The organism is Cyclobacterium lianum (assembly GCF_900143075.1).
Classification (GTDB): Bacteria; Bacteroidota; Bacteroidia; order Cytophagales; family Cyclobacteriaceae; genus Cyclobacterium; species Cyclobacterium lianum.
The window spans coordinates 1,629-59,299 of record NZ_FRCY01000022.1 but is presented as its reverse complement, the minus strand read 5'-3'; the positions used below and the strand labels follow the sequence as shown (position 1 = coordinate 59,299).

The following is a 57,671-nucleotide window of genomic DNA, read 5'->3' as shown; positions in this document are numbered from 1 at the left end:
ATGCTGTGGGAAATTCGCCCGATATTTGTTGCCTTCGCAAATAGTCCTGAACCAGAGGGAAGTTTGCAGGCAGACTTTGACCTGAAAGTACTCCGGATCCCAGAAAAAACAACACAATACCCACCAGGAGTTTTCCCCGTACCGGAAAATCTATATTTTTAATCTTGCAGGTTTGCCGGTACATGAGGCATTTACCGGTGGGGGTCGGTTTTCTTCGCCATACTTACATCTTCTCCAGGTCTGATCTGCATGCGGTAATAGACCAGTATTTCATCTGCTCCCGCGTCCAGGACAGCCTGCTGGGCCTGTCTGGCGATGGCCATGAGCCGGTCTTCCGGGCCTTCCATTACGGTCTCAAAGGGCGTAACCTCATATTTGACACCTGAGGCGGCGATCACAGCGATGGCTTTGTCTACCAGAGGATAGCTTTCCCTGGTTTTACTCTTTGGTACGATCTGTATTCCGAGATTGATGTCAGGCATTGGTTATTGATTAAATTGGTTCATGGTTTTTTCCAGCCCAATGGTACAAAAGGAAGTGATCATGTTCGTCGCCCGATCCATGGCTTCCGGTAGGGAATCGATCTCTTGCTGCGACCACCTGCCGAGCACATAATCAATTTGCCGTCCCGAAGGAAAATCATTTCCGATACCAAATCGAAGCCGGGCAAAATTTTGTCCCCCTGTGAGTTCAGCGATGTTTTTTAAGCCATTGTGCCCAGCGTCAGAACCCCTGGCTTTCATTCGTAATTTACCAAAAGGAAGGGCAATATCATCGACTACCACCAAAAGATTTTCTTTCGGGATTTTTAATTCTTTCATCCAGTAGTTGACAGCCTTGCCACTGAGATTCATATAGGTGCTTGGTTTTATCAGGTGAATCTGTCTTCCTTTGTGCTTCAAAAGGGAGGTAAAGGCCAGCCGGTTGCTTTCCCATTTGAGATTCTCACCGTCGGCAAGTCTGTCCAGGATCAGGAAGCCTGCATTGTGCCGGGTCAGCTCATATTCCGGTCCGATATTACCCAAACCTGCGATTAGATATTTCATGTGTCTATAATTTGTTCTTTAATGGCCACATGCCTGCCTGTCGGCAGACAGGGAATCTCGCATGGTTGTTAGTCATCCCAGTATGTGACGGCTACGTCATGCTCGATTTCATGTGTTTATAATTTGTTTTTTAGCTGTCATCACTTGCCCCGATTTTTCGGGGTGGAATCACGCAATGATAACCATCCCTCTCTGTGCCGCCTCCGACACGCCCGCATTTTTATCCTGACAATTGCGAAAAGCTACCCTCAGGCTTTTCCCTGCAGGTAATTAAGCCAAAGCTCGCCGGTTTTACAGCGGGATATTGCCAGGATGATTCAGTCCCTTCAAACCTGTACCGCTTTCAGGAGTCGACAAAAAAAATCCTGCGCTGTTGGTAAACAGGGCAGGATCAATAATTTTTTCTTACACTATTAAGGGATCAAACCTCAGCATCTTCCTCTTCACCTTTTTTGCCTCTCAGAGCCCTTGGAATACCGATGGTAGCAATGGTGACGTTAGGACTATTCAGCAATTCAAATTTTTCTACATTCAAATCTGCTACTTTGACTGATTTACCCAATTCCAGGCTGGAAATGTCCACTGGTATTTCATCCGGAAGGTCTTGAGCCAATCCTTTCACCAGTAGTGTCCTGGTCTTTACCTCCAGTTTACCACCTTTGATGATTCCGGGAGAGTTACCAAAAGGTTTTACCGGGATTTCCATCTTAATGGCTTTATCATCGCTAAATGCAAGAAAATCAGCATGAAGCAATACATCGCTCACCGGATGAAATTGCGCTTCCCTAAGGATGGCTTTTACTTTAGTGCCTTCGATATTCAGGTCTACCATATGCACTTCAGGCGTGTATATAAGGTCTCTGAATAAAATGGCCGGAGAATGAAAATGGATCTGCTCTTTAATGCCTGGTCCATAGACTACACAAGGGACGTTTCCTTCCTCCCGAAGGACATCCAGGGATTTTCTGTCGAGATTTGCTCTTTTAAACCCTATAATCTCAATTGATTTCATAAATATATATTGGTTAAAACTATAATTGCTAAATAAATAAGGAACTTATAGACGTATTGCCGGTAACCGCATGAATGGCTTTGGCAAATAAATCTGCAACCGACAGCACCTTTATCTTTGAAGATTCATTTTTGGCGGGAATGGTATCCGTAATGACCAATTCAGACAATTGAGACTTCTCGATATTCTGGTATGCCTTTCCAGACAGTACGCCGTGTGTGGAAATGGCCCTTACCGAGTTGGCTCCTTTGTCCAGAAGAATGTTTGCTGCTTTGCACATGGTGCCGGCTGTATCAACCAGATCATCTACCAAGACGACATCCTTGCCTTCTACATCTCCTATTACCTGCATCGATGCCACTTCGTTGGCCCTTTTTCTGTGCTTGTCACAGACGACCATATCTACTTCAAAATGTTTGGCATAGGCCCTGGTTCTACCTACTCCACCCACATCAGGAGAAGCGAATATGAGGTTGCCCAAATCCAGGCTTTTTAAATAGGGCACAAAGATAGCTGAACCGTTCAAATGATCCAAAGGAATGTCAAAAAATCCTTGTATCTGGCCTGCATGAAGGTCACAAGTCATGATCCGGTCGGCACCTGCCGAGGTGAGCATATTTGCAATGAGCTTGGCCGCGATGCTTACCCTGGGCCGGTCTTTGCGGTCTTGCCGGGCATATCCGAAATAGGGGATGACCGCACATACCTTGTAAGCACTTGCGCGTTTTGCCGCATCAATCATCAGGCACAATTCGAGAAGATTATCGGCAGATGGATTGGTGGACTGTATCAGAAACACGTTGCATCCCCTAATGGATTCATTATAGCTGGGGGACATTTCACCATCGCTAAATTTTGCCAGGGTCAGGTTACCGAGGGTTTGGCCATAGGCTTTGGCGATCTTTTCGGCCAAATAGGGAGTATTTGAACCTGAGAAAATTTTGGTCTCGGGCATAGTAGGATATGTTTTTTGGTGGTTTGCTTTTAGGAGCATCAAAGGTAATAAAAAATGGCGGTTCTCCTTTTACCAACGCCTATAGGTTTTACTCCAGACCTGCACCTGATCGGAACAGAAACCTAAAGTTTGAATGTGTCATAATTCGCCAGCAGGTAGTTCAATTCTGTCTTGATTTGTGCGCCTATGTTAAAGAGCGTTTGATATTTACCTGCTTCTGCCACTTTTTCGAGTTGATCTGTAAGTGGCAGGAGTCGAAAAAATCCTGCTGTAGCTGCTGATCCTTTTAATTTATGGCCTACCTCCAGGAGACTTTTTTGATCTTTGTCATCCAGGGCTTTGCTGAGCTTATCCTGGCTTTCTTCCAAAGTAGTTCTGGCGATTTTCAGCAATTCCCTACCTATCGCCTTGTCTCCATCAAAGAGACTGAGCAAGTGGATCTTATCAAAATGTTTGCTCTCACTGTCCTGCATTTTCTCCAGCTGCTGCCCGGGGTTTTCCGGTTGTTGCTCCGGAAGGAGCCATTTGGTGATCATGGAGGTGAGGCTGTTTTGAACCAGCGGTTTGCTCATATAATCATCCATACCTGCTTCCAGGCAGCGTTCTTTTTCGCCTTTTACGGTACCCGCCGTAAGCGCAATGATCGGAAGGTCTTTGCCGTTTTTGACCGAACGGATGGCTCTGGCTGTTTCATAACCATTCATTATCGGCATCTGCACGTCCATCAATACCAGGTCTGGCTTTTGCCGTATTACATATTCGTATGCCTTCAGGCCGTTGTCGGCCTCTACTATCTGAATGGTGGGACTTACTTTTGAAAGGATAATTTTGGAAAGTTTCATGTTGATAGGGTTATCCTCAGCGATCAATACAATGTATTTTTTGCTGGCCAGTATATTCTCATTTTCCTGGCGTTCCTCCTCTATCAACATTTCTCCGCCATCCGGAGACTGGGAAACTTTGTTGAGAACCTGGCCAATTTGCTGCATTTTAATTGGTTTTATCAGCCGGTGATGGATGCTTAATTTCTGCATCTTGTCGCGATCCAGCGCATCGTCATTGGAGCTACTGAGTAAAACCACCGGCACGGCTGACAATTTCGGGTGTTTTAGCCGCCTTATTTTTTCTGTTACTTCGATTCCATCCAAAAATGGCATTCGCAGGTCCATAAAGATCAAATCAATGTCTCTTTTCTTTTCCAGAAGCTGTAATGCCGCCATACCGTTTGCTGCCTGAAGGCAGGAGATGTTTCTGGATTCCATTATCTCCTGCAAGAGATTTCGGTTCGTGTCGTTGTCATCTACTACCAATACCCGCTCAATATCGTGATTTTCCGGCCATTGGTCTTCCTCTCCTTTTTCAGCACGTAGCTGAATATCGAAAAAGAAAAGGCTCCCTTTACCCGGTTCACTTTTGAGCTGTAGCTGACTACCCATCAATTCAAGCAACTTGTTTGAAATCGACAGTCCTAAACCTGTGCCTCCAAATTTTCGTGTGGTACTGGCGTCCTCCTGGGCAAAGGCCTCAAAAATTTTGCGCTGCTTTTCATAAGGAATACCGATACCGGTATCCCTTACTGAAAATCTGAACAAGGTCAGTGATTTATCATTTTCGGCCGGGTTTTTCACCTCTACTTTGAGTTCTACTTCTCCTTCGTCTGTAAATTTGATGGCATTTGTGAGAAGGTTGACCAGTATCTGCCTGAGCCGCACATCATCGGCATAAATAAATCCCGGAAGACCTGTAGATAGATTAACCAGCAGTTCCAATCCTTTGGAATGGGCCTGGTACTTGGTGATGTCCGCTACCTGGGTGCCCAATTCATAGAGATCTGCCCGCTCTATGGACAGGTCCATCTTTCCGGCTTCTATTTTAGAAAAATCAAGAATATCATTGATCAGATCCAAAAGTGAATGTGCCGACTGGTAAACCGTATTCATGTACTGGAGTTGGGTATCCGAAAGTGGTGTTTTCATCAACAGGTCCGTAAAACCTATTACACCGTTGAGCGGAGTACGTATTTCATGACTCATATTGGCCAGGAATTCAGATTTGGCTTTGTTGGCATTTTCCGCACTTTCTTTGGCCTCCTTGAGTTGATTTTCTATTTCTTTGGTTGCACTGATATCCTGATGGGTGCCGTACATCAGGGTAGGCTTTCCAGACTTTGAATCCCAGGTAAACACCTTCCCCCGGTCCTGAATCCAGACCCAGTGGCCGTCCTTGTGCTTCAGGCGTATTTCAGCCTGATAATAATCAGATTTTTTATCAAAATGCTTTTGCAGGAGGTGTTCACGATGAAGAAAGTCATCCGGATGGCACAGCTCATTCCATTTTTGAGAGGAGAATTGCAGAAGTTCGTCCGCTGTATACCCCAGCATTTCTGCATATCGGTTATTGATGATGATTTCATCGGTATTGATATTCCACTCCCAGGTACCTGCATGCGTACCCCTGATGATGGCATCCAGCCTCCTGCTTTTTTCCATCAGGGCTATTTCAGCCTTTTTCCTTTCACTGATATCATGCGTTAGCCCCACCATGCCAATGATTTTTCCTGAATCGTCTTTCAGAGGTATTTTGGATATCAGGCAGTACTTTTTTCTTCCGTTTTTTTGCTCCTGGACTACTTCTTTATTGATGATCATATGGCCGTCCGAGACAACGGACTCATCTTCTTTCTGAGCTTCCCGGGCACTGCCATGAGTGTACCACTTTTCATCCGTTGAGCCAAGTACCTGCTGTTCCTCAGTGAAACCGAGATATTCCAACTCTGCCCTATTTACCAGGGTCTTTTCGTACCGGGTGTTTTTTACATAAATATTGGTGGGGATGTTATCGATAATGGTGCGCAGCAGCGCCCTTTCCTCAGAAATTGCAGTGGCCGCCTCATTAAGGTCTTCATGCACCTTATAGTAAGCCGACATATCCAGACCATTTCCTAAAATGTAAGAATCTCCCAGATGTGATTCAAACAGCACATTGTTGAAATGAAAAATCACAGGAGATCCATCCCTGGATACCAACTTGCCTTTGCCGTTAAAACATTTTTTATCCTGCAATTCTGCCATGTATTGCTCAAAAAAATCCCTTTTCTCCACCAGGTCTTTTAGGTTTTTTGCCAGTATATCCTGCGCAGAATAACCAAGAATTGCCGCCCCTGCCTTGTTGATTTGCAGGATGTTTCCCTGCATGTCATGTTTAAACATGAGCCCCTGCGCCTGCTCAAAAAACTTCCGGGCTTCATTTTCCCGGTCTTTAATTCTTAATTCCCGTTTCTTGATATGGCTGACCTGATTGATGATACACAAGGCTTCGTTGTTTTCGGCCGTTGACGGTTCACAGCTGATCTCATACCAGTCTTCTTCCCGTTCATTCGTAACCGAGTACTCCCGAAACTGCTTATTGCCAGTGGTGAATACCTCATCCAATAAGTTTTTTATAACAGTCCCGTGTTCTCCCGGTATTCCCGATACATCGATCTCCTTTTTTGTATTTATTTCCGACGGCCATGACAGCTGGTTTTTTCCGGATACAAAATATTCCACAATCACGAAGTTCTTGTCTGCAAGCAGCACCAAATCGCCAAGGTGTGTCAATACCTTTTCGAGCTTTTGATTCAAATTTTGCAGCCTTAATTTCTCCAACTGCAGTTGAATCAGTGTTTCCACCTCTCTGGAAAGAGTGTGCAGGGCCTGGATTTGGTCTTCTCGCAGTTTTCTGGGCTTATTGTCCAATACACATAAGGTCCCGAGGTTCAATCCATTTTCGGTCTTTATTGGATAACCGGCGTAGAACCGGATATGCTCCTCTCCGGATACGTATTTGTTTTGTGCAAATCTTGAATCCTGTTCAGCATCGGGTACTTCAAACAATTCGTCCTGTAAAATGGTGAATTGGCAAAAGGAATCAGATCTCCTGGTTTCGTAAAGGTCCAGGCCTACTTTTGATTTGAACCATTGCCTGTCCTGATCCACAAACGTTACCAATGCTATGGGAGTGTCGCAGATAGCGGCGGCCAACTCCGTTATTTTGTCAAAAGAAGTTTCCGGTAAAGTGTCCAGAAGCTGGGTGGCATACAGTGCCTCCAGCCGCTGGGTTTCATTTTCCGGATAGGGTGCAGCATTGCTGTTCATTGTATGGTCGTGACTGTTAAATAATGGTGATTTTAAATAAAATTGATAGTATATCCTAAAAATAATTATGTATTTTTCCTAAGGATTAATGGAAATTACCAAATATAGTTTGTAAAAATCAAAAAGTAATATTTAAAAATCATTTTTAAGCGGATAAGCGGATCAATGAATGTAACAGGATGCATTATCCCTGTCTCCAACTCCCTTTAAAATCAGCATCAGATGGAAACTGAATGGTAAATAAAACGGTGCCCCGGCCCGAATACAGGGATAAGGGAAGTGGATGCTATACTGATATGTAAATCCGATTTGCTATCTTTGTGAAAAAATCATATTTGAAAATAATCAATCATGCAGATTTTTCGTTTTTCCTTCCGGCGACACCCCCTTTACTCGTTGATCTTGCTGTTTTATTTAGGCGTTTGTTTCCGGGGATATTGCCAGAATGAGCTAAAGGTGCTGGCCTATAATATCCACCATGCCAATCCACCGTCCATTCCTGATTCCATAGACCTGCCCGCGATAGCACGGGTAATCCAAGAGAGCGGAGCTGACCTGGTGGCCCTGCAGGAGGTAGATGTATATACGCAGCGATCCGGTGCCGGATCACACCAGGCCAAAGCGCTGGCGGAAATGACAGGGATGCATTATTATTTCGAGGCATCGATTTCGTTTCAGGGAGGTCAGTATGGTAATGCCATATTATCGCGGTTTCCTATCGGAGAAGGAAGGAAGAAGTCCCTGACTTCGGCCCCTGGTACCGAACCCAGAGCCCTGCTCGTGGTGGAGGTTACTCTTTCAGCTGGTGAGAAAATTAAATTTGCATCCACCCACCTGGATTTTAGCAGTGATGTAAATGCAGCCAATCAGGCCAGCGACATCAGCGCATTTTTTGACGGGGAGGAGCTCCCGGTTATCCTGGCGGGAGATTTTAATGCAGAAATTGGGTCCGCTGCCATTGATGAACTGGACGGATTTTTTAAGCGTACCTGCCCTGAAGATTGTCCGCCGACTATTCCGGTGCTCGAACCCAGGAAGGCGATCGATTTCATCTTTTACCGGCCCGCAGATAAAATACAGGTAAAGGAACACCGGGTAATCGATGAAAAATACGCATCTGACCATCTTCCTGTTTTGGCTACACTTTATTGGTAGTCTGTAAAATTTAGGGTTATTCCCTTGCCTTGCGGGAGAATGAACGTATCTTGTATCAGCAATCCACCGCTATTTTGGCCCGGCTGAAATTTCAGCAATTGGTTTGCTTTTCCACAGCTAAAGTTCAGCAAGTGCAGCGGATAAGAAAAAAGAGGTAAAGGATGGCTTGTCTGCCAGGGAAGCTCTTTTTACCCCAGGACGATTGGGGCGGATGTAGGTGACCGGAGCAGAATGAAAACAAATCGGTGCCTGCATGAAGAGTGGACTTGAGCGCGGAAATGGTCTTGTCATTTCTCCTGAACCTCCCGGCATTTAACAGGCTGAGAGGGATGGTACCAGTTTTCAGGTAAAACATCCTGTCACTCAAAAAGAAGTCTTATCGAATATTCAACATATGGAGGAATTAATTGTGGCCACTGCCCAGTTTGAACATAGGAGCAGTGATAAGGCCTATAACCTGGATCGTATAGCAGCGTTGAGCGAAGCGGCTGCCAGGCAGGGAGCCAAGGTAATCGCCTTTCATGAATGCTCCATCACCGGGTATACCTTTGCCCGCAAACTGGACCGGGCGCAAATGCTTGATTTGGCTGAACTTGTCCCGGGTGGACCCAGCGTACAGCGGCTTGCCCGGATTTCCAGGCAGCATGGCATTACGATCCTGGCAGGGCTTTTTGAAAAAGGTGAAAACGACAGGATTTTCAAATGTTATGTCTGCGTAAATGCAGACGGTCTTGTAGCCAAACATCACAAGTTGCACCCATTTATCAACCCACATCTCACGCCTGGTTCCAGCTATACAGTGTTTGAGATACATGGCTGGAAATGCGGTATACTGATTTGCTATGACAACAACATTATTGAAAACGTCAGGGCTACCTGCCTGTTGGGTGCGGATGTGATCTTTATGCCCCATGTGACGATGTGTACACCCTCTTCACGTCCTGGTGCGGGATTTGTAGACCCGGAGCTTTGGAAAAACCGGCACCAGGACCCGACTTCCCTGAGAATCGAGTTTGACGGCCTGAAGGGTCGGCAATGGCTAATGAAATGGCTTCCGGCACGTGCGTACGATAATGCCATTTACGCTGTCTTTTCCAATCCCATTGGTATGGACGATGACCAGTTGAAAAATGGTTGTTCCATGGTCATTGACCCTTTTGGTGATATCCTCGCTGAATGCCGCAAATTGGAAGATGATTTTGTATTGGCAACATTGAGGCCTGAAAAACTGCAGCAGGCAGGCGGGTACCGTTACCGCAATGCGCGCAGGCCGGCCCTTTACCGGGACATTCTGGGAAAGGAACATCGACCCATGCAGAAAGTAGCCTGGCTGTCTGAGCAGGACGGCAAGTAACATGGTGACCATGGAAATTCCGCAATGCTTTTACAGGCTGAGTGTAAAAGCCCTGATATTGGATAGGAACAATCGATTTCTGCTGGTCAGAGAGGAGAATGGTATGTGGGAATTACCCGGCGGCGGCTTGGATCATGGTGAAACCCCACAGGAAGGGATAAAAAGAGAGATCTGGGAAGAAATGCGACTCAAAACTAAATCAATCGCAGACCAACCCAGCTACTTTTTTACAGTAAAAAATCATAATGGGATTTTTATTGCCAACGTAATGTACCAGACCTCATTGGTAGATCTACGCTATGTTGCTTCGCCAGAATGTACTGAAGTACGGTATTATTCTGCTCAGGAAGTACTAGACGCAGATTTCATGTATCCCAATGTAAAGGCTTTCGCTAGCATATTCTCAGAAAGGTATCCTGCAGAATAGGCTTCCCCCATCAAAAGTTTTGAATCAGAGAAATGGTAGTTGATTCCAATACCTCAAAGGCATTTTCTGCCATGGCATTTTCGGTGTCCAGTGTGGGATTAACCTCTACAATTTCCCAGGCACAGACCCTTTTGTCTTTGATAAGGGCCTCATTCAGATCCACTGCTTCCTTTATGGTAAAACCATCCGGAACGGGAGTGCCGGTTCCTTTCGATATGGATGTATCCAGACTGTCGACATCAAATGAAATGTATATCTGATCACAGTCCCGGAGCAGGTGCAAAGCTTTCTCTGCAGTATTCCTGATTCCCAAAGCCCTGGACTCTGCCACGGAAATATTGTTGATAACATGGTGCCGGATCAGGTAATTTTCTGGTTCCTCGGTGGATCTCACGCCGATAAAAACGATGTCCTCCGGAATGATTTTAGGATTTTTGCCTCCCAGGTTTTTTAGTTTTTCCCAGTATGCGATCGTACCCGGAAGGGGTTCATTTTGCTTTTGCTCCAGGTTATCTATTCCCAGACATATGGCCAGGGGCATGCCATGCATGTTGCCGGATGGGCTGGTATATGGAGAATGCAGGTCAGCATGTGCATCGATCCAGATCACCCCCAACCTTCGGTCAGTATGAGCGGCTTTGATACCCATTATGGTGCCTGCCGCGGTGGAATGATCTCCGGCGAGGACAATCGGAAATTTGCGCCGTTCCCGCAAATCTTTGATGGTCGTATAGACGTTATGAATTACCTCATATACGCCGTCTATGTATTTTGCAAATGGGTGTTCGTTACCCCGCCAGAGATAGTCGTTGGCATCTTTGACGTTGACCGGGTCAAATTTTGAAAAAAAGTCAGATTTTTTGTCCAGGCTGGCGACTTTAAGGGCATCAATACCCATGCTGGCTCCCCGGGTTCCAGCAGCAAGTTCCGACCTGACCTCTACCAATTTTATATCTCTCATCAACTTTTACTTTAAAGCTCAAAATTCCGACAAAATGGTTCCTGAAGCAAATTTTTTTCCGTTCAAAAGAAATCACCTGAAGCAGGGGGAAGCTACCTGCAGATCAGATGTTGGTTCCCTGTCCATGCTGTAATAGGAAAATCTGCCGGTACCGGGTGCCTAACCAGCGCCGTACTGTAACCTTAAATTAATCGGCCTGTTCGGGCTTCGGATGCTACCTGAAAACAGTCGATTTGCGGTGTTTGTATTTTGCTTCCCGGCAGCAATTGCCTACTATCCGCCATCTGCACCATACCGTCTATTGTTGATTTTGGTTTCCAAAATCAGGAAGTGACCTTTACAGATAAAACAGACTTCACAGACCGAAAAATTTGATTATTTTGCGGACGGGTTCCGGTGCAGCAAAAAAACGAAGGAATCTGTGTAAAGGACAAATTGAATTAACCACTAACCAAAACAAGCAGAAATGAAATCTACGACCAACAGAAGAGACTTCTTTAGAAAAGCTGCGGTACTTACCGGAGCATTTTCCTGCAATAGCTTATATCAGCAGCTGTTTGCAGAGGATTTAGCCGCAAAAAGTGATTTGTACAAAAATGTAAGTGCAGAAAAGATGGCGGAGAATGAGGATTTTTGGGCGCTCATTCAGCAAGCCTACCCTGCAAGTTCATCTCCGGTATTGAATTTGAATAATGGAGGCGTATCTCCCAGTCCAAAGCTGGTCCTGGATGCTGTAGACCGGTATAACCAAATGTCTAATCAGGCTCCTTCTTATTACATGTGGCGAATTCTGGATCAGGGGAGAGAGCCATTGCGGGAAAAACTCGCCCTATTGGCAGGATGTGATCCGGAAGAAATCGCAGTCAACCGGAACGCTACCGAAGCGCTGAATACGGTTATTTACGGTATAGATTTGGAAAAAGGAGACGAAGTTATTGGTTGTAAACAGGATTATCCCAATATGATGCAGGCCTGGACTCAGCGCGCACAGAGAGAAGGCATCGTTTACAAACAGATTTCCTTCGATTTTCCCATAGAGGATGAGGATACCATTGTCGAGCACTACCGCAATGCGATTACTTCCCGTACCAGGATACTTCACCTGACCCATGTGATCAACTGGGTGGGACAGATCATGCCGGTTAAGAAAATCTGTCAGATGGCTCATGAGAAAGGTGTGGAAGTGATAGTAGATGGGGCGCATTCCTTTGGTTTGCTCGATTTTAATATTCCGGATCTGGATGCAGATTATTTTGGTACCAGTCTGCACAAATACCTATCTGCACCTATTGGGACCGGCATGCTTTGGATAAATAAGAAAAATATTTCTAAAGTATGGCCTTTGCTATGCCATGGTGATCCTAAAAGTGCCGACATCAGAAAGTTTGAGACTCTCGGTACCAGGAGCTTTCCGATTGAGCAGGGCATCGGAGAAGCACTGAATTTCCATAATGGCTTAGGAGCCGGGAGAAAAGAAGAAAGGGTGCGTTATCTGAAAAATTACTGGGCGGAAAAAGCCATGTCCATCCCTTCCGTTAAAATACACACCTCTCTGAAGACTGCCTACAGTTGTGCCATTGCCGGTGTGTCCATAGAGGGCATGACACCTCAGGCGCTGGGACAACAGCTTTTGAGTAAATACAAGATACACACCACTTCCATCAGCTATGGCAACATCAATTGTGTGAGGGTTTCGCCCCATGTCTACACCCGACTGTCGGATTTGGATAGACTCGTCCTTGCCCTGTCCAGGTTAGCGGAGGAAAACGGAAACCAAAGCCTGAATTCAAAGGGGGCATAATGTCAGAAAATCATATGATGCAGTAGCCGTGGGTTCGGGTCCCAATGGGTGTGGTGCAGCTATTGTTTTAATTCAGCAAGGGAAGAACGTGCTGCTGATCGGGTGTAGGGACCAGGGCGGGGGCGGTATGCGTACCAGAGAGGTGACATTGCAGGGCTTTCAGCATGATATCTGCTTTTGATACCCCGACCGGAGGAGGTGTACATGGGATGGGTGGGTATCATGCAGCCAGCAGAGTACTGATAGATTTGTTTTAAAAACATTTATCTGTATTTAAAGTACTTTTATTTTATTAAATTAATTTAACAAGAATTTTATTTGTGGAATTCACTGTTTTAACTATTTTTGTTCTTAAACATTTTATAAGAAACAGCGAATTATTCATGTGAATATCATGCCCGGAAGATGCTTCATCTTACTGCTTTTAGTGACTCTTTTTTCCACATACAGGGTCAATGCTCAGGCATGGGATAAGATTGATTCTCTGCTAAAACGAGCCAGCGCCATCCAATACGATCAGAAGGATGAATCCCTCGTTTTGGTAAATCAGGCTTTAGAGCAAGGGGAAGGTCTGCAGGATCCATTGCTTCTGGCCAGAATCCACAATCAGGCGGGGCGGGTCCATTATATCGCTGGCAATTATAATGATGCCCTGGAGCATTTTGCAATAGCAAAGGGGTATGGAGAAGAGTCAGCAGCAGTTAAAGAAGTACTCTACGCGACCAACGGAATAGCACTGGTGCAGATGGTGGACAAGGAATATGCGGAAGCCATTCAACTGTTGGAGGAATGCCTGACCGTAAATGTTTCTCTGGGGGACAGTTTGGGTGTAGCCAAAAACCATTTCAACTTAGGTATAGCCTATGATGAGCTTGGAGATTTTGGTCTGGCGATGGAGCACCTGCAGGAGGCTATTGGTTTTTTGGAAGCAGATAGGAAAGCAGTGCTAAACCTGATGGTCAAAAACAGAATGGCCCAGGTATACCATGAAATGGGAAACTTCGACAGGGCGGAGTATTTGTTTGCGGATGTACTGCAGGATGAATTTTCTCTGACCAATTGGGAAAAGTCTTTTGCATTGACGGGCCTGGCAAAATTGAAGTTTGACAAAGGAGAAATCGATAGCGCACTGCATTATGGAGAGCAAGCATTGTTGATAGCCGAATCCCATGGTGCCACCTGGGACCTGCAGCAGGTGACCGGTCTGTTGAGTCAGGTGTATAGTGCACTGGGTATTTTCGATAAAGCTTTTTATCAATTGAAAGCCCACAAGGCTTACAGTGACAGCCTGTATGATGCGGCAAAAAACCGGCAGATGGCACGACTGCAGCTCAACCTTGCTCAGGCGGACAATCAACGGCTAAGGGCGGAAAAGGAGCGGGACAGCAACCAGATACAACAGCATTACAAATTGATGTTTTTCTTAGCGGTATTGGTACTGCTATTGGCCGGTTTGCTGTATTTTTTTGCTAAGCATCTGCGATTGAAGGAGCATTTTAACCGCTCTTTGGAAAAGAAAAACCAGGCGATCAGGCAACAAAAAGACCTGATAGGCCAGCAAAATCAATCATTGAAAGAATTGAATCATGTACGAACCCGGCTTTTGTCCATCATTTCTCACGACCTGAGATCACCAATCAATGCCATCAAGCAACTGCTGGACATGAGAGGACAGGGTTTTTTTGATGAAAAAGAAGAGTTGGATGTATTTGCCCTGCTTTCCGGCCAGGTAAAAAACACAGAGCATTTGTTAAATGACCTCCTTGAATGGGCCAATACCCAAATGGATGGTATGGATGCAAATCCGGCTGAAGTGTTTTTGGCCGAGTTGGTAGACAGGGTATTGGCACACCTGAATTTCCAGCTTAACGCCAAATTTATTGACGTCCGGCACCAGATCGAAGACGGTATGCCAAACAAAGCATGGATAGACAAAAATCACCTGAAGATCATCCTCCAAAACCTGATTGGGAATGCCATCAAATTCACTCCGGAATATGGTCGGATCGATATTTTTTATGAAGAAGACGGACAGTTTATCTTTTGTCACATCAAAGATTCCGGTGTAGGCATAGACGAAATGCATCAAAATCTGATCAACGGAGATGAAGGAGGGCGCATGCCATCGATGGTAGGTACTGCAAACGAAAAGGGTACCGGTTTAGGTCTTCTGTTGGTCAAGCAATTCCTCACATTGAATGGGGGCAAAATGGATGTGCAGAGCCTGTCCGGATGGGGTACTCAGTTTACACTTCAATTAAAGAAATGCCAAAAACCTGAATTCGATTGTGGATAAGCCAGGAGCGCCGATGGGGCGAAAGGAAAATAACCAAGGGTATAAAACCGGGGATTGTGACCAAACGGCTAATCTCTACGCTTACACGTATTCGATTGGCCGGATATCATCAGGCTGGCTTTGATTTCAGCGCTTCCTTTGTCTTATTTTCTATTGTTTATCATTTGATTTTTATGGTCAGATGTCCGGCTGGCTGACGCCAGCCGGACGGGGACTCCCTGCCTGCCGGAAGACAGGGTCGCAGGTTGATAATCATCCCTTCTTGTGCCGCCTCCGACATGTCTGCCCGTAGGCATGCCCGATTTATTACCCTTGTTTTTTTCAGTTCAATCAATCCTTATTGGACCGGGTGGGTGAAATTTCCAAACCTTTCAAAAATGGCTTTATCCAATTCATCCTGGTGCTCTGGTGCGGCAATTTTTTTCAGTTCATGGGCTCGCTGCCGAAGGTTTTTACCATAGAGATAAGCAGCACCAAACTCTGTGACCACATAGTGCATGTGGGCTCTGGTAGTCACTACGCCCGCACCCTCCTTCAGGAAGGGAACAATCTTGGATTTTCCCTTTTTGGTGCTGGCCCGGAGAGCCATTATTGGCTTGCCATCATCTGAAAGGGCAGCACCTCTCATGAAATCCATCTGACCGCCAACACCCGAATAATGGTAGCTGCCGATCGAGTCTGCGCAAACCTGACCAGTAAGGTCTATTTCCACACAGGAATTGATTGAAATCACTTTTGGGTTTTTTCGGATCACTGCGGTATCGTTGACATAAGCAGCTTCATGGAAAGAGAAGGCAGGGTTGTCATGGATACTGTCGTACACTTTCTGGGTACCGATTACAAACGACGATACGATCTTTCCGGGATGTTTCTTTTTAAACCGATTGGTGATCACACCCTTTTCGTACAGACCGATGACACCATCGGAAAACATTTCTGTATGGATACCCAGATCTTTGTGTTGTCCGAGCGATTTTAGTACTGCATCGGGGATACCCCCTATACCCAACTGAAGCGTAGATCCATCATCGATCATTTCGGCGATATAGTTTCCGATTTTATAATCTGCCTCATCCAGCTTTGCCGAGTAATCTACCTGTGGCAGGACTTCATCTACTTCTATGGCAATATCTATCTTGCTGACGTGGATCTGGCCGTCACCCATAGTTCTGGGCATCTGCTGGTTGATCTGGGCGATGATGTATTTTGCCGTGTCCACTGCGGGTCGGGCCACATCCACCGAGGTGCCCAGCGAACAATACCCGTGCCTATCGGGAGGCGATACCTGTACCATTGCCACATCCACAGGCAAAATTTGCTTTCTGAACAGACGCCCTATCTCACTCAGGAAGATAGGTACATAGCCTCCCTGTTCACTGTTGACTGCTTTTCTGACGTTTTCTGAAACGAAAAGTGAATTGATGAAAAAGCTCCCTTTGCACGATTCATCTGCCAGAGGCATCGCTCCCAAAGTAGTGATCGACACTATTTCTACATTCTTCAATTCGTCTTTTCTCTTAGCCAGTGCCTGTAACAATTTGGTGGGAGTGGCCGCACTTCCGTGGACAAACACCCTTTGATTGCTTTTGATTTTTTTTACTGCTTCTTCAGGACTTGCAATTTGTAGGTTAAGATTCATTTTGTTATAAATAATAGTTTGTACAATTCATTGATCCATAACACAAATGATGACAAGCTGACCCATACTAAAAATTCCAAAAAGGTAATGCGATGAAATTCGAAAAGGTCTGCCAGGTACGGAATCTCAATGATAATAACCTGTATGGATACGGATACCAATAATGCATAATTTACCCATTTATTGGAGAATATACCAACTTTGAAAGCAGAACCTTTTAGGTTACGCATATTGAAGACATTAAAAAGTTGTGTAAAAGCCAGAATAATAAAGACAATTGTTCTTGCTTTCTCCAGTCCCTCGGGTAGATAATACAGAAAACCTGACATGGACAATCCTGTCATGAACAGGGTGTTGACCAATAAAGTGGGGATAATTTCCCTGTTGATGATTTTTTCTTTGGGGTCTAACGGCGGAGAGTTTAATTCATTACCGGTTCCCGGTTCTGTAGCCAGTGCCTTGTCACAAAAGCCATCTGTGACCAGATTGATCCAAAGGATTTGAGTAGCCGTCAGCGGTAGGGCATGCCCGAATGCAATGGCAATGATCAAGGTGAGAATTTCTGCAAAATTAGTAGTGATCAGAAAGAAGCTTGTTCTTCTGGCGTTATTGAAAACGATCCTTCCCTGTTCTACTGCTTTGACTATGGTAGCAAAATTGTCATCTGCCAGGACAACCACCGCTGCTTCACGGGCCACATCTGTTCCCTTGATCCCCATTGCTACACCCACATTGGCCTGCCTCAGGGCAGGTGCATCATTGACGCCATCACCAGTCATCGCTATCAATTCCCCTTGATCCTGAAGTGATTTTGCGATTCGGACCTTCATCAATGGGCTAAGTCTGGAAAAGATGTTTACCTCCCTGACAGCCTTCTCAAAATCCTCATCGTTTAGCTGCAATAACTCCTTTTCTGTCAGGACTTTTTCCTTTCCCGGCAGCGCAATTCCGACCGTTTTGCCTATCGCCAATGCTGTAAGCGCATGGTCTCCCGTCGCCATGATTACCCGAATTCCTGCTTTCTGACAGTTTTTTACAGCACCGGGCACCTCTGGCCGCGCTGGGTCAATCATGGCAGCAAGACCACAAAAAATGATCCCATCGTCTCGGTCTGATTCTGCTTCATCAAACGGCTTGAATCCGACTGCCAAAACCCGGTAACTTTTTCCGGACCAATGCTCCAATTGTTGCAAGGCGAGCCTCGTTTCTTTGTTTGAAAGGGGCTTTTTGCCGGTTTTGCTGGTATACCAGGAAGAATTTTTGAGGATGATTTCCGGGGCCCCGATATAATACTTGACTGTCTCTCCGGATTTTTCTACAATCGTAGCCCGATACTTCAATTTGCTATCGAAGGGAAGGTCTTTTTGGATGCTGTGTTCTTTCTTTTTTCCGGCCTTTCTGGCGAGAATTGCAAAAGCAGCTTCCGTCGGGTCTCCAGCCACATGGAAAGAGCCATCATCTCTGCTCTCAACAGCAGCATTGTTGCAATGCGCAGCGATTTCGATCAATGGGTCCAATGCAGCGATGTCATCAGTTGCTCCCGTTATTTCTCCCTGCTCTTCCCAGCCTTTTCCCGAGACGGATACCTCTTTGTTACCGATATGCCATAGTTTATTGATGGTCATTGTATTTTCGGTAAGGGTGCCCGTCTTGTCAGTGACAATTGTGCTTACCGTGCCCAGACTTTCAGCGGCAGATATTTCACGGATGATTGCATTTTGTTTCGACATTCTGAAAGACCCTATGGCTAGTACAATGGAAAGTACTGCCGGCAAGCCTTCCGGTATAGCGGATACCAATGCAGCTATGGCTATTAGCAGCAATTCATTTACCGGAATGTCCTGAAAAAAGTAACCCACTGCAAACAGAATTGAGGCACTTATTGCAGCCAGCATGGCCATCTGTCTGGCCAATTGATCGGACTTTATCTTAAAATTGGAGTCTTTCTGAGGGATGGTGTACAGGCTGTCTGCGATCATACCAAGCTGAGTTGCCGGGCCGGTAGCCGTTACCCAGGCCAGGACATCGCCTGTGGTCAGAAATGTACCTTTCCAGACCATGTTTTTTCGCTCGGCTAAGACCGTTTCCTCAGGGCATGGGCTGGAATTTTTTTCGACCGGGAGGGATTCACCGGTAAGTGAAGCTTCCATAGCCTGGGCCGCCTGGTATTTAAAGATCACTGCGTCAGCCGGGATGAGGTCCCCTGCAGATAGACTGAGCACATCTCCCGGAACGAGGTCCTTAGAGTGTATGGTCTTCAGTTCACCGTCCCGGATTACCTTAGATTGGGGTACCATGAATCCCTTTAAGGCCAGCATGGCGCTTTCGGCCTTGTATTCCTGGACAAAACCGATGGCAATGTTGATGATGATAATGGCCAGAATCACGATCACATCTACCATATGCCCCGTCAAAAAAGAAATTCCTGCTGCCAGCAATAGGATATATACCATGACATTCCGGAATTGTCGGATGAGTAGATACCAGGTTGATTTCCTGTTTCTGTCAGGAATCTCATTTGATCCGAATTGCTGTATCCGCTGCTTGGCAATCTTAGTAGATAAGCCCGAATCAGAGGTTTGCAGCATTGACCGTATTTCATCATGGCTCTTGCTGTGAGCCTGCTCAGGGACTTGGATCATCTCGCGAGGGCATCTTTCACCATGATAAATTCCGAAATATTTTCCTGATCCAAAATGCCTACAAAATGATGTCCCTCATAGACCAGTGCTACTTTTTTGTTTTGCCTGGACATGTTTTTTAGCGCTTCCTCCAGGGCTGTGGCCATCTCAAGTTTTAGCGGATCTTTATCTGTCACATCTTCAATGCTTACCTGTGCGTTCTGTCCGTGAAGGCCCTGGACGATGCCTTCCCGACTGAGAGTGCCAATAGGCTGGTCGTCTCTGACCACCACAAAATGGGTAGCTTGCCCGTCCAACAGTTTTTCCACGGCTTTTTGCAGAGGAGCATCAAAAGCCAATACCGGAAATTTACTCATCAGCGCGTCCTCAACGGTAAAACCGCTCAGCAATGAATGCTGCTTGGTCTGGTTTACTTCCGCCTGAGCTCCCAGGAAAATAAAAATACCAATCAATACCAAGACGGGATTGTTAAACAACCCGAAAAAAACGAATAAAATGGCCATTGCCTGGCCGGTGGCCCCGGCTATTTCCGTGGCTTTAACCCTAGACATCCTCAGAGTGAGCAAAGCCCTCAAAACTCTGCCTCCATCCATGGGAAAGGCGGGCAGCAAATTAAACACAGCCAGAAAAAAATTAGCTGAAGCCAGATACAACCAAATTGTTGATCCATTAAGTGCGGGTGCTTCTTCCATGTAAAAATCAAAGCCTTTAAAAAATAAGATCAGTAGTAAAATGAAAAATATCACCAAATTCACCAAAGGTCCCGCCAATGCTACTTTAAGTTCTTCTTTTGGGTCATCCGGTAATTTTTCCAACCTGGCAAGGCCGCCTATAGGCAGAAGAATAATGTCTCTGGTCTGTATGCCAAACTTCTGGGCGGTGAGCGCATGCCCGAATTCATGAAGAATAACACAAAGAAAGATAAGGATAATGAACAACAGGGTCCAGCCCGTCTCTGCCAGCGGTGTTCCGGATCTGGTGTTGGCAATAACTATCCAAAACAAAAGTAGCGAAAATGTCCAGTGTATGAACACTTTGATACCGCTATACCTGCCCAAATAAAGAGAGAATTTCATGTATATTGATAGTTTTTTTCAGCGGTCAGAAATCCGTCTGGCTGATCCCGGTCGGAGGGAGCATCCAGCATGATTGGTCGGCACTCCTAATCTTCTCACTTGCCTCCAAACCGGTCGCTCCTGCCTTTTTCTGATGAGACTGAAACAAATTTCCCTGTTTTTAACGAGATTATGTGATTCATCTGATGATGGTTTTTCTCATCTAATCTGTGAATCGAATGTCTTTTAACATTGTGCTGTAGAGTTACCTGAATCTCACTTAGTACATTGTAAAAATAAAATAATGATCAGGTATTACAAGCCCTGTGGATCAAAATAATAAACAAAAGGACCAGATCTCCGGAGAAGTTTCTGCCTGATGTTTTTTCCGTTTCATTCCTTATCTTTGAAGGAATTAAGGGATTTGTCTGCCGTTAAATGACAAATTCATAATTTTTAATGTTTTAATAATCACCATGAGTAAAAAGAAAATTACACTTCACATGATTGCCGATCATGAATATGAATCGGTTAATCTCACCGGTAATACAGTAAATATGGACATGTATGCGGCAGCCGATAAAAAGCACCAATCACCCATGGAGCTTTTACTCTCCGGTCTGGCGGGATGTTCTGCTGTTGATACGGTTTTGATGATGAAAAAAAGGCGCAAGCAGGTGAGTGATTTTAAAATTGAAGCGGAGGGAATCAGGAGTGAAGGTACACCCTCTTTTTACACTGAGATCCATTTGTTATTCGAGCTTACTTCCCCGGATGCCAGCCAGGCAGAATTTGAAAAGGTGGTACGTCTCGCAGTAGAAAAGTATTGTTCAGTGGCCTCCTCACTGAAATCTGAGATCAGCTTCACAGCCAACGTTGTCCGGCCGTCATGAGAGTGGTCCGCGAAACGAGCAAGGATGGTATCAGGATCAGCCTTTTTGACTGGAACAATAAGTATTTGTTGAAATTTGAATCGGGCATGTTAGAGCAGACATTTAAGATTCCCGTAGCAGAGATTGTGGATGAGCATGAGCTGGACGGACTTTTGGAAGGACCTTTTTTTGTTAAAGTCAAAGAAAGATTTCAGGAAATGAATCAATCGCTTCATAATGCTATGGAAAATTTTTAAATTTGGATATATTTAAATATTCAAAGATGAAATATTTATTTTCCTTAGTCTTTTTATTTTTATTGATTTCTACGGCTTGTCAATCGGATAGAACTCAGCAAGCTGAGCAACATTTTTTACTTTTGGACAAGATCGTCAGCCATGTCGAAGCTGATCTGAAGCCTTTGGAAACGGATATTTCTCAATTGGCTGACTTCTCTGCCGCTTTATTTGAAAATTCAGACAGTCTGGTCAGGCTGGTCAACGAAGATAAATTTTTTACAGAGGAAAACGGCTTTTTCTACAGCAAAAGTGACAATGAAGAGGGTAGTACCGTTTTCATATCCCTACTGGCCGAAAACATAAGCAAATCTGTAAGGGAAGTCTATACTACTGAAATGATGGACGATGCTTTTAAACGCATTACAGAGCGCCGCCCGATGGTAAGTCAGGTATATTTCAATGCATCTAGTAATTTCAGCAGGCTTTATCCACCCTATGACCTGTTGAATTCTATTGAACCGGATATAGATGTGACAGCATTTAATTTTTTTTACCTGGCAGATGAGGTGCACAACCCAAACCGAGAGTCTGTATGGATAGAAGAAGTGTACGTTGATCCGGTGGGACGCGGGTGGATTTTGTCTCTGGTACACCCCGTGTACCATGCAAATGAGTTGAAAGGTGTATTGGGCTTCGACATCACCTTATCTGACCTGATGGATTCCTTTTTGGAAAAGTATGATAAGAAGCTTATGCTGATAGACAGCCAGGGTACAGTGGTAGCCGGAAAATCGGAAGCTATTGAGGCACTGAGCTTGCCACCACTGAAAAATCATGCCTATATTCAAACCATAAATTCAGATAGTTTCAGGCGGGAAGATTTCAATTTATTTAAAAGTAAAAGCAAGGAGGTAAGGAGGATGGCGTCAAAATTTTTATTGGAGAAGGAAAATTACCATGGATTTGAGATGGCTGGACGCCTGTTTCAGGCCTATTGTAGGAAGATGAATCTTATGGATTGGTATTTATTAGATATCCATGATTAGTGATATGGAGTTCAATTTGGATTTTGACCATAGGCAGACAAGTAAGTTTTGGTGGCTGATCGGGTCGAGTATTGTGGCGATTTTATTCACCATCATGCTTGCATTTTTCTTTTACCGCTCCCTGTCGGAGAACCTTATTGAAAACAGAAAAATTTTCCTAAATAAACAAGTTGAGCTGGCGGCAAATGAAGCCCAGCGGAAGTTCAATAGCCTGAACGACGACCTCATCTTTTTTGCCAATAATCAGGAAGCCTCCCTGATGGCAGCGGGTAATGCTTCGGAAAATTCTGTAGACGAAACAAGGGTGCGCAGGATGTTGAACAACTACATCAATCTTATCGATACGCTAATTATCGAGGGTAGTGGGGTTTCCAGAAAATACCATGTTTCTGATGCCAATTATTTTTTGGCGGAGCGGCCCTACATGCCAATAGGTGAGGACACCTGTACCGATTGTTTCAGGATCAGGTCAGATCGGGGAAATGTGACCCTACTGGTAAAGCTCAATCTGGAGAAGTACTTTATCAACCATCTCACCAATTATTATCTAGGTCCCGATACCCACAAGTTGATCTACATGAAAGGGGATTTGCTCAACCCGGCCGGCGGTACTATCAGCGGTGGAGTTTACCTGGACAACTCACTTCAGGCTGCTCTCAGCAGAGAAATAGAAGGAGGGCTTAGGGGTGAATATGAAGGGTGGGTCCAATTCGTAGAAAACGAGAAAATTAAAAAAAGTCTACTAATTCAGTATCCGTTTTCCCTGTCAAAATTAGAAACTTCTTTTGCTTTTGTATTTTCTCAGGACAAGGCTACCATTGTCACCGGAATTTTCGGTACCTACTTTTATTTTTTTCTTTCTCTTTTTGCGCTGTTGCTGTTGTTCGTATATTTTTTGTCAAGGTATTATAAGGTGACCAGTGAAAATAACCTCCTGCTGGAGAAAAAATCCAGGGATTTGGACCAACTTTTAAAACAACAAACGATTTTGCTTCAGCAATCCAAGGGTTTTATTTATTACCACGACAGGCAATGGAAAACCTACCAGGTGAGCGATAACGTAAAGGAGGTGTTGGGTTTCACCCCGCAAGAATATTCAGACTTAAGCCCCTCGGAGCTGATGAATGAGGATGCTGATGATTTTTTAAAAACCAAAAAGGAGGCAATTGAGGCTGGAAAGGACTTTTTCTATTATGAGGCAACAATGAATAGAAAGACCGGCGGGCCGGTGAGGGTTAAAATATTTGACAAGCTGATATACGACGAGGAGGGAAAGTTTTCCGGAGACGTAGGGATATGTTCTGATATTCATGACAAATACATTGCCGATCAGGAATTGATCAGGAGCGAAAACAGACTTAGATCTGTTTTAAACAGTCTGCCAGACATTATTTTTATCTACAATAACCGGGGTGACTTTCTGGATTACTATGTTCAAAACGATGAATTTCTTTTACAGCCACCCCAAAGATCTCTTGGGAAAAATATCAATGATATACTGACCGGAGAATCCGGTGAAAAGGCCATGCGTGCATTCCGGCGAGCCGTGATGACAGGGAAAATGCAGACAGAAGAACTGGATCTTTTTCTGGATATCGGCAGAAGATTTTTCGAAGTTCGGTTTTTTAAACTGGACGAGGGGCGAATGATGTCAGTAGCCAGGGACATTACCGGGCAGAAATTGTGGGAGAAAGGATTGAGAGAAGCCAAAGAAGAGGCCGAAGTAGCCAATAAAGAAAAATCCAACTTTCTGGCCAACATGAGTCATGAGATCAGGACGCCATTGAACGGCTTGCTGGGTATCACCGGTTTGCTTTTTAAAACCCAGCTTTCTAAAGAACAGAAAGAATTGTTGTCCATTATCGGAGATTCCGGCGAGTCCTTGTTGCATATTGTAAATGACATCCTGGATTATTCAAAAATCGAAGCCGGCAAAATGGAGCTTTATCCGGTATTGTTTAATCTGGAACAGGAGATGGAACGCATTTCCAATATTTTTTCGGGCATGGCCAGAGAAAAGTCGTTGAAAATTCAGGTAAATATAGATGATTCCCTGCCCGAAAATATTGTATTGGACAAGGATAAGCTGGCCCAAATATTTTTCAATATCATCGGAAATGCGATTAAATACTCGCAAAGAGGAGGAGAGATCCGGGTTTCGCTTAAGGGAGAAAAATTATTTACCAACAACCTTATTTTATCCTGTTCGGTTAAAGATGACGGGGTTGGGATTGATCAGGAGAAACTCCCTGAACTCACCAAGCCATTTACCCAGGTCGGTGCCGCCTCCAATGGAGAATACAAAGGCACTGGCCTTGGACTTGCGATTGCCAATAAACTTATCGAGTTGATGGGAGGGGTATTGCAAATAGAAAGTGAATTGGGGGTGGGATCGACGTTTACTTTTACGCTTATTTCTCATATCAACGGAGAAGAAAACAAGTCCTTACCTCTGAAATCCAGTACTGAGGAGCCCGCTGACTTTGAGCGCCTGGCTGAAGATTACCCCTTAAAAATACTGGTAGTTGAGGATAATGACATCAACCTGAAATTTATGGTCATGCTGCTGGAGCAAATGGGCTATGACCCTGATATCGCGCTTAATGGCATGGAGGCTGTGAATAGTGTTAAGCAAAAGAAATTTGATTTGATCTTTATGGACAATCAGATGCCCGGGATGAATGGTATGGATGCGACTAAAATCATCAGGACCCTACCAAACGGTGATACCGTAAAAATTGTAGGCTTGTCTGCAGGCGTATTTAAGGATGATATAGAGAAAGCACTTGAGATTGGCATGTCAGACTACCTCACAAAACCGGTAAAAATCCAGCAGATCGTAGATAAAATCAGGGAGTGTGGGATGTCAATTTTTAAATGATTCAAATTGTGGTATCCATGTCGAAGCTTTCCAGATAATCGGCGACCTTTTTTACAAACATACCTCCCAGGGCGCCATCTATTACCCGGTGGTCATAGGAGTGTGACAGGATCATCTTGTGCCGGATACCTATTGTATCTCCGGTGGGTGTTTCGATCACAGCAGGTTTTTTGGTTATAGTGCCTACTGCGAGAATCGCCACCTGGGGCTGCACGATAATGGGAGTCCCCATGATATTGCCAAAGGAGCCTATATTGGATAGGGTATAGGTACCACCCTTAAGTTCGTCTGCATGGAGTCGATTTTCCCTGGCTCGTAGTGCGAGGTCGTTGATCTTTTTAGACAGGCCGGTAAGGTTGTAGCGGTCTGCATTTTTGATCACCGGCACGATCAGATTCCCATTTGCCAGCGCCACAGCAATCCCGATATTGATGTTCTGTTTTTTAATGATCTTGTCGCCATCTACCGAAATATTGATCATGGGATAGTCCCTGAGGGCTTTGGCGATAGCCATCACAAAAAATGGAGTGAACGTAATGCCTTCTCCTTCTTTCTTTCTGTATTGCTCTTTGATTTTATTTCTAAAAAGCACGATTGGGGTTAGGTCCGCTTCGACGAATGAAGTGACGTGCGCGGAAATATTTTTCGAATCCAACATGCGCTGGGCTATCATTTTGCGCATCCGGTCCATCTCTATGATTTCGTCTGCCGCCTCTCCGGAGTCGCGAGATACCGCCCCCGATATAGCCCCACCTGCTTTTCTGTGTTCTACAAAGGCCAGCATATCATGTTTGGTGACCCTCCCATTTTTTCCGGTTCCAGGTATTTGATCCAGCTCACGCGGACTGATATTTTCTGCTTTGGCAATGCTCTGTACTAGTGGAGAGTAAAAACGGCTGTTTTCTGTTTTTTTTCCGGACGACTCCGATCCAAGGATAAGAGACGTGAATTCCGGCACGTCTTGCAATATCTCCTGTTCTGTCAGTGGAGGTTTCGTAGCTGTCTCTGCAGGCTGATCCTTCGGGAAATCTGTTTGCTGATCATCATTCACTTCGATAAGCGCTATAGGTTTGCCGACTTCGACCACCTCGCCTTCCTTTGCAAGAATCGATTTGAGTGTTCCGCTATGGGTAGCCGGGACTTCTGTATCTACCTTGTCAGTAGCGACTTCCAGGACAGATTCGTCCTGTTCGATCGTATCCCCTTCTTTTTTCAGCCAGGAAAGAATAGTGCCTTCCATAATGCTTTCTCCCATTTTGGGCATCACCATTTCAACTGTTGCCATAGCTTATTGCTTTCAATTGTTTACAATTCCTGTTCATCGGTCAGAGCCCGTCCCGATGCTAACCAGGAAGCGTCTCTGACAATTTCAAATATTCATTGTCTGGATTTTGCATTGAATATTTTACCCTTGTCGGCTCCCTGTAATATCCGCCCCGGACATAAAACTAAATTTAAGTCATTATTTTGCAAAAGGAATCTGATTAAAATTTATTCTGATTTTTGTATAATCGTCTCTCTCAATAAGTTTAATGCGGCTACTGCTGTGAGCTGGATATTTACGGTTCGGTCCTGGGTAAGCTGGAGTTTGCGGGTATGGCAAGTCCGGCCGTCATCGCAGGCAATCCATACCAAACCTACCGGTTTAGATGCTGTCCCCCCTCCCGGGCCGGCTATTCCACTGGAGGAAAGACCGTAATCGGCATCAAATTTCAGGCGTACCTTTTTTGCCATTTCCTGTACAGTTTCTTCACTGACGGCACCTTTCCGGGCTAGTGTTGCCTCGGATACACCCAAAATAGATGCCTTGAATGCATTGTGATAGGGTACTACCGCCCCATTAAAGTATTCGCTCGAACCGGCGTTTCCAGTGATCAGGTGGCTGATATATCCTCCGGAGCAGCTTTCTGCAAGCGCAACTGTTTTTCTTTTCTGGACAAGCAAATGCCCTATGGCAGAAGCCAGGCTGTCTGTGTTGAAGCCGTATACATAAGGTGCAATCAATGGAAGCAAGCCTTCGATTTGTTCCTCCACTTCGCTGGTAATTTGCTGCTGTTCCGTACCAAAACCGGTAAGCCTCAACTTCACTTCCCCCAGAGAAGGAAGGTATGCCAGGCGGATATGGGAAGGTAACTGCCTCTCCCAGTCCGAAATGATATCTGAAAGCCAGCTCTCCCCAATACCTACCGTCTTGATCAGTTTGTGGTAAATTACCGGCAGCGTAAACTTATCTTTTAGCCGGGGAATCACCGCCTTCTCCATCAAGTACTTCATCTCATGTGGCACTCCCGGCATAGACATCCAAATGCTGCCCTTTTCTTCAAACCACATGCCCGGCGCTGTGCCAACAGCGTTTTTGATGTACTGGCAGTTTGCAGGTAAATAGGCCTGATTACGGTTGGTAGCGGACAACGCTCTACCTCTGCTTTCAAACAAACTTCTGACATCTTCCAGTGCTTCCGGGAATAATTTTAGTTCTGAACCAAAAAAATGGCTCAGGACATTTTTGGTCAGGTCATCCTTAGTGGGGCCTAGTCCACCGGTCATCAATACAATATCTACTTTTTGAGCAGCGGAAGAAAAGGCTTGTAGCATTGAGGCTTGGTCGTCACCCACGGTCGTTTTTCTGACAACTCTAACGCCTATTCTGTCCAATTCTTCACTGATCCACTTGCTGTTGGTGTCAAGAATCTGTCCATAAAGTAGTTCATCACCTATGGAAACGATCTCGGCGGTTATGGCTTGGTACATGAGGTCAGTTTTGAGGATTGATGGTCAAAATTAAAAAGTTTGCGCTTAGGTAGCGTTCTTTCGTTAAATTATATTTCCGCTCACGATGCCAGCAAAAAGTTTGCTAGCGGGGTTTACCGATGCGCCTGTAGGTAACAAAAGTATGATCAAAAGGATTTTTTTCGTCTTTCCTGACCTTTTCCTGATGAACCTTTTCCCAGACCTCAGGATCGAATTCCGGAAAGAAAGTGTCTGCTTCCGGACGGGCATCAATCTCTGTGATAATCATTTCGTCCGTAAGTGGAAGTGCCAGTTTGTAGATTTCCGCACCCCCCAGTATAAAAATCTTTTCCAGCCCTTTGGATCTTCCGATGTCCAGGGCCTCAGTAATCCCATGAGCGACGTAGTGCCCTTCGGGTACTTTAAAATCGCTGTTGCTGGTGACTACTATATGCGGCCTTCCGGGAAGAGGTTTTCCCAAATTGACAAACGTCTTCCTTCCCATCACTACAAAATGGCCAGCGGTGGTTTTTTTAAAATGCCTCAGGTCAGAAGGAAGATGCCAGGGCAAGTCTCCGTTTATGCCGATCGCATTGTTGGATGCCCTGGCTACAATAATTGAAACTATCAATTCAAGTAAAATAAGGATTCAGAATAGGTTTATTTGGCGCCCTGCATTGCATTGGGGTAGTCCGCCATATCAAAACTGGAAGATTTTCCGGTGTCTATCTCAACCATTTTCATTTGTGTGCTGCTTTCATCCTCTTTACTGGTAAAATCCATTTCAAGAATGTTGCCCTCTGGCAGATTGTTGAAATACTCCGGATTCTCTGCTTTCATTTTTTTGGTGACAAACGGACTGTTTTTGCTCCAGAAAGACTCCATTCCTACTATTGCTGACTGGCTCAACCAATAAGTACCTTCCATGTCTTCACTTGTAACGCGATACTCATCACAGGTGTAGCCGAGAATTTCTTTGGTATTGCCGGTTTTTTCAAAGGATACATCGGCGTTATTCATCGCAGATGGATTTTCGCTTTCCTCATCCATCCTGGCTGCTTCATCCATCATACCTGCCCAGTCAATGGAAAACGCCATGCTCGATTTGCCATCTTCGTTGTCCATCAGCATTATCGTTGCCTCATTTTTGTGATCCATAATGATCACCGCTTTTTCTTTGTCATTTTTGCGGTTTTGCTCCACAAACTCCATCCCGAAATAATCAGGGTTTTCGGACAAAAATGAGTTGAAGACAACGGGATCCTGGGCTTTTCCTTTTTCATCAGTACTGGTTATTTCCATGACGGCCAGTCCCGAAAAGTTATAGGAACTTTCTGTTTCAACATCCATATTGATGGAACCCATGATTTTGCTAAAATCATAATTGCCCCCGGCAGAACCGCTCTCTCCTGTTTCCATGTCTCCGTAGAGATTGCTGAATGCTTTTTCCAATTGTCGTTGGGTGGCTTTCGCAACTTCTTTCTCGACAGTCCTCTCCACAGCACGGGAAACACCCTCTGAGGCGGCTCTTTTTATTCTGTTAAGTAGCTGGGAATGCGCATTCCAACTGATGAATGAAAGGCAAATAATCACTAAAAAAGAAGCGCTTGGTCTCATGATACGGTAATTTTTTGATTCAGTTTTCAAGTTATGAAATATATTTTCAAAGTCCTAAAACATCTTTTTTTGTATGTGAAAAAATTATATCTCGAGAATGTACTCTATTATCCCTGCGTTTTTTCCCTTGGGCCGGGTGACCAGCAGAGGTACCTTATCATTCATTTGTATCAACCGCTCTGCCAGGCTTCCTATAAACAGGGCCGTAGCGGCAGTCCTTCCCTTGGCACCTATAATGATCATGTCCGCCTTGATTTCCTGGGCCTTCTTGATGATGTCTTCTACCGGATCGTCATCTTCATCCTTGGTATACAATGTTTTGATCTTTACTGACTTGGTGTCAATTTTCCGGATAAACTTTTTGAAGCTTATGGTAGCATTTTCCAGCATGATCTGGCTAAACTCTTCGTAAGATTTACCTGTAAAATGGTAGCCGGAGGGAACTGAATACACATTTTGGCAGAAGATCTCTGATTTCCCTTCATTTTTCTCCGCAATTTCAATGGCCTCTTCCAGTGCGTCTTTAGAATAGTCAGAAAAATCGCTGGGTACAAGCAGTTTCTTGATATTCGGCAGGCTCTTTTCCGGTACGATCAGTAGCGAACAGGAGGCCCTTCTGGCAAGTCGTTGCGATACTACACCCGAACCGGGCAAATTTATCTTCCGGCCTACCAGGATCAGGTCGGCAGACTTTTCATTGGCTAGCTTTAATATTTTCTTGGACAGTTGCCCCTCCTTGACAATGAATGAACTGCTTACTTTGAGCTCAGGATCGAAATTCCTGGATACTACCTCCTTCATCTGATTTGCCCGCTCTTCGATCATGTTGTTGACAAGGTTGGGAAACTCCGTAAGAATGTCTTTCGGGATGGAGAGGTTCCGGATGACATTCGTGAAATAAATTTTTTTGGATTGGTTGATTTTTGCAATAAATGCGGCAAATTTCACCAGTGTTTCGTCCATTTCGCTCTGATCCAGACAAACAATGATCTTTTTGATTTGATACATTCCTATTATTCAATTAATTGGATTCTTACTGATAAAATCTATCGAAGACATTAATTTTCACTTTCAAACAGTAAAATTTAAATTAGTAAAATTAAACTTTAAAACCATTTAAAGTTTGTTGTTTTGGTGGCAATTTACATGAAATTTTTTCGGAATGTTTTTTTCAGGCCATCCATTTAGTTCAGGCGCTGGTCCCTTTCGCTCCTGATTTGAGGTTTGCAGGAATAGATTGTATATTTGACGGAAGGTTCGGTTCAGCGACATGTTCAAACTTCACAAGTTGATTAAAATGCCGAGTGAAGCACCGCTTCAAAACCAGGCCTCATCTCGTCTTTTGGCGAGACCTCGTATTCCTCAGGAATGCAGGATAACAGTGGAAGGTTGCGGAGATGGTGCAGCTCAAATCCTGTCATATCGGAGGTTTGTAACACTCCATGAGCCGGACCCTGAAATAGAGGGAGACCGCCTGCCGGTCTCCCTTTTTGTATTCCGATGTAAAAAATATTTTTTGTGGGGTTGAATTCTCCAATTGACTACACCCTCGCGGTCTACTTAACCCATTGTAAATTGACTCCCATAGCAAAAAGAAAATTGTTTTCCCCGATCGGAGAACGGTGGCTGAAGTCCTTTCTGAGTTCATTGATAATGCTTCCGGTGACCAGGTTTACTTCTGCATTGAACGGAACCTGTCCCTCTGTCCATTGGTGAAGAGGTAGCCTGGCACCATAACCCCAGGTAAATCCTTTTCTATCCGTACTTACCCAGGCACCCCCTTCTGATCGGATATCCTTGGGTCTTTTTTCAAAATAATATCCCATTCTAATGGCTATGGTATTGAAAAACCAGGCTTCAGCCCCCGCCCCTAAGGCGCTGTTGTAGCCTTGCTCATTGTAGGGATCCTTGCCTGGTATTTCATCCCTGTATTGCAGATGTATTCCCAGATCCACTTGTCTGGAAGTCTGATCAAAAAAGGCCTTACCTTCCACAAGGTTATTTGCAAGCGGTATAGAAAAATGATAGGAAGCGCCAGCAGAAAGAAATATAATCATGGACCGGTAGTTCAATAAGTCTTCATAGGTTTGTTCTGTCTGGTTGTCCATTCCGGCATTGATCAGACTGGCAGCAGCTCTGAATTTCTGATCTTTGAGTTTATCCTCTTTTATCCAATCGACTTCCTTTTCGTACAGGGCCCCGATGTTTACAATAAAATCCTTAGAAGTAATGTGTCCCGGTACCCCTTCTTCATAAAGGTAGACTGCTGATGCACCGAGGTACAGGTCATCGATGAGCTCGTAGGCCCCCGTTGCGGAGAGCATGGTTTGTTCTCGTTTTTCTACCGGAATGTTGCTGCCACCGATATCTGTAGTCCAGATGGTATTGTTATCTATCCACCTGAATGCACTGAACCCCAGGTTTAGTTTATCATTGATACGGTAGGTAATGCCCAAAAAGGGAAAATGAGAGTTGGTCCTGACCTGGCCTCCGCGGGCATAATTCAGGTGGGTCGAAATTTTTGCTTTGGTCAGTCCTATGCTGGCCGGATTATAAAGTGCATTGTCGATCCCATCTAAAGTGAGATAGGTGTGTCCCATACCAGATGCTCTGGCTGACGTGATCTCCTGAGAAAAAATTCCATGGTAATGCGTGGGCGTATAGTAGGAAAGCCGTCCCTGACCCAATGTGAAATGGCTCAGAATGGTAAATGAGATGAATGAAAGTACAAGTTTTTTCATGGCGATTTTAAGTTGTTTTCCTTTACATCGGAAAAGGACGTACTTGTCATCAAAAAAAAACCGGACTTTGATCCGGTGGTTGTTTTCTAGGTACTTTTACATCAGTTTGGAACAGGCAAACCTGATTTGGTGGTATTTAGGTAGAGACCTTCGAAATCAGGAAGGAGGAAAGGATTTTGCAAAACGGGGGCTCACCTGGCCCGTTACCTTACTTCCGTTGGTCAGGCTAAGATCAAATTCAAGATAATCCTCAGTGACGATTACCTGTCCTGATGTAATGCCATGTTTTTCCTCTGCTTCTATCAAAGCATCGCCATTGTCATCAAAACCTACCACCACATCTGAGATAAAATATTTATCTTCAATATCGGACAAATAGGCTTCATAAGCTTCAGTACTTCCCCAATCCCTGAATTCTCCCACAAATTCATAGGTGCCTGATTTAAAGATATCACTGTCCGGAGTGCTTAGAAAAAAAGACAGGGTAAGTGGCGGATCACCGGCAGGAATATTGTAATTGTTTCTCTGGCTGAATACGTTTTCGTTGGGTATCAGATAGGCATGTGAAAAATGCCTGGGCCGGTAAATTTCTGTTCCATAATCCCAAATGACACCGTTGGTAAATGTATAAGGAACGCCGTCATAAAAAATCGTAAAGGAATTTTGCGGGACCATGTCTTCATCTTGCTTACAAGCCTGAAAAACAACCGTAAAAAGGATCAATGGCAGCAGAATTGGTAATCTTTTCATGTCAAATGGTGTTTTTAGTCTTACATCGGTGAAAAAAATTAATGTCATCAATCTGCAATTGTTTTTTACCTTTTTTTCCGCTCTACTGCTCACAGCTGTAGAGTTTGAATCGCTCAGGCAAACATGCCCGATTCGCTACAAAACAATCATTATCTTTTTAAAGGCCAGGAGGATGAAATTCGACAATTCTCTAATGGCCTGCCTGTATCAACTAAAATGGGATTTTTTCTTAAAGAAAATCAAAAAGCTCAACAGTATGAGTACAAGGATACCCATCAGCCAGATAACCAGATTCTCTGTATTCGCCAATTCAGCGATTGGTTCAGGGGATCCAATTAAAACAAGGCCCGCCCAGTACTGTGGAGAAAGCGTTCGGCCGCTTGCCTGGGAAAGATAATTGAGCTTGGCCTCTTTAAGGGCCTTGTCTTTTGGCAGGCCTTCTGCCAGGAGAGCCAAAAAGTAATCGGTAATTTCCAGACTGGATTTTTCATCAATGCGCCAGAGTGAAGTCAGCAGGCTTTCAGATCCGGAATACTGAAAGGCGTGGGCAAGTGAAATCATTCCTTCCCCAGGTTTGTACACAGGCTTGGCCGTTTCGCAGGCAGTGAGAATGGTCAAATTCGCATTCAGGTCTGTATTGTAAATCTCATAGGCGTATATGGAATTTTCTTCTTCTGGCTTACCTGTTTTGGCTAAAATGATTCGGGACAGCCCCGGGCTGATGTTGTTGGACTCTGCATGGGAGGCGATATGGATGATCTTATGGTTTCCTGCATTTTCCCTGAAAACTTCAGGGGTGGATTGCTCCCGGAGGTAGGTTTTTCCGTTAAAATGATCCGCAACCCGTTCGATCAGGTTGATGGCAAAGGGTTGGGGCAAAAGGGATAGATAGGAGCGGTCCAGGTTAAGCGAGTCTCCGTCAAGCGAGTTGAGGTACTTTTCCTTCATCGTATCTAAAAATCCCGGCGCAAAGGCCACATACCTGGCGGTGATGCGATTTGTTTTTTGTTCGGTTAACATCCAGAGGCTGTAATGATAGGAGATGCTGTGTTTGGCCAATAAGCTGTTACCTGAAAAACCTCTGTAATCCTTCGGTGGTTGAGGGGTGAGTAGGTCAAAATTGAGGTTGAAAAGTACACCAGCGGGCACGATAAATATCTGCTCCTGAGTAAGATGTGAAGCCAGAGGCTTCCAGAGCTGATCATACAAAGCAGTAGTGATCTTGCCCAGTTCCTGAATATTGGTCCAGTTTTCCTGAAGTTTGTTGACCAGATTCTTGTCGAAATCCAGATGAAAAAGCTTCCTTTTCCCGTTAGCAAATACCAGGGCTTTCAGCCTTTCTTCTACAAAGAAGTAACGTACAACCTGAAGTTCCCGGGGGAGTTTTATGCTATCGGCGGGGAAAGAGGCATAGCGCATCTTAAAATACCCGGGGTGATTTTTTTCCAGGTTTTCCAGAAAGGTCTGCCAGTCTGAACTGAGTGCATGATACTCGCTCAAGTCGCCACCTGCCTCGAGAAGCCCATTCAGATTTTGCCTGAGCTCAGCTTCCATCGCCTGCGTTTCCGCTGGTAGTCCGGCAAATCTGATGTCCTGGTATAGATCCAGTTGAGTCCGGATAAGGTTAAATACACTGGATTCCTGAACTGAAATTAATCCGTCAAGGTAGCTCTCATCTCCGGTTTTTTCGAATAGCTCCAGTTGAATTTTTTTTACAAAATTTATCAAATCCAGGTTTTGGGCGATCAATATGGTACGGTCCTCAGATTCAGAAAGGAAGCGTTTCCTCTCTTCCAGTATGGTCATGGCCTCCAGTAATCGTTCCAGTGTCCGTTCAAGAAATGTGATGGATCTGTTTTTCTCCAGCGCATATTCTGATTGTGCCTGCAGCAGGATCGATTGTGGCTTGTCATAATTGATCCTTATAGCATCTATGTCAGATGCGGATAGCTGCATCCGTTTGTCCAATATTTCCAGGCTTTTTTCTGCCTGCTCCTGTGCTTTTCTAAAATCGCCGAGATGGAAGTATACCCGGCCCATATTGAGCGTCTGTAAAAAACCAGGCATGGATTCAACACCATTTACCTGAACCATATAATCCAGGCCTTGCCGGGCCCATTCCAGCGCGAGATCGGGCTCGTTGTTGCCGGCAAAAAAATTAGCCGCATTGCTCAGAAAATCCATATATACAAAATCGAATTTTTTATCATATGCCTTTTCGAAAAGCTGTCTGGCTTGCAAGTAATGGTTTTTTGCTGCTGATATTAGCTTTTCATCCTCCTGAATCAGGGCAAGGGTATAATGTATGTCACCCTGCTGCATAAAAAAATCTCCGTCGGCCTCCTGAATAATCCGCAAGGCTTTATACAGATAGTCTTTGGCTACTTCACGGTCGTCCAAAAACCGGTACGTTTGTCCTACCTGTATCAGGCTCTCTGTTATCTCAGGGTGTCCGGCAGGAAAATGTTCTTCTTTGGCTTTCAGGGTGTGTAGCTGCAGTCTCAGCGCTTCTCTGTAGTTCCCGATACTCTTATAAACCAGTGCGAGATTCATTGATCCATGAAAAAGCGAGAGGAACGCCCGGTCCCTTTTGGGGTCATCCGGCGCATTGTCAATAAAATATTGTGTATTTGAAATGGAAGACTTTACCCTGCGTATGCTTTCCTGAACTTCTCCTTTGACGTCATACACGGCGCCAAGGTTTCCTTCAATCATCGCCCTTCGGTAATACTGGTTTGTAGGGGTGGGCTCCATCCTGTCCAGGTAGGCGATGCCTTCCAGCCAGTAATACTCAGCGGAATCCCACATGGCGGAAAACCAATATCTGGCCCCCAGGTCATTGAGCAGGTTAAAATAATTAACCGGACTGGTTTCCGGATCCTGCTCGTAGCCTTCTTTCGCTTTCAAGGTGTGCTTTCTGGCCTTTTCGGGGTTACCCATTTGGTTTGCGATCACTCCCAGGTTGCTTTCGATCAAAGCCCACTCTGCTGGCCGGTGATCGGCAATCTGGTAGGTATAAGTCAATGCGGTTTCATTGGCTTCATATGCCAGGGCCGGTTTTCCCGCTTTGATAAAATAAGTGTGGATTTCGAGATAAGCCTGCCGCAGGTCTCTGGGGTCATCGCTTTCTTTGACGATGCGGTCCAGCCAGTATCGGGCGGCCTCCAATCCCTTTTGCTGTCCGAATCTGGCCTCTGCAATAGTCCCGGCGAATGGGATGAAGTAACTTAAATTTAAAAAATCCTCGCGGGCAAGGTAATAGGCTGTCGCCTGATCTAATCGTGCCTGCGCCAAAGAGAGATCTTCTTCGGTAAGGGCTTTTTGGATAGCGGCGAGCTCGGCATCTATATCCTGGGCAATGGCACCTTCCAGCAGGATAACCAGGCAGCCGAACAGAGTAATGAGTGATTTCATCGTTCCTGGAGGGTTTTTTTAAGCTTGTCCTTACCGGGATGGGAAGACTTTTCCAAATGGATCAATGCGTTCTCGTAGTCCCGCTCCAGCACATCTAAAAGGGCCAGATACCAGTAGGCCTCACTCCTAAAGCCACTTCCATCGCTCTCCGCCACTTCTTGCAGATGGTGGCGGGAAAAGCTTAAATTTTTCGTTTCCAGATAGGCAGCACCCAGAAAATAATTCAGGGTATCATTTCCGGGTTTGTCATCCTGCAGCGATTCCCATCTTCGTATGGCCGCTTCATAATTTCCTGTTTTGTAATCCACCATTGCCCGGTCGAAGTCGTAGGCGGCGGTGCTGCCCATAGCGGTGATCAGCCCCGGGTCTGCTTCGTAAAATGCTTCGAATACCTGTTCATTGAAATCCGGTCTCACCCAGAGCCACCAGCAGAAAAAACCTCCAATCAACAGGACGGATGCAGCAATGCCGTACCTGAGCCAAATGCCGGGAGGCTTTTTCTGCCTACCCTGCTTCCTTACCCATTCCTGATGGAGATCATTCAATTCCTCTCTGAAAGCGATTTCCTCGATTCCATGGAGCATGGTTTTTACTGCACCTACCTTTTTTGTCAGGTCCTTATCTTTTTCAAGTTCCCGCTCGAAAGCAATTTGCTCTGCTTTTCCCATGGAATTCAACAGGTACCTTTCGATTTTTTCAAATTCTTCCTGTGATATGGATTCGGGTATATTCAATTCAGTCTTCGATTTTTAACTTGCCTTTTATCTTTTCTTTCAGCCGCTGCATGCATCGGTACTTGTTGTTTCGGGCCGTAGCCTCGGTCCAGTCAAATGCTGCTGCAATTACTGATAAGGATTCTTTTTTGTAATAAAACCGTGTAAGGAGTTTTTTGCAATTGTCTCCGAGAGCGCTGAATGCAGTCTCCATTTCAATAATCCGAGACTCTCTGTCTTCATGTTCGTCCGTTTGGCTCTCCTGAAAGGTATCAAGCGTTACGGTATTTTTATATCTGGAAGAACGGAGGATATCGAGCCATTTGTGCCTGGCTACCTGATACAGGTAGCCCTGTATTGCAGTTCCGTTTTCTGGTTTGAATTTACCGGATTTTACATTTTTCCATAGGACGATGAATGCTTCCTGGAAAATGTCTTTCGCTTGTTGCCGTTCGCCATTATTTGCCAGGACAAATTTTTCCAGTTTTGGAAATTGGTCCTGATAAAGCCATGCGAGAATTTTGCTGTCATTGATCCTCAAGCCCTCCAGTATTTCCTCCTGGGTAAACTTTTGAAAAGTATATTGCTGCATGATTTTAAAATTACAGAAATATACAAATAAATGTTTTTTATCCCAAAAATCTACTGATTTAGCCTGAATATTTTTTTACGATTCATTTTGATTTGATTGACTATGATCATTTATTCGGATTATTACCTGAGAATGCTGCCCCCTTTTCTGGCAGTCCAAACCGGACAGACGGCAACTGTCCTGGTATTACAATACTTGTTGATTGACGTTTTTTATCGTGAAACAAGTCTAAATTTTCATCGATATCATTTCAAAAATGTCATCAAATTATTTGAATTATTTTATTTTTTAATGCAATGATGAATCAGAAAAATGGATCTGTGACAATGTGCGCCGCTTAGGCCGACATGATGTTGAGGCCACTTGCCTCCATTCCTGTCGACCAACAACAAGGATCCGGATGGCCTGATACAGTCTGTTGACTGGTGATCACCTTTTATATACGATGTAATCTGTGACCAGGGGACTCAGGCCATGTTGTCTGAAATCTGCGGCAATCTGGCCACGGTGATAGGTGCTGTGGTTGATCAGGTGAAAAAGGATATCCCGGACCTGGTTGGTAAACTTCTGTCCTTTCGAATTACTATAATGGATGACTTTATCCAAAGCATAGGTCTGCAGGATGGCCAGGCTGTGTGCATGATTGGTTTGGGCAATTTCAAGTTCCCCCTCCACAGCCCGACTGTCCCAGACGCCCGGTAGCGGTTCCCTGGGATCAATACGGTTGTTCCAGATCTGATGGGCATTGAGCAGGTGGTTGTATAATTTGAGGGACCTCTCAGGAATGCTATCCCTGTTGTCCATCATTGCGGTCCAAAGCCTTTGGTTGCAATCATGTCCGTAAAGCAACAAATCTTCAAAAAAATCTTTCATTGGTATCAGGTTTTCGCCAGTTGGTCCAGATTTCAGGTTCCTCACTGAATCTGCCTGCTGAAGAAACCAAATATAATGGAATGTTCGCAAAAAATAAAAAGGGAGACCATTCCGTCTCCCTCGTGAGCCCGTAAGCAAATCAGTACAATACCCTGAATCGAATCGTGCCGTTTATCGCCTTCAATTCGTCGATTACTTCGCTGCTGTAGGCTTTGTCAATATCGGTAATCACATATCCGATTTTCTCATTGGTTTTCAGGTACTGGCCCACGATATTGATCTCATAGTCTGCTAAAACCTTGTTGATCCTGGCCATGATTCCGGGTTCGTTGAGGTGAATGTGTATCAATCTGTGAGCATCCTGAAGAAAGGGAAGCTGAATATTCGGGAAATTAACGCTATTATACGTGTTGCCTGTGTTGATATATTCAATGATTTTTCCAGGCACAAACCTGGCGATATTTTGCTGCGCTTCCAGTGTGCTTCCGCCAATGTGCGGCGTAAGGATGGTATTGGGCAATCCGATCAATTCTGATACGAACGGCTCAGAGTTATTTTTGGGCTCACTGGGAAAAACATCAATGCTTGCGCCCGCCAGATGACCACTTTGCAGCGCATCTCTCAATGCCGGTACGTCCACCACATGACCGCGGCTGAGGTTGATCAGGTAGGATCCCTTCTTCATTAAACCGAGTTTTTCCCGGTCAATCAGCATTTCGTTAGACTTCCGCCCATCTACGTGGAGGGTAATCACATCACAAGTGCTGAGGAGTTCGTCCAGGGAATCCACCTTAGTAGCATTTCCCAGTGCCAGTCGCTCTACCACATCGTAATAGTATACATCCAGTCCCATGCTCTCTGCAAGTACCGAAAGTTGGGAGCCAATGTTTCCATACCCGATTATTCCCAGTTTTTTTCCTCTGATTTCGAAACTGCCGGATGCACTTTTATCCCAAATCCCCTGGTGCATGCTGCTGGTTTTGTCCGTAAGCCTCCGCATCAGGAAGATGATTTCGGCTATAGCCAATTCCACTACAGAACGGGTATTGCTGAATGGAGCATTAAACACAGCGATGCCTTTTTCCTGGCAGGTCTCTAGGTCAATCTGATTGGTGCCGATACAGAAAGCACCTATCGCTATCAGCCTGTTGGCATTTGCAAGCACTTGCTGTGTCACCTGCGTCTTGGAGCGAATGCCAAGCACAGATACCTTTTTGATTTTCTCTGCCAATTCCTCCTCAGATAGCGCAGAACTAATCACCTCTACATTGTACCCTTCTTCCTTCATCAGCTCAACGCCAATGGGATGCACATTTTCCAGCAGCAACACATTGATCCTGCTCTTGGGATAAGAGAATTTCTTATTCATTTTATTGACATACAAGATTTCGTCTAAACTGGGAGCGATATGGTCGGCTTTAGAAGATACATTCGCCCGGTGTACGTTTTCGGTGAAAGCGTAAAATTTGTTGGCAACCCCCGATGCTTTGATTTCATAATCGGTATATCCGTCTCCGATCACATAAATATCGCCTTCTAAATTTAGCTTCCTGATGGTCTCCGGTTTGCCATTGTTTTTCGAAAGTGGATTTTCTTTATTGAATCCCGTGATTTCTCCCGATGCGCCATATTCAAATTCATTGGCAAATACATTTTCCGGCTTAATACCATATTCCGTAACGATAGGTACCACAAAATCCTTGAAACCATTCGATATAATGAAAATATCTTCGGCGTTTTCTTTAAGAAATTCTTTATTTCTTTGAAATGAGTCCGAAACCTTCTGCTTTAATGCGGAAATGAGTTCGTCAATCTGCTCTTTATTGGCATCCAAAATCTCCAGCCGTTGCACCAGGCTTTCCCTGAAGGTAAGTTTTCCTTCCATGCCCTGGTCGGTGATGTCCTTAATGGCCTGAAGTTTCTTCGGTTTTTCGGGGTCATCTTTCAGGCTTATTTCACCCAATATATCCAGGGCCTCCACCTTTGTAAAAGTACTGTCAAAATCAATGATGAATTTTTTTGTGACGGTCATTTTCAGCATTTTTTTAATGAGTTGCAAAATTAATAGATTCTCAGCGAAATTGAAGGTATTGCCACAAAATAACTTTTGCGCATCAGAGATGACAAAAATGAAGAATGATAATACCTTTGTCAGCTCGGGACCGGGGTTTTGCGTCGGTTGCCCTGATTTAGCAGACGGGAGCCTGGTCCCCGCTATGGCGATACCGGGAACAGGAAACCAGGTATATGGTGTTTTCATCCATAGCCGATGCCAAAAGGGTGTCGGAAATTTACGATTGCGAAGAACAATTTTTATGGGACGCAGTTGCCCATGAGGGTCGTTTTTCTTTAATCACATTCAAAATCAGAAAAAACTCGATGTATTCTTATGCCATTAGCCATTGACAATATCAGGGTAGGACGGGTATACCGGCTCGTTAATTTTGGGGAAATCCGAATGCTGCAGGTGATGGAGCGTACCGGCCGGGAGAATTTTAGGGTCAAGGATTTGGATACGCTGGAATATTACGAATTGGAAGAGCTGTTGCGCTGGGGCAAAGGCAAAGATTATGACCTGGATGAGATCCGTTAACTTACAACGACAATGACAAAGAAAAAGAGTCTGACAAAGGCCATTATAGAAGGGAAGTGCCCCAGGTGTAGAAAAGGAAATATCTTTCCGGTTGCTATGAGCAGCTTCAGAAAACTGACAGCAGTCAATTCGTCCTGTCCTCAGTGTGGCGTAGAATTGGTCCCCGAGCCAGACTTCTATTATGGCGCCATGTATATCAGCTATGGTCTTTCGGTAGCGCTGTTTATCGCGGTAATGGTAGCCCTCAATTTGTTTTTTGACGATCCTGAACTGATGGTGTATATCTTATCGGTTCTTTTTTTTAATGTGATTTTTCTACCGCTGATGCTGCGTATTTCCAAGGTACTCTATTTGTATGGTCTGGGAAAAATCAGGTACGAACCGGAAAGTGAGTAAGCACAAGCCCCCGGCAATTAATCAATTAAAGTGAAAAATTTTTCTTGTAAGTAAAACTTACTTTTTGTTTGCTCGTATATTGCTTTGTAAAGTTTTACTATCATTTATCGAATGGAACAGATTTTAACGCGTTTTGTTGTTCCCGTAAACAATGAAATATTCCTGAAGGACCCCCTCAGTTCAGAACTGGGTAAAAGAATTATCCGAGAAAGTCCTGCTCTTATCGTGCATTTGGGCATGGAAAGTTTTAATTTCAAGCGACTTTCGGAAACAGTAGGTAGCACAGAAGCTGCCATCTACAGGTATTTTGAAAACAAACATAAATTATTGGTTTACCTGACCAATTGGTACTGGGGATGGCTGGAACATAATCTGGTATTCGGTATGTCTAATCTGCCCGATCCGCTGGACAAGATGAAAATAGCGATTCAGCTATTGGTAGATGGGCCGGTCTATGAGAAAAACGAGTACATGGACATCCCGAATTTGCGCTTGCTTGTCACGCAGGAATCATACAAGGCTTTTTTAACCAAGGAAGTGGATGTAGAAAACAGCAGTGGGTTTTTCAAGCAATTTTATAGATTCACCGACCGTATCGCAGCAATTGTGAGCGAAATCAATCCCAAATACAATTATCCCAAAACCCTGGTCTCCACATTGGTAGAATCCACTTTATTGCATGCTTTTTTCTTGAAGCACATGCCCAAAATGACCGAATCCGGACTCGTAGGAGAGCAAAAGCTAGGATTTTATTTTGATTGGGTATTTAAAACTTTAAAAGATGAATGAAAATCTGATTAATACGCCATTAAAAAGATTTTTCAGCCTGCTCAGGGATGAAAAAAAAGAGATTTATGCCATTTATTTTTATGCCATACTGAATGGGCTGGTGTCCCTTTCCCTGCCTTTGGGTATACAAGCTATCCTGAATTTCATTTTGGGGGGCAGGATGACCACTTCCTGGGTATTGCTGGTAGTCATCGTTGCCTTGGGAGTGATCTTCGGTGGTTACCTCCAGATCAGTCAGCTTTATCTCACGGAAAAACTACAACAGCGGGTCTTTGGAAAATCCGCCATGGAGTTTGCTTACCGCCTGCCACGGATCAAGACGGAAGCACTGCGTGGTAAATTCCCACCTGAGCTTGTCAACCGGTTTTTTGATACCGTAGTGCTGCAAAAGGGGCTGTCCAAAATTCTGATCGACTTTAGCACGGCATCGCTTCAGGTGTTTTTTGGTCTGATACTGCTGTCTATCTACCACCCTTTTTTCATCATTTTTTCGTTTGCACTGGTGTTTATCCTCTATCTGATTTTCAAATTGACCAGCCCCAAAGGGATGAAAGAAAGTCTCAAGGAATCTACCGCAAAATATGAGCTGGCCTTTTGGCTCGAGGAAATTGCCAGAACCCTCGGAACGTTCAAATTGTCCGGATTCTCACCGCTTCCCTTCAGAAAGGTAGACAAACTGGTGAGCAACTATGTTGGTTTCAGGAATTCCCACTTTGCAGTGCTGATCCTGCAATACAAGGTAATGATTGGGTTTAAGGCAGCCATCATTGTCACCCTGTTAGTGGCAGGTAGTATACTGTTGATGAATAATGAAATCAGTATTGGCCAATTTGTAGCAGCTGAAATCATCATTGTGCTGATAATCAATTCTGTGGAAAAGCTGATATTGAGCCTGGAAACGGTGTACGATACCCTGACAGCGACCGAGAAATTGGGCTTGATCATGGATCTGGAACTTGAGAGATCCGAAGGCGTAGACAAGGCATTTGGACAGTCTGCGGAGGGCTTGTCGTACGTTTTCAGGGAGTTGACCTATCATCCCGAAGACAAGAAAATGCCAAACCTCAGTAGAATCAACGTTGAAATAAAATCAGGAGAAAAAGTTGTGGTCACCGGAGAAAGCGGGTCCGGAAAAAGTACCTTTTTACAGGTCATGGCCGGGTTGATCGAGGATTATCAGGGCAATATCATCGTCAACAAACTACCTATGGATACGCTTTCTCTCGAGAAATTGAGATCCATGATCGGCGACAGCCTTTCCAGACAGTCTATTTTTCATGGCACCATACGCGAAAATATTACGGTAGGAAACGATAACGTTTCTGAGCAAAAGATCCGGGAAATCCTTGAGGTTGTAGGCTTAAAGGATTTCATCTACGAATTGAAAGATGACCTGGATACCGTATTGCTGCCGGAGGGCAAGCATCTGAGCAATGCGTACATCAGTAAAATCATTCTGGCCAGAAGCCTTTGCTTCGATCCCAAGTTGCTTTTGCTTGAGCAGGAACTCAGTTACCTGAACGACGACGAGGTGCAGACCTTGTTGGATTATATGTTTGCAGCCTCCTGGACAATGGTGGTGGTATCCAGAGATGAAAAGATCCTGCGCAGGGCGGACAAAATCCTGGAATTAAAATCCGGATCCCTGGTTTTTGAGGGCAACTTTAATGAATACGAGAATTTTAAAAAGAACGACAAAAGATAACAGCCATGCTTAATATATCTAAAAACTCTGTAAAAGGGTATATCAACCCCTTTTTGTTTGATAGTTATCGCATGACCATTCCCAGTGATCAGAGCAGAAAGCGTGTGAGGGTTCTTTTGTACATATTGTTGGCAGGGTTTGTATTTCTCTTTTTACCCTGGACCCAGAATTTTCGCTCGCAGGGAATGGTCACTGCCTTGAAGCCAGAACACCGCCCGCAAACGGTACATTCGGTAATACCCGGTAGAATTGAAAAATGGTATGTACAGGAGGGAGATTTTGTGCAGCAAGGCGATACCATATTGTTTATATCTGAAATAAAGGACCAGTACATGGATCCAGAATTGCTGGAGAGGACAAGGCTGCAGGTAAATGCGAAGGAGCTCTCCGTGAAGTCGTATGAGGAGAAAATCAAAGCGCAGGAAAGGCAGTTACAGGCGCTGGCCGAAAACAACAGGCTCAGAAAAGAACAAGCACTGAATAAACTGCAACAGGCCAATTTGAGTGTGGAGTCCGATAGTATCATGCTGGAAGCAGAGAAGGTTAATCTGACCGTGGCAGAGCGCCAGTACGAAAGGATGGAGACGTTATACAATGAAGGGTTGAAATCCTTGACCGACCTTGAGGCGAGAAGGATCAAACTACAGGAATCACAAGCAAAAAAGATCAGTGCAGAAAACAAGCTGTTAAGCAGCAGAAACGATGTCATCACTGCTACGATCGAACTCAATGCCATTGACAATGATTTTCAGGACAAGCTGGCAAAGGTCAATTCGGACAAGTTTTCTGCCCTTTCCAACCAGTATGACGCGGAAGCCACTGTCACCAAATTGAGAAACGAGCTGTCCAATTATACGGTAAGGTCGGGAATGTACTACGTTCTGGCGCCACAATCCGGCTATGTGACCAGGGCCATTCAGGTGGGTATTGGTGAAACGATCAAGGAAGGAGCCGAAATCGTCAGCATCATGCCGCAAAATTATTCCCTGGCCGTTGAAATGTACATTGATCCGATTGACCTTCCTCTGGTTAAGGTCGGCAATAAGATCAGGTTTATTTTTGATGGCTGGCCGGCGATCGTTTTTTCCGGTTGGCCCCAGCTCTCCAATGGTACATTTGGAGGCAGGGTATATGCCATTGATAATTTCACCAGTGCCAATAACCAATACCGGCTGCTGGTCGTTCCGGATCCAGATGAAGAGCCCTGGCCGGAGGCATTGCGGATCGGCTCCGGGGCAGACGGTATCGCCCTGCTCAATGATGTACCGGTCTGGTACGAAATATGGCGCCAGATGAATGGTTTTCCACCTGACTATTACACTTTAAAAGAAGTCAGAGAAATGAAAAATCAGAAAAAATGAAATACATATTGATGCTATTTTGTTTGGTATGGTTTGGGAAAATTGAAAGCTCTCAGGCTCAGGAAACACTCAATTACACTGACTTTATGGCCTGGGTTCGGGATTACCATCCGGTGGCCAGGCAAGCTGAACTCAACCTGGAACTAGGCAGGCAGGAAATACGGATGGCCAGAGGAGGGTTTGATCCCAAACTGTATGGTAACCTGGATGAAAAGCAATATCAGGGGACCGAGTATTACAACAAGCAGGAGGCCGGTATCCTGGTGCCCACCGTTGGCGGAGTAGAGCTGCAGGGTACCGTAGAACGCAACACCGGTACCTATCTGAGCTCGGAAAACACCGTGCCTGAAAATGGGTTGTTTGCAGTCGGTGCCGCGGTAAATGTGGGGAAGGGGCTTTTTATTGACAAGCGAAGAGCGGCCCTGCAACAGGCCAAGATTTATGCTCTTGCCAGGGAAGAAGAAAGAAAGCAAACTTTGAACGATTTGTATCTGGACGCTACAGACGCCTATTGGCGCTGGGCCGGAGCATATGCCGATCTGATGGTTCGTGAAGAAGGTTTACGTCTGGCCTCCATCAGGTTTGAAGGGATCAAGTCGAGTTTTGAACAGGGAGATTTGCCGGCAATTGACACGGTAGAATCGTATACCCAGGTATTGAATAGATCTATAAGCTTGCAGGAGGCGGAAAATACGTTCTTTGCCAGAACACAGGAGTTAAATGTGTTTCTGTGGGACGATGACCAGAATCCCCTGTACCTGGAACCGGGCATTTATCCTCAGGTGCTGGCTGAATATGCTACCGGTATTCCGCAAATTGATGCATTCAGGGAGCTTATTTCCAGCCATCCTGAGTTGCGTTTGCTCGATTATGATCTGAATTACCTGGAAGTGGAAAGGAGGTATAAAGCCGAGCAATTGAAACCCGAGGTGAAGCTCAAATATAACTTTCTCACCGAAACTTTTGGAGGCCTGGAGGGAATGGGTTTTCTCGAAAATAACTATAAGTTTGGTGTGAAGATCTCCACACCCCTGCTCCTGAGAAAAGAAAGGGGTGGATTGGGCTTGACCAAAACAAAAATCAGCATGGTCAATAACAAGAGAGATCTAAAATACCAGCAACTCAGGGCCAAGCTGGAGCAGGAATTCAACACCTTTCAGGTACTCATCAACCAATTGGCTACTTTTCGGGCCAATATAAACGGTTTGGAACGGCTGCTGGAAGGTGAACGGACAAAATTTGAAATGGGAGAAAGTTCCCTGTTTTTAATTAACGCCCGGGAAACCAGCCTCTTTGATGCGCTACTCGTAAATAATTCCCTGTTTGTAAAGAGAAATATAGGTTTTTCAAAAGTCCGGAATGCTGCTGGCCTGGGTTTTGAGGTACCCTGACCATGAGTCCAGGATTTGTTTTTAGGTGGCTGGGATGGCCTTTTCGATATGCGTTTTCTAAGATCAAAAAAAAGATCGGTAAACTCGATCGGCTAAGGCTAGAAGTATTTTTGGCACTCAGCAATGGCACTGAGGTCCTGGTGAAGGGCAGGGTAGTGGAAGCCTACCGGCAGAGCCGTCCTTCCAGTAAGAAATCTGCACTTCAGAATATATTGGCTACACTGCGCAGGTATGCGGGCAGTAGTGTGCCGGACGCCAGGGTCAGGGTACAGTGGGGAAACTTTGAAGAAGTGCTGATCACTGATTCGGAAGGGGTTTTTGAGTCATTGCTGCGCCTGCCATCGCAGGGAGAGACGGTATCAGATGTCATCTTCCTGACATTGATACCCGAGGAGGGCCTGGTACCTGAAAAGGAGCACGTAGAGCGAAAGGTGAGGCGCATCGATTCGTTTTATCCACGAGCGGTAATTTCAGATATTGATGATACTGTCATCATTTCCAAGGCCACTAATTTGGGTGAAAAATTGTGGTTGTCCGTTTCCAAAAATGCATATACGAGACGGCCATTTCCCGGGGTGAGTGAGTTTTATCAGTTGATCACTAGAGCGGGTCGATATCCGGTGTATTACGTATCCAGTAGCGACTGGAATCTTTTTGACCTTATCCGCGATTTTCTTGAGTACCGAAAAATTCCCCGGGGGCCGATTTTACTCAAGGATGCACATGTAAATCTGAAAAACATTTGGAAATCCGGTGGGGGCAACCATGATCACAAATTGGAAAAAATCCGCTTTCTGATGGATTTTTTTCCACAGCAGCGATTCCTTTTAATAGGAGACAGTGGACAGCATGATCCGGAACTGTATGCAGAGATCGTCAGGGAATTTCCAGGAAGGGTCGAGGCGGTCTATATCCGGAGAGTAGGTAAGAAGGATCCGGAACGGGAAAAGGTGCTGAATGAGCTGCTTTCTCCAAATCAGGTAGCCTGGGTGAAAACCACGGCCGAAGCCATGCAACATGCCAAAAAGCATTTGACTTTTTCCTGAGAAAACAAGTTCATGTGTGCGCCGGTCAAGGCTGGTATTTTCTGCTGCGATGGTGAGCCGGATCAAGCAAGCGACAGCAAACAATGCGCCTGGTTTTGCTCCAGAGTAAGAATCTTCAGGTCCACTTTCGGAGCCTGCAACCCCGGGTAAACTTTGTATGGTGTAGCTTATCCGATGATTATGCTGCCGGGTAGAAAAATGGCCGAACCTACCACCGATCCTGACCTGCCCTTGCTGGAGCGGTGGCAGTAAATAATCGGCTTTTTCTCAGCTTTTGAATGCTCCATAGCTATAGTAGGTATTACCCGAAATCTTTCGAAAAACCAACCTGCTATTTTTGTTTTTTTAGAATACTGGTAATTTTGTACCTAAAAATCAGCAATTAGTACCTTCTGATTATTATTTTATAGGTTTTAGTTTTAAAAACCTGATTCTTAAGACCAAATTTGTTTGGCCGTTATTTTCCGTAAAAAAACTGATCAGGGACGGCACCCGCTATCTATGGAAGTAAGTTTACTCATATTTATCAATATATTATTTTTGGCGACCGTCAATGCCACCATTCTTATTGCAATAAGTCACAGGACGGGTACCAAGACCTACCTTCTGGGTTGGTCTTTGCTGTTTTACAGCCTGTTCTTTCTTGTCTATTTCTTGTGGTTTCATGCCGGATGGATTTTACGTTTCCCCCATTTCATTCGTACGGTAAACCCCCTGATGTTTTTGACCGCTCCATTTTTCTATTTTTATATCCGAAATACTCTTTTCGACAGGAATGGTTTGGTTTTCAAGGACAGCCTTCACTTTATTCCTGCCATATTGCATGTGCTGGACCTGATGCCATTTTACTTGCTGAGCTATGAACGCAAGCTGGAACTGGCAAAAATGTTTGTGGAGGATCCCGGGACTTTAAATCTGTATGCAGACGGATTTGTCCCCACTTATGCGGTGGACAGCTTCCGGATACTACTGATGTCCGCCTACCTGGCTTATTCCCTATGGCTCATGTACCGCTACCAGCCGAACTGGATCAATCCCCTGCACAGAGAGGCCCTGAGAAACCCACTTTCCATAGCTACCTTTCTATTTGTGCTGATTACTTTTGGGTATTTTTCCTATCATACCTTCTGGATGATTGAAGCACTAGCCGGTTTTCAGTTTCCCGGTTTGCTGTCATTTTTTACCTGGGTTACGGTGATGGGCATTGCCGTTCTGAGCATATATCTGCACCTGAATCCGGAAAAATTGTATGGCCTGCAGCGCAATCAACCTGCAGACCCGAGAGATATCTCCACTGTTGTCAAAGATCTGGAAAAAGAGGGAAAAGCAACTCCTGATGTAAAAAGTAGCGATACGGCCAGGCGGATAAATGAGTTGTTAACCCAAAAGCAGGTTTTTCTCAGGCAGGATTTAAAGGTAGGTGACTTTGCTGCCATGGCCGGTGTGAATAGCAGAGACTTGAGTATGCTGCTTCAAAATGAATATCACAAAGGCTTCAGGGAACTGATCAATCACTACCGGGTGGCATACGCCATTGATAAATTGAAAGAAGGGTATCTGGATAGTCGCACGCTTGATGCTTTAAGCAGGGATAGCGGCTTTAATAGCAGGGTCACTTTTTTTAACGCTTTCAAAAAAGAAATCGGGCTAAGCCCAAGTGAATATTGGTCCAGGTTTCAGTCTGGGGAAGATTTATCCTGAACCCCTGATTTATCTAAATAAGCTACCCTGGAAGGAAGGATGTCAATGAAAATTATCACCCATTTTTTCGGGTTAAATGAACACGGGCCTGAGCCTTGATACACCCTGTTTTTGGTTAAATGGCTATCCAATTCGAAAAACTGACAAAATTATATCTTTTGCAAAAAATTAACACACAACTTTCCTGAAGTGAAATTTGTATTTCCTGTTCTGTAAAATGGACTTTTCTGACTAGGTGTTAAAATAACTGCTTTTGCTGTACTTTTTCAAAGCATATTTCTACAAACCCACCTATCTTTCCGACCTGAATCTTAAGTTATTTTTAAAATTTCAGCATAAAGCAATGACCAGCACGCTTTCCAAAAAGCCAGTTATCAGGCCCAGCCAATAGCTGGATTTTAATATAACAATACTTTTCCAATTTCTATTGGTTTTCCCTTTTTCATTTGGGATGGAGACCCATGACTTTGGACTTTTTATAAAACAGTATCCTTTTTAGTAAACCATACCGCAATGAAAAAATCAATACCCTTTTTAAATCTCGAAAAGTTATGGAGCTATGCCTTCTTTATGATGTTTTTGGTTGTTTGCAGCTTATTTAATGGAACGTCTCAACTTTATGGGGAGAATCTTCTTAAGGAAGAATCAATTAAGGCAAGTTTTATACCTGGCAATGGGTCCGATGACTTTAGATCGTTTTTTGCCAAAGAAAACAGGAATACAACTTACCCTGCAGACAATAACCTGAACAGTTTGGGTAATAGCCTAAGGTATGATGGGACGAAGCGTTTTTCAACGCATTTCACCCCCGCATCAAATACCATAACTTTTGATGCGGAATCATTCACTGCAGGTCAGGAAATACCCGACAACCATAATTTCTCTGCAATTGGAAAGTCCTTTAATATTTATGCGGGTACGTTTGATGGAGGTGTCTCCGGAGAAGGAGGAATGTGGTACGATCCCGGCGACGGCTCGCTTAGCTGGAATACGTTCCCAACTGAATTTGGAGATGGCGGTTTTATCCTGTTGGATCATACGACGGACATCAATCGTAGATGGTATGATCCTGAAGCCTTGATTATCAAAACCACAGATGGCTCGGATTTCAAGTTTACCAGTTTTAAATCACATGACGCAGCCTGGGATTCCTGGGGGAATTACCTCAAAATTACCGGCTATAAAGATGGGGTTGCACTGGGTTCTGAAAGTGTTGTTATTGTTTCAAATGCAGAACCCTATCACTCAACGGTAACCTTAACTGATCCGTTATTCGGCAGTGTAGATGAGGTCCGTATCAGCCTCGATAAAGAGAATCATCCAAACTACCCGTATAATGGCGATACGGATATGGATGGCCTGTACCAATCTTTTGATACGTTTGTGGTTGATAATGCGATAATCAGTAATTCAGCTCCGACCGTTACCACCTTAGCCGCATCCTCCATCACTGCCGCTGGAGTCACCCTAAGCGGCAGCATAACCGATGATGGCGGAGACCCGGTAACCGAACGTGGTTTTGTGTATGCAACCAGCTCCGGTCCTACCACCTCAGATACTAAAGTACAGGATGGTAGTGGAACAGGTTCTTTTGAAGAAGCTATAACCGGTCTTTCCGCAGAAACTACGTATTACGTTCGAGCCTATGCCATTAATGGAGAAGGTACGAGTTACGGAAGTGAGGAGAGTTTCACAACGAGTGCACCAGCTCTTACGCCCCTCCAATCATTGTACTGGCCAAACGAAAGTAACGACAAAATAGAAGGGATTTCTCTGACCGGTTCAAGCCGGCAAGATATTGTAACTATTGCAAGCTCGGGGTCCGTTATTGCTGTAGACATTGATCACGTCAATGAGAAAGCCTATTGGTTTGATCAAACGGATTCAAAAATTTATAGATCCAATCTTGACGGAACCGGTATTGAAGAATTTGTATCAGATCCCGGTTATGCAACCACCATTTTTGTAGATCATGTGAATGAATACTTGTATTGGCCAAACAATGGCAGTGCAAAAATTGAACGGATCAAACTGGATGGAACCGGACGAGAAGATGTTATTAGTGCAACGGATCCAATTGGTATCAGCGTAGATGTGGGTGGGTCGAAAGTGTACTGGTATGATCAGACTAATGGGAGCATATACAGAGGTAATCTTGATGGAACTGGTAGTGAAGAATTTATCTCCGATCCGGGTTATGCTACTACGCTTTATATTGATCAAAAGAACAACTATTTGTATTGGCCCAATGATGGTGCTTCTAAAATAGAGCGGATTAAACTGGATGGATCCGACCGAACAGATATTGTAAGTGCTACCAGTCCTACCGGTATCAGCGTAGATCTGAATAATTCAAAGGTGTATTGGTATGACGGCACAAACGGTAACATCAACAGAGCAAATCTTGATGGAACCATCAGTGAAGTATTTATCTCCGATCCCGGTTATGCCACTACTCTCAGTATACCCTGGGAGCTGCCAGCCACTACTCTCCCCACAGTGGCCACTTCTTTGGTTAGTTCTATAACAGCTACCGGAGCCACACTCAGCAGTGAAGTTACCAGCGATGGCGGAGACAACGTAACCGAGCGTGGTTTTGTGTATGGCACCAGCTCCAGTCCCACAACAGCCGACACCAAAGTACAAGATGGAACCGGAACGGGTGCGTTTGACGAAGCTATTACCGGCCTTTCCGAAGAAACCACTTACTATGTTCGTGCCTATGCCATTAATGGAGTGGGAACGAGCTATGGGCCTGAGGAGAGTTTTACGACTGCAAGTGCTGGAGTTTTATTAAGCTCCAGCCCCACTTTAACATTTACGGAGAACTCCACAGATATAACGGGAGACAACATGGCTACAGATGGAGAGGGAGGATCTCAACTTATTACTGATATTGATATCCAGGTGTTCAATATCTCTGATGAGGACGGGACGTTCCTGAATTCCCTTTCCTGGCAAGCCAATGGCTTTTTGTACAGCGGTGATGCAAGTTATACAGGTCTTACCCGTGAAGCTAACGCAGGCTCAAAAGGAATGGCTGTTAAATCATCGGACGGTAGCGAATTCCGGCTTATTGGGTTCAAGTATTACAACTGGGGAGAATCCAACTCTTTTACCAATACCATAAAGGGATACCGGGACGGAACCCAGGTGGCTTCGATGACATTCGACGGCTTTGATTCAGACTATGATCCCATATCGGTTACTTTAGATGCATCATTTTCTAATGTGGATGATGTAAGGATGTATATCAGTGATCCTGGATGGAATGGAGATGGTACTACCAACCACAGCATCAATAATATCCAGGTTACATCACCTGTTTCAACAGTGCCGCCCACCGTCACCACATCAGCCGCGTCCTCCATCACCGCCACCGGGGCCACTCTCAGTGGCAATGTAACCGATGATGGCGGGGATGCAGTAACCGAACGCGGGTTTGTCTATTCCAGTTCGGACAATACTCCAACCATTGGAGAAACCGGAGTAATCCAGGTGATTGCCGGAAGTGGAACAGGTATTTTTAATGAAACTCTTACAGGCCTTAATGCATCCACTACCTATTACTACCAGGCCTATGCCACCGATTCACAAGGCACCAGTTATGGGGGAGTGGAGAGTTTTACCACACTGGCATCACACTTAGAGAATTTTTCATGGTCTGCAGATAACCTTGCTGCAAGTGCTACAGGGGTTACGTATACCTTCAATTATGAGATTGTTACAGCAAACCCCACCAGTTTATTGTATGCGATTAATAGCAACGGATGGGAACTACCATTTTTGGGCTTAAGTGGTAATGGCTATTACATTACCGATCTTGAGAAGGAAGATGTTACCATTAAAATCAATAATGTAGAGATTGACAGGGTGGATTTTGGTGTTCGAAATTGGAGCAGGTCATTGATCGATATTAGATTAGTGGATCCAGCTTTGCCCTCCGGATCACTGGTAGAAATAACAATCGAAAATGTAACCAATAAAGAGGAAGGATCCTCGGCATGGACCTGGATTAGAACGGCAACAAGTGGTGGACATGAGTTGGATGGAGCAGCAGATCCCGACCCTATCGTATTGGAGCCTCCATCTGCAACCGGTGCGATAACAATTACCAATGATCCCAGTGATCCTGCTTCTGATTGGCATCTAAGTGGCGGAACATTAATTCCACTGGTTGATGGGGCTAAGGTCAATATAAGCGAAGTTACCAATGCTTTGGCTTCAGGTGATCTCATCATTGAGGCGGAAACTGATGTATTTATTGAGGCCACGGTTGCACCTGTTTTGGCAGCAGCGAGAAGCCTTACTTTGCAAGCAGGTGGTAATGTAGTTCTCAGACCTGGAAGTGAGATCACTGCTACCGGAAACCCCCTTAATCTGATCCTTTGGGCAGATGCAGATGGTGATGAGAATGGGGTGGTTTGGTCTGATTGGAACACTACTTCACAAGGCGCATCTATCCATACCAATGGAGGTCATCTTTGGATGGGCGGTGGATCCGGATCTACTACCTGGAATGGCCTGACTGTCGGTGATGGAGTAGCAAGAGGAAATGCGACCAACTCGAATGGAATCACATTGGTCAAGACGGACATTCAAACCAACGGTGGAAATCTGGCATTCTATGGAAGGGGCAGGACCGGTGCTGCCGCTGGTATCTCTGTACCTGCCAATGAATCAGGTACAAGTTCTGGTACAGGATACAATATTAACGGGATACGTATCATTGGCGGTACCCAGATCAACTCCGGAACGGGCACAGTGTACATGTACGGCTATGCAGATGCCAGTTCCGGCAATGCCAATGGAATTGAGATGAGTCAGGCACCTGGCGGACCCGGCCTGATCACCAATGCCAATACCACCGAAGAAGCCATTATTCTGGAAGGTTATGCAGAAAACAATCCTCTGGCTTCCAATTCCTGGGGTGTATACACCCATTATTCTACGGTACAAAATACAGCAAATGGCACCATACATATCAAAGGTGGAGGAGCCAAACAATCCGGTGTCACCATCGCTGCAGGTGGAGCCGTATTATCTCAATCAGGCAAGATTATCCTTGAAGGTACTGCAGCCGGTACAGCAAGCCCCTACCCGGTTTTGATTCAGGGAGCAGTTGGGCAGAAAGTTGGTTCGGATGTTACCGCATCCAGTGCGGCTATTGAAATCATTGGTGATAAACTCAATATCAGTGGATCAGCTCCGGATGGAAGCATAGCTTCTTCCGGAATTTTAGCGATCAAGCCCCTAACAGCAGGTACAACGATTGGAATCGGTGGTACATCAGGAACACTTCAATTGCCTGCGGTAATGTTTAATACCCATTTCGAAGATGGCTTTTCGGAAATCCTGATAGGTGATGAAAATGCCGGACTGATTAAGGTAGAAGGCACGTTAGTTTACCAGGATCCACTTACATTTAAAACGAATGGAAGTATTGTTTTTGCCTCGGATGCAAATGTAAGCAATGGTTCTGCCAATGCATTGACGCTCTGGACTCGTGCAAGCGGAAATAATGAAGCCACTGATGCCATTTATGGAACAATATGGATGATGCAAGGTGCTGCCATAAACACCAGTGGTGGAGATGTGACCATGGGGGGTGGTGCTGATCCCACAGTTGGGTTTGCATTTGGAGATACCAGTGTACCTTCAAATGCTGAAAATAATGCCCGCACTCGTGGTGTGGCCATGAATGGAGCAGTTAATGCGGATGGGGGTAATATCATTATAAATGGTAAAGCCTCCAATACTGTAACACATGCCAGAGGAGTAAATATTGCAGGAACGGTATCAACAAATGGAGCCGGGACTATCACAGTAAGAGGAGTAGGAAATGGGTCTTCAGACGCAATCGCTTTGGGAGATAGTTATTTCACTCCCGATGCTATAGGAATATTGGAAGCAGAGACGGGTATCATCAGTTTGGATGGTAAGCCATCAGGCTCCACCCGGAATGGGCTAAACATTTCAACATCCGGTTCATACATTAAGACAGGCGGAAATTTTTCAGTCGTCACGACAGGTAGACTCTCTGCCAGCAGCGGTGCTTTGCAAATTGGTGGTACTACTATCCTGGAAGCTGTTGGTAATATTCTCCTGACACATGAAAGTAATGATTTCGGAGGCAATTTATCAGTAAGCAATGCGGCTGATGTCCAGGTTACAGATCAAAATGAAATGGCGCTGGGAGCCATTAATGCAAGTGGATTGATTGATGTCTCCACGTTAAGTGGAAACCTTACACTTTCTGGAAATCTGACCACGAGCTCAACGTCAACAGATGCTATTGTACTTAATGCTGGTAAAAATGAATCCATTGGTGCAGAGACTGGCGGAGATATTATCCTGTCCGGTACGCCTACTATTTCCACGGGTTCTACCGGTATTGCCAAGCTGTTTAGTGGCTCCGAAGCCACGAGCACAGGACTAACTGACTTGGCAGGGGGGATTGCCAATGTCCGCAAAGAAGTGGATGAAACGACGACAACCTTTGTACCTGTTTTGGAAGCTGGAAACACCTATGCCTTATACCGTTACCAGGATGTTATCCAATTGACCCTGGATAGTCAGGAATTGATTACCACCAAAACTTATGACGGAACCACCAGTGCCGTAGTGTCGGATATCCTCCTGTCGGGAGTTCGGTCAGGCGATGAGGTGTCCGTGACAGGGGAAGCCACTTACGAAAACAGCGCGGCTGGCACAGGAAAGACCCTGACAGTAGTTTACACCCTTAGCGGTGCTGATGCGGCCAGATACAAAGCTCCGGAAAATACCGTGGTGAATAACGGGCAAATTCTGGCCCTGGAACTGACCATTTCCGGAATTAGCGGCAACAATAAAACCTATGATGGAAGTACTACTGCTTCCGTAAGTGGAACAGCAGTTTTGAACGGAGTTTTGGCAGGAGATCAGGTTACCTTGAACGGTAGTCCAGTCTTCACTTTTGACGATCAGAATGTCTGGACTACCATTCCCATCACCACCTCAGGTTATACACTTGGTGGGACAGATGCCGAAAACTACAGTTTGACTCAACCGACAAACTTAAGTGCGGATATTACCCCAAAAGCACTGACGGTAATTGGTCTGAGCGGAAATAATAAGATCTACGACGGTACCACGAAAGCAACCGTAAGTGGCGAAGCCGAATTGGCTGGCCTTATTCCCGGGGACGATGTATATCTCATGGGAACGCCCATTTTTGAATTTGAGGACGGTAAGGTTGGTGCTGTAATTGAGATCTCGGCTTCCGGATACGAAATAGACGGAACAGATGAAGGCAATTACATACTATCTCAGCCGACAGGTCTGAAAGCAGCAATTTCGCAAAGGCCAATTGAATTGACGGCAGACAGCAATACAAAAGTGTATGACGGTACGCCGTTAACCGATAGTGGCTACACGATTACCTCCGGAGTGCTGGCGTCTGACCATAATATTGCACTTGTTACTGTAACAGGAAGCCAGACAAATGCAGGTACAAGTACAAATATTCCTGGTATGGCTGTAATCAATGATGTTTTGAATACCGATGTTACCGCGAACTACAATATCAGCTATTTGAATGGAGCGCTCGAAGTAACCCCAGCTCCTCTGACTATCACGGCTGATGATAAAAGCAAGGTTTACGGTGATGAAAACCCAGGCCTGACCTTCACCTATACCGGTCTGGTCAATGGAGATACGGAAGTAAGCACCGAACCTGCCATCAGCACCACAGCTACGGCAAG

The 57,671-nt window shown here is 44.9% G+C and carries 42 protein-coding genes (1 of these 42 only partly in view); 19 read left to right on the top strand and 23 right to left on the bottom strand.

The features are described from left to right. The 6 genes from BUB19_RS22720 to BUB19_RS22695 form a co-directional block, all read right to left on the bottom strand. Positions 1–184: the beginning of a capsule assembly Wzi family protein gene (locus tag BUB19_RS22720; RefSeq protein WP_073098043.1), read on the bottom strand. 1,547 nt of this gene lie to the left of the window's left edge; only the first 184 of its 1,731 coding nucleotides appear in the window; its start codon is at positions 182–184; the stop codon falls past the left edge of the window. Between the two features lie 7 nt (positions 185–191). Next, positions 192–482, bottom strand: a complete 291-nt coding sequence (locus BUB19_RS22715; protein ID WP_073098041.1) for a thiamine-binding protein — start codon at positions 480–482, stop codon at positions 192–194. A gap of 3 nt (positions 483–485) precedes the next feature. Next, entirely contained in the window at positions 486–1,046 is a 561-nt protein-coding gene (gene pth / locus BUB19_RS22710; RefSeq protein ID WP_073098039.1) for an aminoacyl-tRNA hydrolase, read from the bottom strand. A 421-nt stretch (positions 1,047–1,467) separates the two neighbouring features. After that, on the bottom strand, positions 1,468–2,058 hold the full coding sequence (locus tag BUB19_RS22705; RefSeq protein ID WP_073098037.1) for a 50S ribosomal protein L25/general stress protein Ctc: 591 nt from the start codon (positions 2,056–2,058) through the stop codon (positions 1,468–1,470). Between the two features lie 28 nt (positions 2,059–2,086). After that, positions 2,087–3,013, bottom strand: a complete 927-nt coding sequence (locus BUB19_RS22700; protein WP_073098082.1) for a ribose-phosphate pyrophosphokinase — start codon at positions 3,011–3,013, stop codon at positions 2,087–2,089. Positions 3,014–3,135: 122 nt separating this feature from the next. Further along, positions 3,136–7,149: a response regulator gene (locus BUB19_RS22695; protein WP_073098036.1), complete on the bottom strand. Its 4,014-nt coding sequence runs from the start codon at positions 7,147–7,149 to the stop codon at positions 3,136–3,138. Positions 7,150–7,500: 351 nt separating this feature from the next. Here BUB19_RS22695 and BUB19_RS22690 point away from each other — a divergent pair, with 351 nt between their 5' ends. The 3 genes from BUB19_RS22690 to BUB19_RS22675 all read left to right on the top strand — a co-directional run bounded on the left by BUB19_RS22690 (position 7,501) and on the right by BUB19_RS22675 (position 10,085). Continuing rightward, on the top strand, positions 7,501–8,304 hold the full coding sequence (locus BUB19_RS22690; protein ID WP_073098035.1) for an endonuclease/exonuclease/phosphatase family protein: 804 nt from the start codon (positions 7,501–7,503) through the stop codon (positions 8,302–8,304). Between the two features lie 394 nt (positions 8,305–8,698). Then, complete coding sequence (locus BUB19_RS22680; protein ID WP_073098033.1) at positions 8,699–9,658, top strand: nitrilase family protein; 960 nt, start codon at positions 8,699–8,701, stop codon at positions 9,656–9,658. Positions 9,659–9,668: 10 nt separating this feature from the next. Continuing rightward, the gene (locus tag BUB19_RS22675) at positions 9,669–10,085 is read left to right on the top strand and encodes an NUDIX hydrolase (protein ID WP_084097592.1); all 417 of its coding nucleotides are present in this window, start codon (positions 9,669–9,671) and stop codon (positions 10,083–10,085) included. A 10-nt stretch (positions 10,086–10,095) separates the two neighbouring features. Here BUB19_RS22675 and BUB19_RS22670 read toward each other — a convergent pair whose 3' ends face one another. Then, the gene (locus BUB19_RS22670) at positions 10,096–11,046 is read right to left on the bottom strand and encodes an arginase (protein WP_178371563.1); all 951 of its coding nucleotides are present in this window, start codon (positions 11,044–11,046) and stop codon (positions 10,096–10,098) included. A gap of 466 nt (positions 11,047–11,512) precedes the next feature. Here BUB19_RS22670 and BUB19_RS22665 point away from each other — a divergent pair, with 466 nt between their 5' ends. The 3 genes from BUB19_RS22665 (at position 11,513) to BUB19_RS22660 (ending at position 15,143) form a co-directional block, all read left to right on the top strand. After that, positions 11,513–12,847 carry an aminotransferase class V-fold PLP-dependent enzyme gene (locus BUB19_RS22665; protein ID WP_073098028.1) on the top strand — a complete coding sequence of 445 codons (1,335 nt, stop codon included), beginning with the start codon at positions 11,513–11,515 and terminating at the stop codon, positions 12,845–12,847. A gap of 28 nt (positions 12,848–12,875) precedes the next feature. After that, positions 12,876–13,028, top strand: coding sequence for an NAD(P)-binding protein (locus BUB19_RS24705; protein WP_317041603.1), 153 nt, complete (start codon positions 12,876–12,878; stop codon positions 13,026–13,028). 213 nt (positions 13,029–13,241) lie between these two features. Then, entirely contained in the window at positions 13,242–15,143 is a 1,902-nt protein-coding gene (locus tag BUB19_RS22660) for an ATP-binding protein (RefSeq protein ID WP_073098026.1), read from the top strand. 337 nt (positions 15,144–15,480) lie between these two features. On the opposite strand, the gene BUB19_RS22655 is transcribed toward BUB19_RS22660, so the two are convergent. Genes BUB19_RS22655 through BUB19_RS22645 form a run of 3 tightly spaced genes read right to left on the bottom strand, consistent with a single transcriptional unit; the run spans position 15,481 to position 20,500 of the window. Beyond that, on the bottom strand, positions 15,481–16,782 hold the full coding sequence (locus BUB19_RS22655; protein ID WP_073098025.1) for an acetyl-CoA hydrolase/transferase family protein: 1,302 nt from the start codon (positions 16,780–16,782) through the stop codon (positions 15,481–15,483). Further along, on the bottom strand, positions 16,779–19,424 hold the full coding sequence (locus tag BUB19_RS22650; protein ID WP_073098023.1) for a cation-translocating P-type ATPase: 2,646 nt from the start codon (positions 19,422–19,424) through the stop codon (positions 16,779–16,781). Before BUB19_RS22650 ends, BUB19_RS22655 begins: the two co-directional genes overlap by 4 nt. Beyond that, the gene (locus tag BUB19_RS22645) at positions 19,421–20,500 is read right to left on the bottom strand and encodes a site-2 protease family protein (protein ID WP_073098022.1); all 1,080 of its coding nucleotides are present in this window, start codon (positions 20,498–20,500) and stop codon (positions 19,421–19,423) included. The genes BUB19_RS22650 and BUB19_RS22645 overlap by 4 nt, the downstream gene beginning before the upstream one ends. 455 nt (positions 20,501–20,955) lie before the next feature. Between BUB19_RS22645 and BUB19_RS22640 the strand changes: the two genes are divergently transcribed. Genes BUB19_RS22640 through BUB19_RS22625 form a run of 4 tightly spaced genes read left to right on the top strand, consistent with a single transcriptional unit; the run spans position 20,956 to position 25,517 of the window. Continuing rightward, positions 20,956–21,372, top strand: coding sequence for an OsmC family protein (locus BUB19_RS22640; protein WP_073098020.1), 417 nt, complete (start codon positions 20,956–20,958; stop codon positions 21,370–21,372). Beyond that, the gene (locus tag BUB19_RS22635; protein ID WP_073098019.1) at positions 21,369–21,608 is read left to right on the top strand and encodes a hypothetical protein; all 240 of its coding nucleotides are present in this window, start codon (positions 21,369–21,371) and stop codon (positions 21,606–21,608) included. Before BUB19_RS22640 ends, BUB19_RS22635 begins: the two co-directional genes overlap by 4 nt. A gap of 26 nt (positions 21,609–21,634) precedes the next feature. Beyond that, positions 21,635–22,636: a cache domain-containing protein gene (locus BUB19_RS22630; protein WP_073098017.1), complete on the top strand. Its 1,002-nt coding sequence runs from the start codon at positions 21,635–21,637 to the stop codon at positions 22,634–22,636. Continuing rightward, the gene (locus BUB19_RS22625) at positions 22,629–25,517 is read left to right on the top strand and encodes a PAS domain-containing hybrid sensor histidine kinase/response regulator (RefSeq protein ID WP_084097588.1); all 2,889 of its coding nucleotides are present in this window, start codon (positions 22,629–22,631) and stop codon (positions 25,515–25,517) included. Before BUB19_RS22630 ends, BUB19_RS22625 begins: the two co-directional genes overlap by 8 nt. 1 nt (position 25,518) lies before the next feature. On the opposite strand, the gene BUB19_RS22620 is transcribed toward BUB19_RS22625, so the two are convergent. The 13 genes from BUB19_RS22620 to serA form a co-directional block, all read right to left on the bottom strand. Beyond that, positions 25,519–26,802: a dihydrolipoamide acetyltransferase family protein gene (locus tag BUB19_RS22620; RefSeq protein WP_073098016.1), complete on the bottom strand. Its 1,284-nt coding sequence runs from the start codon at positions 26,800–26,802 to the stop codon at positions 25,519–25,521. A 206-nt stretch (positions 26,803–27,008) separates the two neighbouring features. Then, on the bottom strand, positions 27,009–28,268 hold the full coding sequence (locus BUB19_RS22615; protein ID WP_073098014.1) for a competence/damage-inducible protein A: 1,260 nt from the start codon (positions 28,266–28,268) through the stop codon (positions 27,009–27,011). 103 nt (positions 28,269–28,371) lie between these two features. Further along, on the bottom strand, positions 28,372–28,878 hold the full coding sequence (locus BUB19_RS22610; RefSeq protein WP_073098013.1) for a dihydrofolate reductase: 507 nt from the start codon (positions 28,876–28,878) through the stop codon (positions 28,372–28,374). 29 nt (positions 28,879–28,907) lie between these two features. Then, positions 28,908–29,864: a DUF4412 domain-containing protein gene (locus tag BUB19_RS22605; protein WP_073098079.1), complete on the bottom strand. Its 957-nt coding sequence runs from the start codon at positions 29,862–29,864 to the stop codon at positions 28,908–28,910. Positions 29,865–29,948: 84 nt separating this feature from the next. Next, positions 29,949–30,872 carry a universal stress protein gene (locus BUB19_RS22600; RefSeq protein ID WP_073098011.1) on the bottom strand — a complete coding sequence of 308 codons (924 nt, stop codon included), beginning with the start codon at positions 30,870–30,872 and terminating at the stop codon, positions 29,949–29,951. A 284-nt stretch (positions 30,873–31,156) separates the two neighbouring features. Then, positions 31,157–31,285 carry a hypothetical protein gene (locus BUB19_RS24680; protein WP_262485848.1) on the bottom strand — a complete coding sequence of 43 codons (129 nt, stop codon included), beginning with the start codon at positions 31,283–31,285 and terminating at the stop codon, positions 31,157–31,159. 135 nt (positions 31,286–31,420) lie between these two features. Next, positions 31,421–32,605 (bottom strand): PorV/PorQ family protein, encoded by a 1,185-nt coding sequence (locus BUB19_RS22590; RefSeq protein ID WP_073098008.1) that lies wholly within the window; start codon positions 32,603–32,605, stop codon positions 31,421–31,423. 156 nt (positions 32,606–32,761) lie between these two features. Next, positions 32,762–33,355, bottom strand: coding sequence for a hypothetical protein (locus tag BUB19_RS22585; protein WP_073098006.1), 594 nt, complete (start codon positions 33,353–33,355; stop codon positions 32,762–32,764). Positions 33,356–33,562: 207 nt separating this feature from the next. Next, positions 33,563–36,769, bottom strand: a complete 3,207-nt coding sequence (locus BUB19_RS22580; protein ID WP_073098004.1) for a CHAT domain-containing protein — start codon at positions 36,767–36,769, stop codon at positions 33,563–33,565. Then, on the bottom strand, positions 36,766–37,503 hold the full coding sequence (locus BUB19_RS22575; protein ID WP_073098002.1) for a tetratricopeptide repeat protein: 738 nt from the start codon (positions 37,501–37,503) through the stop codon (positions 36,766–36,768). The genes BUB19_RS22580 and BUB19_RS22575 overlap by 4 nt, the downstream gene beginning before the upstream one ends. A gap of 1 nt (position 37,504) precedes the next feature. Continuing rightward, the gene (locus tag BUB19_RS22570; protein ID WP_073098001.1) at positions 37,505–38,074 is read right to left on the bottom strand and encodes an RNA polymerase sigma factor; all 570 of its coding nucleotides are present in this window, start codon (positions 38,072–38,074) and stop codon (positions 37,505–37,507) included. 429 nt (positions 38,075–38,503) lie between these two features. Then, the gene (locus BUB19_RS22560) at positions 38,504–38,947 is read right to left on the bottom strand and encodes a DinB family protein (protein ID WP_073098077.1); all 444 of its coding nucleotides are present in this window, start codon (positions 38,945–38,947) and stop codon (positions 38,504–38,506) included. Between the two features lie 139 nt (positions 38,948–39,086). After that, positions 39,087–40,979, bottom strand: a complete 1,893-nt coding sequence (gene serA / locus BUB19_RS22555; protein ID WP_073098076.1) for a phosphoglycerate dehydrogenase — start codon at positions 40,977–40,979, stop codon at positions 39,087–39,089. A gap of 357 nt (positions 40,980–41,336) precedes the next feature. On the opposite strand from serA, the gene BUB19_RS22550 reads away from it, so the two are divergent. From BUB19_RS22550 to BUB19_RS22510, 9 genes are all read left to right on the top strand, one after another. Beyond that, complete coding sequence (locus BUB19_RS22550) at positions 41,337–41,540, top strand: hypothetical protein (protein ID WP_073097997.1); 204 nt, start codon at positions 41,337–41,339, stop codon at positions 41,538–41,540. A 12-nt stretch (positions 41,541–41,552) separates the two neighbouring features. Next, a complete protein-coding gene (locus BUB19_RS22545; RefSeq protein ID WP_073097996.1) occupies positions 41,553–41,936 on the top strand; it encodes a DUF983 domain-containing protein in 384 nt (127 codons plus the stop codon). Positions 41,937–42,047: 111 nt separating this feature from the next. Beyond that, positions 42,048–42,725, top strand: a complete 678-nt coding sequence (locus BUB19_RS22540; protein WP_073097994.1) for a TetR/AcrR family transcriptional regulator — start codon at positions 42,048–42,050, stop codon at positions 42,723–42,725. Next, positions 42,718–44,430: a peptidase domain-containing ABC transporter gene (locus BUB19_RS22535; protein WP_073097992.1), complete on the top strand. Its 1,713-nt coding sequence runs from the start codon at positions 42,718–42,720 to the stop codon at positions 44,428–44,430. The genes BUB19_RS22540 and BUB19_RS22535 overlap by 8 nt, the downstream gene beginning before the upstream one ends. Positions 44,431–44,435: 5 nt before the next feature. Further along, positions 44,436–45,791, top strand: a complete 1,356-nt coding sequence (locus tag BUB19_RS22530) for an HlyD family secretion protein (RefSeq protein ID WP_073097990.1) — start codon at positions 44,436–44,438, stop codon at positions 45,789–45,791. Continuing rightward, entirely contained in the window at positions 45,788–47,182 is a 1,395-nt protein-coding gene (locus tag BUB19_RS22525) for a TolC family protein (protein ID WP_073097988.1), read from the top strand. The genes BUB19_RS22530 and BUB19_RS22525 overlap by 4 nt, the downstream gene beginning before the upstream one ends. A 2-nt stretch (positions 47,183–47,184) precedes the next feature. Then, the gene (locus tag BUB19_RS22520; protein ID WP_073097986.1) at positions 47,185–48,228 is read left to right on the top strand and encodes an App1 family protein; all 1,044 of its coding nucleotides are present in this window, start codon (positions 47,185–47,187) and stop codon (positions 48,226–48,228) included. A gap of 501 nt (positions 48,229–48,729) precedes the next feature. Further along, positions 48,730–49,929: a helix-turn-helix domain-containing protein gene (locus tag BUB19_RS22515; RefSeq protein ID WP_143156138.1), complete on the top strand. Its 1,200-nt coding sequence runs from the start codon at positions 48,730–48,732 to the stop codon at positions 49,927–49,929. Between the two features lie 513 nt (positions 49,930–50,442). Further along, positions 50,443–57,671: YDG domain-containing protein (locus tag BUB19_RS22510; protein ID WP_143156140.1), on the top strand; the 7,229-nt coding region annotated here is incomplete at its 3' end.

What these genes read in the sequence shown, in the direction of transcription:
- BUB19_RS22630 (WP_073098017.1), top strand. Translation starts at nt 21,635, where the DNA reads ATGAAATATTTATTTTCCTTAGTCTTTTTATTTTTATTGATTTCTACG.
- pth (WP_073098039.1), bottom strand. Translation starts at nt 1,046, where the DNA reads ATGAAATATCTAATCGCAGGTTTGGGTAATATCGGACCGGAATATGAG.
- BUB19_RS22600 (WP_073098011.1), bottom strand. Translation starts at nt 30,872, where the DNA reads ATGTATCAAATCAAAAAGATCATTGTTTGTCTGGATCAGAGCGAAATG.
- BUB19_RS22715 (WP_073098041.1), bottom strand. Translation starts at nt 482, where the DNA reads ATGCCTGACATCAATCTCGGAATACAGATCGTACCAAAGAGTAAAACC.
- BUB19_RS22515 (WP_143156138.1), top strand. Translation starts at nt 48,730, where the DNA reads ATGGAAGTAAGTTTACTCATATTTATCAATATATTATTTTTGGCGACC.
- BUB19_RS22535 (WP_073097992.1), top strand. Translation starts at nt 42,718, where the DNA reads ATGAATGAAAATCTGATTAATACGCCATTAAAAAGATTTTTCAGCCTG.
- BUB19_RS22675 (WP_084097592.1), top strand. Translation starts at nt 9,669, where the DNA reads ATGGAAATTCCGCAATGCTTTTACAGGCTGAGTGTAAAAGCCCTGATA.
- BUB19_RS22680 (WP_073098033.1), top strand. Translation starts at nt 8,699, where the DNA reads ATGGAGGAATTAATTGTGGCCACTGCCCAGTTTGAACATAGGAGCAGT.
- BUB19_RS22580 (WP_073098004.1), bottom strand. Translation starts at nt 36,769, where the DNA reads ATGAAATCACTCATTACTCTGTTCGGCTGCCTGGTTATCCTGCTGGAA.
- BUB19_RS24680 (WP_262485848.1), bottom strand. Translation starts at nt 31,285, where the DNA reads ATGACAGGATTTGAGCTGCACCATCTCCGCAACCTTCCACTGTTATCC.
- BUB19_RS22650 (WP_073098023.1), bottom strand. Translation starts at nt 19,424, where the DNA reads ATGATCCAAGTCCCTGAGCAGGCTCACAGCAAGAGCCATGATGAAATA.
- BUB19_RS22700 (WP_073098082.1), bottom strand. Translation starts at nt 3,013, where the DNA reads ATGCCCGAGACCAAAATTTTCTCAGGTTCAAATACTCCCTATTTGGCC.
- BUB19_RS22615 (WP_073098014.1), bottom strand. Translation starts at nt 28,268, where the DNA reads ATGTACCAAGCCATAACCGCCGAGATCGTTTCCATAGGTGATGAACTA.
- BUB19_RS22585 (WP_073098006.1), bottom strand. Translation starts at nt 33,355, where the DNA reads ATGAAAAGATTACCAATTCTGCTGCCATTGATCCTTTTTACGGTTGTT.
- BUB19_RS22670 (WP_178371563.1), bottom strand. Translation starts at nt 11,046, where the DNA reads ATGAGAGATATAAAATTGGTAGAGGTCAGGTCGGAACTTGCTGCTGGA.
- BUB19_RS22560 (WP_073098077.1), bottom strand. Translation starts at nt 38,947, where the DNA reads ATGAAAGATTTTTTTGAAGATTTGTTGCTTTACGGACATGATTGCAAC.
- BUB19_RS22660 (WP_073098026.1), top strand. Translation starts at nt 13,242, where the DNA reads ATGCCCGGAAGATGCTTCATCTTACTGCTTTTAGTGACTCTTTTTTCC.
- BUB19_RS22625 (WP_084097588.1), top strand. Translation starts at nt 22,629, where the DNA reads ATGATTAGTGATATGGAGTTCAATTTGGATTTTGACCATAGGCAGACA.
- BUB19_RS22525 (WP_073097988.1), top strand. Translation starts at nt 45,788, where the DNA reads ATGAAATACATATTGATGCTATTTTGTTTGGTATGGTTTGGGAAAATT.
- BUB19_RS22545 (WP_073097996.1), top strand. Translation starts at nt 41,553, where the DNA reads ATGACAAAGAAAAAGAGTCTGACAAAGGCCATTATAGAAGGGAAGTGC.
- BUB19_RS22570 (WP_073098001.1), bottom strand. Translation starts at nt 38,074, where the DNA reads ATGCAGCAATATACTTTTCAAAAGTTTACCCAGGAGGAAATACTGGAG.
- BUB19_RS22665 (WP_073098028.1), top strand. Translation starts at nt 11,513, where the DNA reads ATGAAATCTACGACCAACAGAAGAGACTTCTTTAGAAAAGCTGCGGTA.
- BUB19_RS22640 (WP_073098020.1), top strand. Translation starts at nt 20,956, where the DNA reads ATGAGTAAAAAGAAAATTACACTTCACATGATTGCCGATCATGAATAT.
- BUB19_RS22620 (WP_073098016.1), bottom strand. Translation starts at nt 26,802, where the DNA reads ATGGCAACAGTTGAAATGGTGATGCCCAAAATGGGAGAAAGCATTATG.
- serA (WP_073098076.1), bottom strand. Translation starts at nt 40,979, where the DNA reads ATGACCGTCACAAAAAAATTCATCATTGATTTTGACAGTACTTTTACA.
- BUB19_RS22635 (WP_073098019.1), top strand. Translation starts at nt 21,369, where the DNA reads ATGAGAGTGGTCCGCGAAACGAGCAAGGATGGTATCAGGATCAGCCTT.
- BUB19_RS22590 (WP_073098008.1), bottom strand. Translation starts at nt 32,605, where the DNA reads ATGAAAAAACTTGTACTTTCATTCATCTCATTTACCATTCTGAGCCAT.
- BUB19_RS22540 (WP_073097994.1), top strand. Translation starts at nt 42,048, where the DNA reads ATGGAACAGATTTTAACGCGTTTTGTTGTTCCCGTAAACAATGAAATA.
- BUB19_RS22645 (WP_073098022.1), bottom strand. Translation starts at nt 20,500, where the DNA reads ATGAAATTCTCTCTTTATTTGGGCAGGTATAGCGGTATCAAAGTGTTC.
- BUB19_RS22695 (WP_073098036.1), bottom strand. Translation starts at nt 7,149, where the DNA reads ATGAACAGCAATGCTGCACCCTATCCGGAAAATGAAACCCAGCGGCTG.
- BUB19_RS22705 (WP_073098037.1), bottom strand. Translation starts at nt 2,058, where the DNA reads ATGAAATCAATTGAGATTATAGGGTTTAAAAGAGCAAATCTCGACAGA.
- BUB19_RS22655 (WP_073098025.1), bottom strand. Translation starts at nt 16,782, where the DNA reads ATGAATCTTAACCTACAAATTGCAAGTCCTGAAGAAGCAGTAAAAAAA.
- BUB19_RS22550 (WP_073097997.1), top strand. Translation starts at nt 41,337, where the DNA reads ATGCCATTAGCCATTGACAATATCAGGGTAGGACGGGTATACCGGCTC.
- BUB19_RS22690 (WP_073098035.1), top strand. Translation starts at nt 7,501, where the DNA reads ATGCAGATTTTTCGTTTTTCCTTCCGGCGACACCCCCTTTACTCGTTG.
- BUB19_RS22530 (WP_073097990.1), top strand. Translation starts at nt 44,436, where the DNA reads ATGCTTAATATATCTAAAAACTCTGTAAAAGGGTATATCAACCCCTTT.
- BUB19_RS22605 (WP_073098079.1), bottom strand. Translation starts at nt 29,864, where the DNA reads ATGAGACCAAGCGCTTCTTTTTTAGTGATTATTTGCCTTTCATTCATC.
- BUB19_RS22520 (WP_073097986.1), top strand. Translation starts at nt 47,185, where the DNA reads ATGAGTCCAGGATTTGTTTTTAGGTGGCTGGGATGGCCTTTTCGATAT.